The sequence below is a fragment of the Streptomyces sp. CB02923 genome (assembly GCF_001905005.1).
Classification (GTDB): domain Bacteria; phylum Actinomycetota; class Actinomycetes; order Streptomycetales; family Streptomycetaceae; genus Streptomyces.
The window spans coordinates 1-56,888 of sequence record NZ_LWKZ01000004.1; the positions used below are offsets into that span (position 1 = coordinate 1).

Sequence of the window (56,888 nt, forward strand, 5' to 3'; positions counted from 1 at the left end):
TTTCCGCTTTCCGTTTCCGGCTCCCTGCTGGAGCGGGGTGACCGTCCGGCTTTCGCTTTTCGGCCTTTCCGACTCTATCAGATCCGTTTTCCGTTCCGGGCTTCCGGTGAAGGAAGCTGTCGGTTCGAATTTGAATCCGATTCCCCGTCGGAGGGGGTTTGTTCGCGCCTTCCGGCGTGATCACTACTTTAGCGGCTTTTCCCGGTGACTCATAATCGAGTCGCAGTTCCGAATTCCGGCATGCCGAAATTGGTCCCGTTCGGGAGTCATGCAGTGGTGATGGTGCCGCCGGTGTGGCGTGAGGGGCTGTCGCGGTGCCTGTCGGCTCCGTGGCAACTCGGAGAACACTACACGAGGGGTTGGGGCGCTTCAAACCCGTGTCAGGAGGCGGATCCGGGCGTACGGTGGGCCTCATGACAACGCGTGCACTCGTACAGCAGTGGTGGCCCGCCTGACGGCGGCCGCCCCCCAGTGCATGCAGACAACGGCCGCCGCCCTCGGCGGCCGTTTTGCGTATCTCCTCGCAGCCGGCCGGTGGGCGCGGCGGTCCCGGGACCAGCAGTTCGGGAGACGAGAGAGATGACGCGGATCTTCAGTGGTGTGAAGCCGACGGGGCACCTGACCCTGGGGAACTACCTGGGGGCCCTGCGCGGCTGGGCAGACGTGGACCAGCACCGCGCGGAATCGCTGTTCTGCGTCGTGGACCTGCACGCCCTGACCGTGGACCACGATCCGGCGCGGGTGCACAGGCTCAGTCGGCAGGCGGCCACGCTGCTGCTGGCCGTGGGGCTCGATCCGGAGCGCTGCGCGCTGTTCGTACAGAGCCATGTCGACGAGCACACGCGGCTGGCCTATCTGATGGAGTGCACGGCCACCGACGGTGAGATGCGGCGCATGATCCAGTACAAGGAGAAGGCGGAGCGCGAGCGGGCTCGCGGCAGGAGCGTACGGCTGTCGCTGCTGACGTACCCGGCGCTGATGGCCGCCGACATCCTCGCGTACGGCGCCGACGAGGTGCCGGTGGGTGAGGACCAGCAACAGCACGTGGAACTGACACGGGACCTGGCCGTGCGGTTCAACCAGCGGTACGGGCAGACGTTCGTCGTCCCCAGAACGACGCAGCCGAAGGTGGCCGCGCGCGTCATGGACCTCCAGGAACCGACGTCGAAGATGGGGAAGTCGCACGCCCGTACCGCGGGGATCGTCTATCTGCTGGACGAGGCGGAGGTGGTGCGGAAGAAGGTGATGCGGGCCGTGACGGACGCCGGGCCGGACGTCGTGTACGACCGGGCCGAGCGGCCGGGGGTGGCCAACCTGCTGGACATTCTGGCGGCGTGCGGTGCGGGCGATCCGGCGGAGCTGGCGGGCGGCTACGACTCGTACGGCGCGCTCAAGAAGGACACGGCGGAGGCGGTGGTGGAGCTGCTGCGGCCGGTGCGGGAGCGGCACGCGGAGCTGGTCACGGACCCCGGATACGTGGACTCCGTCCTGCGGGCCGGGGCCGAGCGGGCCCGCGCGATGGCGCGGCCGCGGGTCGACGCGGCGTACCGGGCGGTGGGGTTGATGCCGGCGGTGTGAACCGTGGGTGAGCCGAGTGGCTCGGCTGGGTTGAGTGGGCTAAGCGGCTCGGGTGGGTCGAGTGGCTCCGGTGGTGGCCGGGCCGGGTGGGCTCCGGGTGGCGTGGCCACCGGCGCGCGGGATGAGCGCGGCGGTGGCCACGGCCGGGGTCGTGGGGCAGGACGCGTCGGCCGGAGCGCGTCGGCCGGGGTGGGTCAGCCGTTGCCGGAGGCGAGTTCGCGGCTGCGGTCGCGGGCCGCTTCGAGGGCGGCGATCAGGGCGGCCCGTACGCCGTGGTTCTCCAGCTCGCGGATGGCGTTGATGGTGGTGCCGGCGGGCGAGGTCACGTTCTCGCGGAGGGTGACCGGGTGCTCGCCGCTGTCGCGGAGCATGGTCGCCGCGCCGATCGCGGCCTGCACGATCAGGTCATGGGCCTTGTCGCGCGGCAGGCCGAGCAGGATGCCGGCGTCGGTCATCGCCTCGACGAGGAAGTAGAAGTACGCCGGGCCGGAGCCGGAAAGGGCGGTCGCGGCGTCCTGCTGGGACTCCGGGGCACGCATCGTCTTGCCGACGGTGGCGAAGATTTCCTCGGCGCGAGTGAGGTGGGCGGCGGAGGCGTGGGTGCCGGCCGAGATGACGGACATCGCCTCGTCGACGAGGGCGGGGGTGTTCGTCATGACCCGTACGACGGGGGTGGGCGCCGGGAGCCGCTCCTCGAAGAAAGCGGTGGGGATGCCGGCCGCGCCGCTGATGACCAGGCGGTCGGCGGGAGTGTGCGGGGCCAGCTCCGTGAGGAGGGTGCCCATGTCCTGCGGCTTGACGGTGAGGATCAGCGTGTCCGCGGACTTGGCGGCCTCCGGGTTGGTGACCGGGGTGACGCCGTAGCGGGTGCGGAGCTGTTCCGCGCGTTCGGGGCGGCGGGTGGTGACCATGAGGTCGCTGGGAGCCCAGCCGCCCCGGATCATGCCGCTGAGGAGGGCCTCGCCGATTTTTCCGGTGCCGAGTACGGCGACCTTTTGGGTCATGTTGCGGTTCACCTCGCCGGTGGGGCTGCGTGGATACGGGGTGGCCTGGGCGGCCGGTGTACGGGGGTTCTGCTGCGCGGCCATCCTCGCATCGTGGTGCCTCGGCGGGCGGGGGCGTTCACGTTGTGGGCGAGGGGGGTGGCCGGGGTCGGGCTTGGGGCTTGGGGTGGGTCAAGGGGTGCGACGGCGGAGGGTGGTGGTGCTGAGGGCGAGGACCAGGAGGGTGCTGAGGGTGACGACGAGGGCGCCGCGGAGGAAGGCGGCTGTGGGGGTGGGCTGGGTGAGGACTTCGGTCATGGCGTCGACCGCGTAGGACATCGGAAGGACGTCGGAGAGCGCCTTGAGGGCCGGCTGCATCGTGTCGCGCGGGGCGAAGAGGCCGCACAGGAGGAGCTGCGGCATCAGGACGGCGGGCATGAACTGCACGGCCTGGAACTCGGACGAGGCGAAGGCCGAGACGAAGAGGCCGAGGGCGGTGCCGAGGAGTGCGTCCAGGACGGCGACCAGGAGGAGCAGCCAGGGGGAGCCCGTGATGTCCAGGTCCAGCAGCCAGACGGACAGGGCGGTGGCGAGGGCGGACTGGACGATGGCGAGGGCGCCGAAGGCCAGGGCGTAGCCGCCGAGGAGGTCGGCCTTGGAGAGGGGCATGGCGAGGAGGCGTTCGAGGGTGCCGGAGGTGCGTTCGCGGAGGGTGGCGATGGAGGTCACCAGGAACATGGTGATCATCGGGAAGACGCCGAGGAGCGAAGCGCCGACGCTGTCGAACGTCCGGGGGTGCGCGTCGAAGACGTACCGGAGCAGGGCGATCATCACGCACGGGACGAGCAGCATCAGAGCGATGGTGCGCGGGTCGTGGCGGAGTTGGCGCAGCACCCGGGCGGCGGTGGCCAGGACGCGGGCCCCGGAGACGGGGAGGGAGGAGGGAGAGGAGGGGGAAGGGGAAGAAGGGGAAGAAGAGGAGGGGAGCGGGGGTGATGGCCGGGTCATGGGGTGGGCTCCGGGGGGTGCGGGGCCGGGGCGGCGGGGGCGGGTTCGGCGGCTGCGGCTTCCGCGCCTGCGCCTGCGGCTGCTTCCGCGGTTGCGGCTTCGGCGGCTTCGGCTTCGTCGACCAGGTGGAGGAAGGCCTCTTCGACGGTGTCGGTACGGGTGCGGGCCCGCAGCGCGTCGGGGGTGTCCTCGGCGAGGATGCGGCCCTCACGCATCAGGAGCAGCCGGTGGCAGCGCTCGGCCTCGTCCATGACGTGGGAGGAGACGAGGAGCGTGGCGCCGCGGTCGGCGGCGAGGCGGTGGAAGAGGTCCCACAGGTCGCGGCGCAGCACGGGGTCCAGGCCGACGGTCGGTTCGTCGAGGACGAGGAGTTCCGGGGTGCCGAGGAGGGCTACGGCGAGGGAGACGCGGCTGCGCTGGCCACCGGAGAGGCGGCCCGCGAGGGCGTCGGCGTGCGAGGTGAGGCCGACGTCCTCGATGGTGCGGCGCACGCTCTCCCGTCGTTCGGTCCGGGCGGCGCGGCCGGGGCGCAGGACCGCGGCGAAGTAGTCGAGGTTCTGGCGGACGGTGAGGTCGTCGTAGACCGCGGGCGCCTGGGTGACGTAGCCGATGCGGGGGCGGAGGGCGGGGTGGCCGGCGGGCCGGCCGAGGACGTCGAGGGTGCCGGACACCTTGTCCTGGGTGCCGACGACGGCGCGCATCAGGGTGGATTTGCCGCAGCCGGACGGGCCGAGGAGGCCGGTGATCCGGCCGGGCGGGACGTCGAAGGCGAGGTCGTCCAGGACGGTGCGGTGGCCGCGTACGACCGTGAGGGCGCGGGCCCGGACGGCGGGGGTCCCGGCGGCGGTGTCCGCGGGGTCGGTGTCCGCGGGGTCGGCCGGAGTGGCGGGAGCACGGCCGTAATTCACCATGTGTTGAATATTGCGCGCGCGGCTCGGCGCGTCAAGGGGCGGGGCGCACGACGGCGGCCACCGGAGTGCGCGGATTCGACCGCTCCTGTTCGATAACTCAGCGTTTACATGACGGTTACACAGAGACTCGCGCAAAGTCATGCCGCTTTGGACACACTGAAGTTGAGTGTCCAACCAGCCGGAGGAGGGGGCCGACGCCATGCACCGCGTGCTGCTGTTCCTCGTGGCAGCGCTGCTGGCGTTCCCGGCCGGTGCCGAGGGTGCGTACGCGCGGGCGGCCGGGGGCAGGGCCGGGACGCAGACCGTCGGCGCCGCCGCGGCCTACGCGTACGAGGACGGCGGGCCGGCGGACCCGGCGGCCGAGCGCTGCCCGACCGGCCGTACCCCGCGCTCCGCGACCGGCGTACCGGCTTCTCACCCCGGCGACCAGACCAGGTGCGCGAGCGATCCCACCGTCCCGCCGGCCACCGGGCCGGCCCCGACGGCCCCGGTCACCGGGCGCCGCGCCGTACCCCTGACGCGTTCGGGCCAGCTTCCGATCAGCCATCGGGTCTTCCGCTGCTGACCGACGCGTGCCGTTGCTGACCGACGCCTGCCGTCAGCCGGTCCCCGGCGAACAACCCGTCCCCGGCGAACAGCGCGGCCCCGGCACATAGCCCGCCCCCGGCGAAAGGTTTCCCGGCGGCGCCCCGACCGGCGCCCACGGGCCACTCCCCCGTGCCCGCGCCGTACGCGGCGCACGGGCCGATTCCGGACATCCGCTCCCTTCCCTCCGCACGGCGCACGTCCGCGCCGCGCGGTCCACCGCGATGCGCTCATGCGCTGGAGGCAATTCCATGCGGAAAACAACGGACATACGCGCCGACTTCACCGCTTCCCTCGTCGTCTTCCTGGTCGCCGTACCGCTGTGCGTCGGCGTGGCCGTCGCCTCCGGCGTCCCGGCCGAACTCGGTCTGGTCACCGGCATCGTCGGCGGCCTCCTGACCGGCTTCCTGCCCGGCAGCAGCCTCCAGGTCAGTGGGCCGGCCGCGGGCCTGACCGTCCTCGTGTACGAGGCGGTGCAGGAGTTCGGGCTGGGCGCGCTGGGCGCGCTCGTGCTGGCGGCCGGCGTGCTGCAGCTGACCATGGGCGCGCTGCGGCTGGGGCGCTGGTTCCGCGCCATCTCCGTGGCCGTGGTCCAGGGCATGCTGGCGGGCATCGGGCTCGTCCTGATCGCCGGGCAGCTGTACGCGCTCACCGACGCCAAGCCTCCGGGCACCGGGCTCGCCAACCTCGGCGGCCTGCCGGAACTGGCGTCCGACACGGTCTGGTCGGACCAGGCGCTGACCGCGACGGCGATCGGCGTCGGCACCATCGCCGTACTGGCACTGTGGCCCCGGTGGCGGCGCGCGGCCCGCGTCCTGCCCGCGCCGCTGGCGGCCGTGGCGCTGGCCACCGTCACCGTCGCCGCCCTCGGCCTGCCGGTGGCCCGGGTGGAGGTCGAGGGACTGCTGGCCGCCGTACAGCCGCCGGGCGGGGCGGACTTCGCCCGGCTGGCGGGGGTCGGCGCGGTCGGCACCGTGCTGGCTTTCACGCTGATCGCGTCGGCGGAGTCGCTGTTCAGCGCGGCGGCCGTGGACCGGCTGCACACCGGGCCGCGCACGGACTACGACAAGGAGCTGATGGCGCAGGGCGCGGGCAACGCGGTGTGCGGGCTGCTCGGCGCGCTGCCGATGACCGCGGTGATCGTGCGCAGCGCCGCGAACGTGCGGGCCGGTGCCCGTACGAAGCTGTCGCGGGTGCTGCACGGCGGGTGGCTGCTGCTGTTCGCGGCGGCGTTCCCGGCGGCGTTGGAGGTCGTGCCGCTGGCGGCGCTGGCGGGGGTGCTCGTGCACGCGGGCTTCAAGCTGGTGCCCGTACGGGACTTCGCGCCGCTGTGGCGTGAGCACCGGGGCGAGGCGGTGGTGCTCGCGGGTACGGCGGTGGCGATCGTGGTGACCAACATGTTCGAGGGTGTCGTCATCGGTCTGCTGATGGCGGTCGCGAAGTCCGCCTGGGAGACCTCGCACGCGCACCTGGAGGTGTCGGGGCTGGAGGACGGCGGGCCCGGGGCCGGGCCCGTCCGCGTACGCGCCCTGGGGAACGCCACCTTCCTGCGGCTGCCCAGGCTGCTCGACCAGTTGGAGGCGCTGCCGCACGACCGTGACGTGGTGCTGGACCTCTCCGGGCTGCGGCACCTCGACCGGGCCTGCGCTGCGGCGCTGGGCAGCTGGGCGGAGCGGCGGCGGCCGGCCGGCGATCCGGACCCCGGCGGTGCCGGGTCCGGGTCCGGGCCGGGGCCTGGGCCGGGGGCCGGTCCGGGGCCGGGTGCGGGTACGGGTACGGGTGCGGGGAATGGTCCGGGGGCCGGTCCGAGGTCCGGTCCGGGGCCCGGTCCGAGGTCCGGAGCGTCGGAGCGGGCGGTTCCCGGCGCTGGTTCCGCCGCCACCACCCTCACCCCCAACATCCCGACATAAAGGTCGATAAGCGCCGCTAAGCGGAAGGGGGCGGCGTTGCGGGCCAAAGGGCCGTAGGGTCGGGGAGCTTGATCCACCCGCCCTACGACCCGAGGAGCCCCGTGACCCGCCGGCCTCTCCGCTCCTGCGGTGCGACCGCCGCGCTCTCCGTCGCCCTGCTGCTGTCCTCCTGCACGAGCGCCACCCGGCTGGACGGCACGCAGGGCGCGGGCAGCGTGCACGACCCGCTCTTCCCCGCGCTCGGCAACGGCGGCTACCAGGTCGGGCACTACGGCCTCGATCTCGACTACGACGTACCCGGCGGCACACTGGACGCCACCGCCGAGATCAGCGCCACCGCGCAGGCCGACCTCGCCTCCTTCCAGCTGGACCTCCAGGGGATGAAGGTGCACGGCGTACGGGTGGACGGCGCGGCCGCCGAGTTCTCCCGCAAGGGCCACAAGCTGACGGTCCGCCCGCGGGAGACCGTGAAGAAGGGCGCCACGTTCCGTACGACGGTCGAGTACGACGGCCGGCCCGAGGAGATGACGGACGAGGACGGGGCGACCGAGGGCTGGGTCCGTACGGAGGACGGGGCGTTCGTCGCGGGCCAGCCGGCCGGGTCCATGACGTGGTTTCCCGGCAACAACCACCCCGGCGACAAGGCCGCGTACGACTTCAAGATCACCGTGCCGGACGGGTACACCGCCGTCGCCAACGGCGAGCTGCGCAGCAGGAAGAGCGACCAGGGCCGGACCACCTTCGCGTGGCACAACGCCGAGCCGATGGCCTCCTACCTCGCCACCGCGACCATCGGGAAGTTCACCGTCGCGGAGTCGCGGACGAAGAGCGGACTGCCCGTCTACACGGCCGTGGACCCGGCGGAGGCCAAGGAGAGCGCGGGGCCGCTGGGCCGGCTGGACGAGATCCTGGACTGGTCGGTGAAACGGTTCGGCCCGTATCCGTTCACCTCCGCCGGAGCCATCGTCGACCACACGCCCGAGCGGGTCGACTGGGGCGCGCTGGAGACGCAGACCAAACCGCTCTACGCCGGGGCCCCCGACGAGGGCACCGTCGTGCACGAGACCGCGCACCAGTGGTTCGGCGACTCCGTGACGCCGAAGACGTGGAAGGACATCTGGCTCAACGAGGGGTTCGCGCAGTACGCGGAGTGGCTGTGGGAGGAGGACAAGGGCGGCCGTACGGCGCAGCAGCAGTTCGACGAGCTGTACGGGACCGACGAGGACGACGAGGACATCTGGGGCTTCCCGCCCGGCGACCCGGGCACGGCGGAGAACGTGACCGGCAACCCCGTCTACAAGCGCGGCGGCATGGTCCTCCAGCAGCTCCGGAAGGCCGTCGGCGACAAGGTCTTCTTCGCGATCCTCAAGGACTGGCCGGCCGAGCACCGCCACGGCAGCGCCGACTCCCAGCAGTTCATCGACTTCTGCCAGGACCGTACGGACGTCGACCTGACGGACCTCTTCGACGACTGGCTGTACGGGGACGGGAAGCCGGACTGGGAGTACTGAGGAAGCGGGCGCGCTGGAAGGGCCGGAGGATGCACTCGCCGCACAGATGCCCTGACTCTCCCGATACTCCGGTTTTCGCGGAAGCGAGTAAAAGTGCGGGTGCGGCAGGGTAAACGGGCAGGTGAGTTCCTATGGTCCCCGCGCATGCGGGGGTGGTCCCGCAGGACCGGGACCGCGGCGCCGCAGCGTCCCATGGTCCCCGCGCATGCGGGGGTGGTCCCTGGCGGGCCAGAGTCACGCCGATGCGCAGGACATGGTCCCCGCGCATGCGGGGGTGGTCCCGGGTAGCACTCCTCGTCGACACCGGGGGCGACATGGTCCCCGCACCTGCGGGGACCGGCTCCGGCTGCCGACGCGGTCGCACGGTGACCCGGGAGAGGAGGAGCGCCCTAGCCGCGCTTCTTCTTCGCCTTGGTTGCCTTCTTGGTCGCCGGGTTGCCCGTGCGGGCCTTCCGGCGGCGCTCGTGGCGTTCGCGTTCCGCCTCGTACTCGGCGCGCCGTACCCGCTCCCCCGGTGCCTCGACGAGGCTGCGGCAGAAGTAGGCGAGCAGTGAGCCGATGAAGCCGATGAGCAGCAGGCTCTGCGCGGAACGGTCGGCCGGGCGTTCGGGGGCCGCGTCGTCGGTGCCGCGGGTCAGGCGGTCCCAGGTGCGGCGGAAGGCGACCGCGCTGCACACCGCGAAGCAGACCACGACCAGGACGTTCAGGAACGAGCCGACCTCGGCGATCTCCAGGCCCTGGAAGGCGAAGCGCAGCACCACCGCGCCGGCCGCGGCGAGCGCCAGGGAGCCCGCGGCGGCCCCGGCCCGGCGCAGGCCGTAGCCGCCGTCGTGGTGCACCCAGGTCGTCCCGAAGAAGCGGATCTCGGCCGGCTCGGGGCCGGACCGGTCCGGGGCGGGCCGTGTCTCGTCGCTCATGCCGTCGATTATCCCCGGCGGCGCCGGTTGCCCGGGGCGGCCCGGGTTCAGTTCGCGCAGAGCGGGGCCACGAGGCCGTCGCTGCCGGTGCGGATGTAGCTGTCCGAGACGTACTGGCCGGGTGCGATGCAGTCCCAGAGGTCGCTGGTGCCGTACGGGCCGCCGACCCGCTCGCCGTGGCGCTGGCAGCGGATGGCGACCCGGGCCCCGTACGGGAGCTGCCGTACGAGGGAGGCGCGGCTGCTCGGGCCGCTGCGGACGTTGAGGCGGTAGCCCGGCGCGACCGGGTAGGTGGACGCGGTCGCCGCCATCGCCTGGGCGGCGACGCCCTCGGCCTCCGTGACCGCCTCGGCCTCCGCGACCACCGCGGCCGCTTCCGTGCCGGTGTCAGCGGCCGGGCCGGCGGTGTTCTCCTGGGTGCTGCTCATGTGTACTCCCCCGTCGAGTGGTCTGCCGTGGTACGGACCGGTCCGCGCGGCCGCGGGGCCGGTCCACCGCGCACGCTAGCAAGCCTCACCTGTCCCGTACGCACCATCGACTAGGCTCCGTGCGTCGCATCTGCGGCCCATGGACACGGGGGTGGGGAGATGCCGCCGCTGCGCGGTTCCGGTACGGACCCGGAAGCGGAACGTCCGCTGTACGCGGGCCGGTACCGCCTGGACGCACGCCTGGGCTCCGGCGGGATGGGCGTGGTGCACCTGGCGCGGTCGTCGTCGGGGCTGCGCCTGGCCGTGAAGGTCGTACACGCCGAATTCGCCCAGGACCCCGAGTTCCGCGGCCGGTTCCGGCAGGAGGTCGCGGCGGCGCGGCGGGTGAGCGGCGCGTTCACCGCGCCGGTCGTGGACGCCGACCCGGACGCCGACCGGCCCTGGATGGCCACCCTCTACATCCCCGGGCCGACCCTCGGCGCCCACGTGAAACGGACCGGTCCACTGCCGCCCGCCGAGGTACGGCGGCTGGCCGCGGGCCTGGCCGAGGCGCTGCGTGACATCCACCGGGCCGGTGTGGTGCACCGCGATCTCAAGCCCGGCAACGTGCTGCTCGCCGCCGACGGGCCCAAGGTCATCGACTTCGGTATCTCACGCCCGGCGGACAGCGAGATGCGGACCGAGACCGGCAAGCTGATCGGTACGCCGCCGTTCATGGCGCCCGAGCAGTTCCAGCGCCCGCGCGAGGTGGGTCCGGCGGCGGACGTCTTCGCGCTGGGGTCGGTGCTGGTGCACGCGGCGACCGGGCGGGGGCCGTTCGACTCGGACAGCCCGTACATCGTCGCGTACCAGGTGGTGCACGACGAGGCGGATCTGACGGGCGTTCCGGCGGACCTGGCGCCGCTGATCCGCACCTGTCTGGCGAAGCATCCGTCCGACCGGCCCACTCCGGACATGCTGATGCGGCTGCTGCACACGGAGCTGCCCACGGAGGTCCACGACGACCTGCTCGCGGAGGACGTGGGCGTATCGACGAACGCCCCCGTATCGACGGACGCCCCCGTATCGACGAACGCCCCCGTATCGACGAACGCGCGCGTATCGACGGACGCCCGCGTACCGACGAACGCCCGCGTACCGGCTCAGTGGGAGCCCGTACGGGTCGTCTCCGCGCCCGCGCACGCGCCGTCCGCCGCGCCGGACCGGGCCGAGGACACGCACGTACGGGACCGGCGGCCGGAAGCGGAAGCCGAAGTGGAAGCGGAGGCGGAGGCGAGGGCAGGGGCGGCGACAGGTACCGCGCGTGCCCGCCGCTGGCCCCTCTGGGCCGCCGTGGCCGCCGTACTCGCCGGGGCGGGTATCTTCACGGGCATACGGGTCCTGGGCACCGACGGCCCCCCGGCGCTCCAGACGCGCGCCCCCGGCGACGCCGCCGGTGAGACCGCCGCGGCCTTCCGGCCCTGGCACACCCAGCTGGTCCAGCGGCCCGCCGGGCATCCGGCCGAGATGCCGTTCTGCGCTTACGGGTCTTCCGCCCTGTTCTGCGTCGAGCGGGGGCTGAAGGCCGCGCGGGTGGACCCGGAGCGCGGCGCGGTGTCGTGGCGGCGGCCCAGCGGGCCGGTCCGCAAGGGCGACACTCCGCCGGGCGCGCCGGTGTTCTCCGGCGGCCTGCTCTACGTACGGACGCCCGACGGCAAGCGGCTGGAGGCGCTCGACCCGTCGGCCGGCGGGAAGGGCGCGACGCGCTGGAGCAAGGACCTGGCCGGGTACGACCCGGAGGTGCGGTTCGTGGGTGACACCGTGCTGCTGACCGCGTCGGACGGCATGGTCACCGCCCTGGACAGCGCCACGCACCGGGAGCGCTGGCACCACCGGTACCCGGCGCAGCCGCTGGGGCAGTTCACGGCGTACGGGGACGGCCGTACCGCCTACGCGGCCACCGTCTCGGCCGACGCGTCGTCCACCGTGGTCACCGCGATCGACCCGTTGCACGGCACGGTCCGCTGGGAGCGGCGGCTGCCCGGCTCGCTCACCCCGGCCGGTACGGGCGCGTCCGGCTCGCTCTACCTGACCGCCGCCGACCCGCTGATCGTCACCCGTACCGCGGCCGTCGTCCGGTACGACCCCGGCACGCACCGCGTGCGGCGGCTGCCGCTGGACGCGCCGGTGGACGACGTGGCGGCCGTGGTGCGCGGCGAGACGGTCTACCTGCTCGCCGCAGGCGGCACGCTCCAGGCGGTCGGCAACCGGCGCTGGAGCATGGAGACCTCGGTGAGCCGGGGGTCGGCGCCGGTGCTCGCGCCGAAGGGCGACCGGCTGTACTTCACCGGTGCCGACGGGCGGCTGCTGGCGGTGGACACCCGGCGCGGCGCGCTGCTCGGCCAGACGCCGCCCCGGCTGGCCACCGGCCGCAGCGGCTATCTGGAGAAGCTGCCCGCGCCGCTGCCGGACCCGCGGCGCGGCCGCATCTACGCGGCGGCGCCGGACGGTTCGGTCTTCGCCGCGGACGCGGAGAACCCCGCCCGCTGGTGAGAGCGGACGGGGTTCAGGGGAGAGGCCGGAGGGCTCAGCCCAGCTTGGTCACGTCGCGCACCGCGCCCTTGTCGGCGCTGGTGGCCATCGCCGCGTAGGCGCGCAGGGCCTGCGACACCTTGCGCTCGCGCTTCTTCGGCGCGTACACGCCGCCCAGCGCCTCCCGGCGGGCCGTCAGTTCGGCTTCGGGCACCAGGAGTTCGATGGTGCGGTCCGGGATGTCGATGCGGATCGGGTCGCCGTCCTCGACCAGGGCGATGGTGCCGCCGGAGGCCGCCTCGGGCGAGGCGTGGCCGATGGACAGGCCGGAGGTGCCGCCGGAGAAGCGGCCGTCGGTGACCAGCGCGCACGCCTTGCCCAGGCCGCGGCCCTTGAGGAAGGACGTCGGGTAGAGCATCTCCTGCATGCCGGGGCCGCCCTTGGGGCCCTCGTAGCGGATGACGACGACGTCGCCCTCCTTGATCTGCTTGCCGAGGATCTTCTCGACGGCCTCCTCCTGCGACTCGCAGACCACGGCCGGGCCCTCGAACGTCCAGATCGACTCGTCGACGCCCGCGGTCTTCACCACGCAGCCGTCCTCGGCGAGGTTGCCCTTGAGGACCGCCAGGCCGCCGTCGGCGGAGTAGGCGTGGGCGAAGTCGCGGATGCAGCCGCCCGCTGCGTCCACGTCGAGGCTGTCCCAGCGCTCGGACTGGGAGAAGGCGGTGGCGGAGCGCTTGCAGCCGGGGGCCGCGTGCCACAGTTCGACGGCCTCGGCGGACGGCGAGCCGCCCCGCACGTCCCAGGTCTTGAGCCAGTCCGCCATCGAGGAGCTGTGCACGGTGTGCACGTCCTCGTTGAGCAGTCCGGCCCGGTACAGCTCGCCGAGGATGGCGGGGATGCCGCCGGCGCGGTGCACGTCCTCCATGTAGTACGTGCCGCCGGGCGCGACGTTCGGCGCGACCTTGGCCAGGCAGGGCACCCGGCGTGAGACGGCGTTGATGTCGTCCAGGTCGAAGCCGAGACCGGCCTCCTGGGCGGCGGCGAGCAGGTGCAGGATCGTGTTGGTGGAGCCGCCCATGGCGATGTCCAGGGCCATGGCGTTCTCGAAGGAGGCGCGGGAGCCGATGTTGCGCGGCAGCACGGTCGCGTCGTCCTGGTCGTAGTACCGCTTGGTGATCTCCACGACCGTCCGGCCGGCGTTCTCGTACAGGGCCCGGCGGGCGGTGTGGGTGGCCAGCACCGAGCCGTTGCCGGGCAGCGACAGGCCGATGGCCTCGGTCAGGCAGTTCATCGAGTTGGCGGTGAACATGCCGGAACAGGAGCCGCAGGTCGGGCAGGCGTTGTCCTCGATACGGAGGATGTCCTCGTCCGAGACGTTCTCGTCGACCGCGTCGGAGATCGCGTTGATCAGGTCCAGCTTGCGGACGGTGCCGTCGACGAGGGTGGCGCGGCCGGCCTCCATGGGCCCGCCGGAGACGAAGACGGTGGGGATGTTCAGGCGCATCGCGGCCATCAGCATGCCCGGGGTGATCTTGTCGCAGTTGGAGATGCAGATCAGCGCGTCCGCGCAGTGCGCCTCGGCCATGTACTCGACGGAGTCGGCGATCAGGTCGCGGGACGGCAGGGAGTACAGCATGCCGCCGTGGCCCATGGCGATGCCGTCGTCGACCGCGATGGTGTTGAACTCGCGGGCGATGCCGCCGGCCTCCTTGATCGCCTCGCTGACGATCCGGCCGACCGGCTGGAGGTGGGTGTGGCCCGGCACGAACTCGGTGAAGCTGTTCGCCACGGCGATCACGGGCTTTCCGAAGTCCTCGCGCGCTACGCCCGACGCCTGCATGAGCGCGCGGGCGCCGGCCATGTTGCGGCCATGGGTGACGGTGCGGGACCTCAGCTCGGGCACGTGGATCCACTCCCTCGGGTGCGTGTACGGCTCTCGTGCGCCCTGATCCGCGGGCGTACGTGAATCAGTCGAGCCTACGCCCCGGCTCCAAGATCTGGACAGCGAATCCGGAATGTGAGACGGGCGACCGCTGTGCGGACACCTCTCCGGAAGCCGGAAGGGCGCGCGCCGCGGTCAGGGGCCGACCGCCGGAAGCGCGCCGCGGTCAGGGGCCGGTCAGATGCTGCTGTACGACGGGCGCGACCCGGGCGACGATCCACTCCGGATCGGCCGACGCCAGCGGCTCCAGCCTGATCACGTACCGCAGCATCGCCGTCCCCACCAGCTGCGCAGCCGCCAGCTCGGCCCGCAGGTCGGCGTCCGGGACGGTCAGCTCGGCCGCGATCCGGCGCAGCAGCTGGCGGGCGACCAGCTTCCGGAAGACCGCGGCGGCGACGTCGTTGGTCAGGGCGCTGCGCACGACCGCCAGCAGGGGTTCGCGGGTGACCGGGTTCTCCCACACGCCGAGGACGAAACGGGTCAGCCGCTCGCCCACGCCGTCCAGGCCGCCTTCGAGCACGGCCTCCGGCGCGTTCATGGCGGGCGCGAAAGAGACCTCGACGGCCGCCGCGAAGACCTGTTCCTTCGTGCCGTAGTAGTGGTGGACCAGGGCCGGGTCCACGTCCGCCGCCTTGGCGATGCCGCGGATCGAGGCCTTCTCGTACCCGCGCGCGGCGAACTCGGCGCGGGCCGCGGCCAGGATGCGCTCCCGGGCACCGGGGCCGTCCACCGCGTCCGTACGGGACGGTCTGCCGCGCTTGCGGGGCGCGGGAGCGGGGCGGGCGCCGGGCTCCGGGCCCCCGGTCGCGGCATCGGGGCGGATGCCCGGTTCCGCACCCCCGGTCGCGGCATCGGGGCGGATGTCCGGTTCCGTACCTCCGGCGCCGGTGCCGCCGGGGGTCACGACCCCGGCACCCACGTCGGCGACGCCAGGTGCAGCCGCGTGAAGGCCAGCGCCTCCGCGAGGTCCGCCTCCCGCTCGGCCACGGACATCGAGCGCCGGGTGTTGACCTCGACGACGACGTGCCCGTCGAAGCCGGTGGCGGCGAGCCGCTCCAGCAGTTCGGCACAGGGCTGCGAGCCGCGCCCCGGCACCAGGTGCTCGTCCTTGTTGGAGCCGTTGCCGTCGGCGAGGTGGATGTGCGCGAGGCGCTCGCCCATCCGGTCGACCATGTGCAGGGCGTCGCTGCGGGAGGTGGCGGTGTGCGAGAGGTCGACGGTGAAGTGCCGGTAGTCGTCCTTGGTCGGGTCCCAGTCCGGCGCGTACGCCAGCATCTCGCGGTCCCGGTAGCGCCACGGGTACATGTTCTCGACGGCGAACCGTACGTCCGTCTCGCTCTCCATCCGCCACACTCCGCGTACGAACTCGCGGGCGTAGTTGCGCTGCCACCGGAAGGGCGGATGGACGACCACCGTCGAGGCCCCGAGCTTCTCCGCGGCGTTGCGTGCGCGCTGCAGCTTCACCCAGGGGTCCGTGGACCACACCCGCTGCGTGATCAGCAGGCACGGCGCGTGCACGGCCAGGATCGGCACCCCGTGGTAGTCGGAGAGCCTGCGCAGCGCCTCGATGTCCTGGCTGACCGGATCGGTCCACACCATGACCTCGACGCCGTCGTAGCCCAGGCGCGCGGCGATCTCGAAGGCCGTCGCCGTCGACTCCGGATACACCGAGGCCGTGGACAGGGCGACCTTCGCATCCGGGATGCGCACCACTGGCTCCGTCACGAGGGACAGGGTACGGGCCGCCGACGGCGGGCGTCCGGCGCGCCCCTACCCGGGAGGCAGGTGGTCCAGGCGGCGCAGGATCACGCCCTCGCGCAGCGCCCACGGGCAGATCTCCAGCGTGCGCACGCCGAACAGGTCCATCGCGGCCTCCGCCACCAGCGCCCCGGCGAGCAGCTGGAGCGAGCGGCCCTCGGAGACGCCGGGCAGCCCGGCGCGCTCCTCGCCGGTCATCCCCGCGAGCCGCGGCACCCACTCCTCCAGCGCCTTGCGGTCCAGCTCACGCTGGGCGTAGAGGCCGTCGGTGGACCGGGCGGCACCGGCGATGCGGGCCAGCTGCTTGAAGGTCTTGGAGGTGCCGACGACGTGGTCGGGTGTGCCGTAGCGCGTGAAATCGCTCACCACCCGTGCGATTTCGGCCCGTACGCGCTTGCGCAGCGCCCGTATGTCCTCCGCCTCCGGGGGGTCGCCCGGCAGGTCGGCCGCGGTGAGCCGGCCCGCGCCCAGCGGCAGCGACACCGCCGCGTCCGGCTCCTCGTCCAGCCCGTACGCGATCTCCAGCGAGCCGCCGCCGATGTCCAGCACCAGCAGCCGCCCCGCCGACCAGCCGAACCAGCGGCGGGCCGCGAGGAACGTCAGCCGGGCCTCGTCCTCGCCGGACAGCACCCGCAGCTCGACGCCGGTCTCCCGGGCGACCCGGCGCAGCACGTCCTCGCCGTTGGTCGCCTCGCGGACGGCGGAGGTGGCGAACGGCAGCACGTCCTCGACGCCCTTGTCCTCCGCGACCTCGACCGCCGCCCGCACCGTCGCCACGAGCCGGTCCACGCCCGCGTCACCGATCGCGCCGTCCCCGTCGAGGAGTTCGGCCAGCCGCAGCTCCGCCTTGTGCGAGTAGGCGGGCAGCGGACGCGCTCCCGGGTGCGCGTCCATCACCAGCAGATGAACCGTGTTCGAACCCACATCGAGGACTCCGAGTCTCATACCGTTGAACCTACTGCGACTGGCCGGGAACCGACGGCGAGCCCCCGGCCGCGGAGGAACTTCGCCGGGCTCCGGTCGCCTTAGGCTGGAGTGGTGGCTAAGACGAACAAGGCGAAGCAGGAAAAAGCCCTGAAGAAGGCAGAAAAGCAGCGCGCTCGGGAGGCGCGTGCGGCGCAGGTGGCGCAAGGGGCTCGGGCCGACGAGGTCGGCGGCCTGGACTTCGCCCGCGCCTGGGTCACCTTCCCCGACCCCGCCGACGACGAGCAGGTCTTCCGCTGCGACCTGACCTGGCTCACGTCCCGCTGGACGTGCATCTTCGGCAGCGGCTGCAAGGGCATCGAGGCGGGCCGCGCGGACGACGGCTGCTGCACCCTCGGCGCGCACTTCTCCGACGAGGAGGACGAACAGCGGGTCGCGGAGCACGTGGCGCGCCTCACACCGGATCTGTGGCAGTTCCACGACGTCGGCACGTCCACCGGCTGGACCCAGGAGGACGAGGACGGCGACCGCCAGACCCGGCGCTGGAAGGGCTCGTGCATCTTCCAGAACCGCCCCGGCTTCCCGGCCGGCGCCGGCTGCTCGCTGCACATCCTCGCGCTGCGCGAGGGCCGCGAGCCGCTGGAGACCAAGCCGGACGTCTGCTGGCAGCTGCCGGTCCGGCGCACCTACGACTGGATCGACCGCCCCGACGACACCCGCATCCTCCAGGTCACCATCGGCGAGTACGACCGCCGCGGCTGGGGCCCCGGCGGCCACGACCTGAACTGGTGGTGCACGTCGGCGACGTCCGCACACGGCGCGGGCGAGCCGGTCTACCGCTCGTACGGCCCGGAGCTCATTGAGCTGATGGGCAAGGAGGGCTACGACCGCCTCGCGGAACTCTGCGAGGAGCGCCTGGCGGTGACGCTGCCGATGGCGCCGCATCCGGCGGACCCGAAGCAGTCGGAGCCGAAGTAGGCAGACCCGAAGCAGGCGGACCCGAAGCAGGCGGACCCGAAGCAGGCGGACCCGAAGCAGGCGGACCCGAAGCAGGGGACGGGCGGGGGCGGCGCCCGTACGGGGATCACTGCGCCGGGCCGGACGGGCCGGGGGACGGTTCCCCCGGGGCCCGTCCCGGCCCCGGTCCCGTCGTCGGCTCCTGCGTCGTGGGCGTGGGGCTCGGTGAGGCGGTCGCCGGCGGCTCGCCGGTCGGCTCCCGCGAGGGCGAGGGCGTGGGCGTGGGGGCCGGTGTCGTCGGACCGGGCCGGTGGCCGGGCTCCGTCGGCCGCGGCCGCCCCGGCCAGTGGCCTCCGCTGCCCTGGCCCCACCCTTCCAGCGTCACCGTCGTCCCTCCGGGCGCCAGGGTGACCCGTGCGTTCCAGTAGCCGTCCGGCTCCCGGTCGTGGTCCACGGTCACCATGAGCGTGCTGGACTCCCCCGGCCGCAGCACACCCGCCGCGGCGCTCAGCCGCAGCCACGGCGCGCCCGCCCGCGCCGACCAGTGGACGGGTGCGCCGCCGGACGCGGTGAGGGTGACGGCCGTGACGCCGCCCCGCGGTTCGGCGGTGACGGTCAGCCGCCCGGGGCCGGTACCGGAACGGTCCGGTTCGCCGGACCGCAGCGGTGTGCCGTCCGCGCCGACGACCTGCACCGAGACGTCGGGGACGTCGGGCCAGCTGCTCGCCGTCAGGGGGTGCGGCGCGCCGGGCGTCCGCGCGCTGCCCGTGTTCTCGTACGGATGACCGTCGAACGGACCGGTGTCCGGTTCGCCGGCCGTCACGGACGGGCCCTCGGTCTCGCCGGTCAGGGGCGCGCCCCGGTAGGCGGCCCACAGGGCGAGCACCGGCGCCGCCAGGACGGTGGCGATCACGGTCGTGGTCACGGCCCGGGTCCGCCGCCGGCGTCTGCGGGCCGCCGGGTCCTTGGGCCGGACGGGGAATCCGCGCCGGTCGTAGCGAGGAGAACCGTTTGCGCCACCCGTGCGCCCCGCACGCCCGGAGCGGGCGAAGGCGCCCGCGCCCGCCACTCCCTCGGCGCGCCCCGAACGCGAGCTGCGCGCCGCCGACATGGCCGTGTGCACGGCCGTGCGCGGGGCGGTGACCAGCGGCAGCGCGCCGTGGTCGAGGGGCGCGGTGCCCGGCCACGGCCCGTGGGCGGTGGCCCGCTCGGCCGTACGGCGGCACTCCGCGCAGTCGTCCACGTGCCCGACCAGCTCCCGGCGCAGGGCGACGCCGAGCAGCATCTGCGTGTCGGCCGCGAGCTGCGCGACGTCCGGGCAGCGGCCGAACTCGACGACGGCCAGCGCGGCCCGGGTGCGCTCGACCTCGCAGGACGCGGTGGCCAGGAGGGCGCGGGTGGCGTCGGGGTCGCCGCCGAGGACGGCCGCGACCTCCTCCGGGGACAGACGGTGGCGTACGGACAGTTCCAGTGCCTCGCGCTGCTCGGGGGTCGTCCCGGCGGCTTCGGGCCAGGCCAGGCCCACCAGTTCGCGCCGCTGCCGGGCCGCTTCGGCGGTGTCGCCGGGCGGCCCGCCCGCGCCGGGGGCGGTGCCCAGGCCGGACGACGCTCCGGTACCGAAGGTCGTGGTCGGGCCCGTGGGCGAGGTCGGGTCCGTGGTCGAGCCGGTGGTGGTGGTCGAGCCGGTGGTCACGGTCGAGCCGGAAGCCGTTCCCGTACCGGTGGCCGTTCCCGAGCCGGTGGCCGTTCCCGAGCCGGGCGGAGCGCCGGTTCCGGGCGGAGCGCCGGCTCCGGGCGCCGCGCCTGCTCCGGGGCCGGTCCCGTCTTCGCGGTCCGCCCTGCCGCCCTGTATCCGGTCCGCCAGCCGCCGCAGGCAGGCCCATCGGGCCAGCGCGTACAGCCAGGACCGGTACAGGCCCGGGTCGGGCGGCCGCCGGCCGTGGTGCCGTTCGGCGACGGCGAGCACCTCGCCGAGGACGGCGGTCGCCGCGTCGTGCTCGCACAGGACGGACAGACAGTAGGTGAACAGCCCGTCGAGGTGGGGCTCGTACCGCTCGGGAAGCCGCGTGCGGGCGTGGCGCTGAACGCCGTGGTGCGCCCGGTGTGCACCGGTGGCGTGCGTGGGGTGATCGGACCTGCTGCTCATCACCCGGCGACGGTAGGCGGATGATGCAGGCACTATCGCGCCGCACGGACACTTTTAATCCATACGGGTGATGTTCTCCCTCAAAAGGGGACACGGTGGTCTGGTTTCGCGCGCGTTGCGGGCTTTCACACCCCCCTCCCGGCCCCGCCCGGCCCCTCCCGGCCCGCTGTGCCCCTCCTTCCCGTCCCTCCCGCACCGGCGTTGTCACACCCCGCCGCTACGGTGAACACCATGGCGACTCGTAAATCCTCGGCCAAGGAGCGGCCCTCGTACCGCTGCACCGAATGCGGCTGGACCACCGCGAAGTGGCTCGGCCGCTGCCCGGAGTGCCAGGCGTGGGGCACGGTCGAGGAGTTCGGCGGCGCCCCCGCCGTCCGTACGACCGCGCCGGGCCGCGTCACGACCGCCGCCGTGCCCATCGGCCAGGTGGACGGCCGGCAGGCCACCGCCCGCTCCACGGGGGTCGACGAGCTGGACCGCGTGCTGGGCGGCGGCCTGGTGCCCGGCGCCGTGGTGCTGCTGGCCGGTGAGCCCGGCGTCGGCAAGTCCACCCTGCTGCTGGACGTGGCCGCCAAGGCGGCGAGCGACACCCACCGCACGCTGTATGTGACGGGCGAGGAGTCCGCGAGCCAGGTCCGGCTGCGCGCCGACCGCATCCACGCCATCGACGACCACCTCTACCTCGCCGCCGAGACGGACCTGTCCGCCGTCCTGGGCCACCTGGACACGGTCAAGCCGTCCCTGCTGATCGTGGACTCCGTCCAGACCGTGGCCTCGCCCGAGATCGACGGCGCGCCCGGCGGCATGGCCCAGGTCCGCGAGGTCGCCGGGGCCCTGATCCGGGCGTCCAAGGAGCGCGGCATGGCCACCCTGCTGGTGGGCCATGTGACCAAGGACGGCGCCATCGCGGGCCCCCGCCTCCTGGAGCACCTCGTCGACGTCGTACTGAGCTTCGAAGGCGACCGGCACGCCCGGCTGCGCCTGGTGCGCGGCGTGAAGAACCGCTACGGCACCACCGACGAGGTCGGCTGCTTCGAGCTGCACGACGAGGGGATCACCGGCCTCGCCGACCCGTCCGGCCTCTTCCTGACCCGCCGCGACGAGCCCGTGCCCGGTACGTGCCTGACGGTCACCCTGGAGGGCCGCCGCCCGCTGGTCGCCGAGGTGCAGGCGCTGACCGTCGACACGCAGATCCCCTCCCCCCGCCGCACCACCTCCGGCCTGGAGACCTCCCGCGTCTCGATGATGCTGGCCGTCCTGGAGCAGCGCGGGCGCATCGCCGCCCTGGGCAAGCGCGACATCTACAGCGCCACGGTCGGCGGCGTGAAGCTGACCGAGCCGGCCGCCGACCTCGCCGTGGCGCTCGCGCTGGCCAGCGCCGCCAGTGACACCCCGCTGCCGAAGAATCTGGTCGCGATCGGCGAGGTGGGCCTGGCGGGCGAGGTCCGGCGGGTGACGGGCGTACAGCGGCGGCTCGCCGAGGCCGCCCGGCTCGGTTTCACCCACGCCCTGGTCCCGGCGGACCCGGGCAAGATCCCGGCGGGCATGCGGGTGCTGGAGGTGGCCGATGTCGGCGAGGCGCTGCGGGTCCTGCCCAAGCGGCCGCGCCGGGAGGCGCCGCGCGAGGAGAGCGCGGCCGGATAAGAGCGGTTCTCCGGGGCGGTGCCCGCCTCCTGAGCGCCCGTGAGCAGGCGTCCGCGTACGGGGACGTGCCCGCCTCGCGGACGGACGGCGTGACTTTGCAGACAGCCCGTAGCCTGGGCGCCGGTAGACTTTGCCCCGGTCTCGCCTGTCAAGGAAGTCATGCCGTCGGCCCGCGCAGCCCGTGAGCTGCGTGACCAAGGCATCTGCCGGGCGGCCTGCGGCACCGACAGACCTTGCGACGGAGGAGTGCAGTGGCAGCCAACGACCGGGCATCGTCGTCTGGTGGCAGGTCCGGTTGGGGGCCGCCCACCCGGAGGTCGGGCGACAGCGGCGGCACGGACGGCCTGATGCGCGCCACGCTGAGCGCGGTGGCGCCCGGCACGACGCTGCGGGACGGCCTGGAGCGCATCCTGCGCGGCAATACGGGCGGTCTGATCGTCCTCGGTTTCGACCGGACCGTCGAGTCGATGTGCACCGGCGGCTTCGTGCTGGACGTGGAGTTCTCCGCGACGCGGCTGCGCGAGCTGTGCAAGCTGGACGGCGCGCTGGTCCTGGACAAGGACATCACCAAGATCCTGCGGGCCGGTGTGCAGCTGGTCCCGGACGCCTCCATCCCCACCGAGGAGACCGGCACCCGCCACCGCACCGCCCAGCGCGTCTCGATACAGGCCGGTTTCCCGGTCGTCTCGGTCAGCCAGTCGATGCGCCTGATCGCGCTGTACGTGGACGGTGAGCGCCGCGTCCTGGAGGAGTCGGCGGCGATCCTCTCCCGCGCCAACCAGGCGCTGGCGACCCTGGAGCGCTACAAGCTCCGTCTGGACGAGGTCGCCGGCACCCTGTCGGCGCTGGAGATCGAGGACCTGGTCACGGTCCGGGACGTCACCGCGGTCGCCCAGCGGCTGGAGATGGTGCGCCGCATCGCGACCGAGATCGCCGAGTACGTGGTCGAGCTGGGCACGGACGGGCGGCTGCTCTCCCTCCAGCTGGACGAGCTGATCGCGGGCGTCGAACCGGAACGCGAGCTGGTCGTGCGCGACTACGTCCCCGAGCCGACGGCCAAGCGCTCCCGTACGGTGCAGGAGGCGCTGTCCGAGCTGGACGCGCTCAGCCACGCCGAGCTGCTGGAACTGCCCATCGTGGCCCGCGCGCTGGGCTACAGCGGTTCGCCCGAGACGCTGGATTCGGCGGTCTCGCCGCGCGGCTTCCGGCTGCTGGCGAAGGTGCCGCGGCTGCCGGGCGCCGTCATCGACCGGCTGGTCGACCACTTCGGCGGGCTGCAGAAGCTGCTCGCGGCGAGCGTGGACGACCTCCAGGCGGTGGACGGGGTCGGCGAGGCCCGCGCCCGGTCCGTGCGCGAGGGCCTGTCCCGGCTGGCGGAGTCGTCGATCCTGGAACGGTACGTGTAGGGGCTCACGGGCGGCGTACCTGCGTACCGACGTACGCAGGTACGCGGTGTGCGGTAGGCGGTACTGCCGCGGCGGCGGGGGCCGGGAGCCGGAGGCCGGAGACCAGGGGCCGGAATGCCCCGGCCGTCCGCACGCCCCCCCCGGCCGCCCGTCCCCCACGCCCGCGCATGTCACCCCCGCAGAAACGCTTCCTCCTTCTCCGGTGCCAGTCCGACCCGCGGCCGGTCCGGCCGCAGCGGCGCCTCGCCGCCCAGTTCCCGCAGCCATGCCCAGGTGTCGGCCACCGTCCGGGCGGCCGGGCGGCAGCGCAGGCCCGCCGCGTGCGCCTTGGTCGCGTCACCGCAGTGGATCGCGTCGTAGAGCTCGCCCGGCGGCAGCCAGACGGGCAGTTCCGTCCAGGGCGCCAGGCCGGCCCCGAGGATCTCCTCCGGCCCGGTCCAGCGCAGTTCGGCGCCGGAGCCGGTGACCTCCACACAGGCCTCCAGCAGCTCGCCCATCGTGGTGTGACCCGGCTCGCTGATGAGGTTGTACGGGCCGGACAGCCCCGTCTCCGCGGCGTGCAGGATCCATTCGGCCAGGTCGCGGGCGTCGATGTACTGCAGGCCCAGGTCCCGCGGGCCCGGCGCGAGCACCGGCCCGCCGCGGGCGATGCGCGTCAGCCACCAGGGCAGCCGGCCGAGGTTCTCCCACGGGCCGAGGATCAGTCCGGCGCGGGCCAGCACCGTACGGTCGTCGCCGAAGGCCGCCAGCGCGGCCAGCTCCCCGCCGCGCTTGTCCTCCGCGTACGCCACCGCGTCCGCGTCCGGGGAGCCGTCCACCAGCGGGCTGGCCTCGGTGTGCCCGGGTCCGGCCGGGTGCCGGTACACCGAGCCGGTGGAGACGTACACATACCGTCCGGCCCGGTCGGCCAGCAGCCGGGCGGCGTCGCGCACCGCGGTCGGCGCCCCGGCCCAGGTGTCCACGACGACGTCCCAGGTGCCGTCGGCGAGTGCGGCGAGGGTGGCCGCGTCGGTGCGGTCGCCGTGCACGGCGGCCGTTCCCGGCAGCGGATCGTGCCGTCCTCGGTGGAAGACCGTGACCTGCCAGCCACGGGCCAGCGCCGCGTCGGTGACCGCGCGCCCCACGAACTCCGTTCCGCCCAGCATCAGTAGCTTCATGAAGCCGACTGTGCCCGATCATGGGCGGCCGCGGAACGGCTGCACGCTCAGAGCGCAATCGCCGCCGTCCCGTACCGCGTTGCCGGGCGCTCCGCCCGGCGGCGGGTCTGCGCCCGGCGGCGGGTCTGCGCCCGACGGCGGGTCTGCGCCCGACGGCCGGTCAGTGCCCGGCGGCGGTTCAGTCCTTGGCCAGGTCGAAGGAAGCGCGCACCGCGGCCAGCCCGCCGATCTTGGCCTCGACCTGGTACGTCCCGGGCCCGACGGCCTCGGCGGCCGGCGTCGCGCACTCCGAGGTGCTGGGCCTGCGGTCCCATTCCACGGTCCGCGTGACCGAGCCGCCCGCGTTCACCTGTACGGGTGCGGTGCCGCCGCTGCCCGACGGGCAGTCGCCGGAGGACCACACCCGCTCGTCGTCGGAGGGTCCGGTGATGGTGAGGGCCGCGTATCCGCGCCCCAGGTCCACCTTGCAGGCGCTGCCGGCGGAGTTCTCTATCGTGACCTCGAACTTGGGCTTGTCGCCGGGCTCGTAGGTCTCCTTCAGGCTGCGCAGCTTCAACTTGGTGGTGTCGGGCGCGCAGTTCGCGAGGGCCGAGCCGGCCGGTACGGCGCCGCTGCCCTCGCCCATGGGCGTGCCGCCGGAGCCCGCGGCGCCGCCGCTGCCGCCCGTACCGCCGCCGCCCGTGCCACCGCCGGAGCCTCCCGAGCCGCCGCTGCCGCCGCCGCTGCCGCCCGCGCTGCCGCCGGTGGCGGCACCGCCGCTGCCCGACTCGTCGCGGCCGCCGGGTTTTTGGCTGATCCCGGAGTCCGTGGCGTTCGGGCCGGGCGTGATGGACGTCGCGGGCCCCGGCCCGCCCGGCCCCTTGCCCTCGTCGCCGGTCTTCCCGTCGTTGCCGGTCCAGTTGAAGGCCCACACCACCAACAGGACCAGCACGGCGAGGACGGCCAGCGCAACGGCCCTCCGCCGCCAGTAGATGGAGGAGGGAAGCGGCCCGATCGGATTGCGCAGAGATCCCACGCGGAAACTCTACGAGAGATCAGGTGGCACACCCGCCAGTACCCGCCGCACGAAGCTGCAACTTTTCACATCATCGTCCCGGAACGGGTCCGCTCATCGTCCCGGAGCGGGTCCTCGGCAGCATCCCCGCCCGCCACCCGCCTTCGTCAGGCGTACCCCTTGACGATGGTCGGGTGCGGCTTTCCCGTAACAGTCCGTACCGTATGCGTTCATGTACAGCACCGATCTCTATCGCGCCGTCACCGACTTCGCGCACGACACACCCGGCTGGATCCACTCGCTGGCCGCAGGCGGCACGGAAGGCGGCATCCTGCTGCTCATGGCCCTGGCCGTACTGGGCTGGTGGCGGTCCCGGAAGGGGGAGGAGCGGCTGGTCGCGCTCGCGATCCTGGTGCCGATCGCCACGGCGGCCGCCTACCTGGTGAGTGAGATCGTCAAGAGCTTCGTGAACGAGGAACGCCCCTGCCGGGCCGTGGCGGGCGCCGCCGCCTCCATAGTCCAGTGCCCGCCGCAGGGCGACTGGTCCTTCCCGAGCAACCACTCCACGATCGCGGCGGCGCTGGCCGTCGGCATCGTGTTCGCCTGGCGCGCGCTGGCCTGGCTGGTGCTGCCGATCGCGCTGCTGACCGGCTTCTCGCGGGTGTTCGTCGGTGCGCACTACCCGCACGACGTGGTGGCCGGCCTGGCGCTGGGCACCCTGACCGCCACGCTGTGCGTGACGCTGCTCGCCCGGCCGCTGACCGCGCTGGTCGTACGGCTGGGGTCGGGGCGCTGGAAGATCCTGGTGCGGGCGTAACCGCCCCCACGGAACGGGGCGCCCCACCGGAGTCCCGCCGGGGCCCCGGCGGGCGCCTCACGGCGCGTGCCACTCCTCCTTGTGCCCGAAGCCGCGGCCGTTGTCGGTCAATCGCAGCCAGTCCGGGCGGACTTCCCAAAGTGCGGTGCGTTCCAGTGCCGCGGCGAGCCGGCCGTCGGCCGCGACGAACGGGAAGCGCTCCAGGTACGTACGCCACCCGGCCGCGCGGTCCGCGCCCGCCAGCCGGTGGCAGCGGCCCCGGCCCTGCACCCCGGTCAGCGCGGTCCACTCCTGGCCGTCGCGCTGGGCCGTGAAGGCGACGCGGGCCCCGGATCCGGCGTCGGCGGCCCGCGCGAAGGCCCGGCCGTGCCGGGTCGACTCCGCGGTGACGAGGACGAGCGAGGGCGCCGGGCCGTCCGCGGTGGCGTAGAGGACGGCGCACGCCTGCGGCCCCTCGTCGTCGGCGTAGGCGAGGGTCAGCGTCGTGTGCGCGGCCAGGGCCCGGCGGATCGTCTCCGGGCAGTCGCTTGCGGTGGTCATCGCGGCTCTCCCGCCGGTCGCGCCGGTATCCACATCATGGGGACATCTTCACCCCTTCCGGCCCACGGGCCACTCACCGGGCCACTCACCGGGCTGGGCGGCCGACGGGCCTTCCGGCCGCCGCTCCGGCCGCCGCTCCCGTCGGCGTTCCGGCCACCGCTCCCGTCGGCGCTCCGGCCGTGTCACAGCCGGTGTCACGGCCGGGCGTTCCCGCGTGCGGGTGGGCGCATCGTGGCGCGCGCCCGGTGCGTTTCCCGGCGGAGCGCCGCCGTGTCAGGATCGGCAGTGCCATGACTTCCACTCCTGCCGCCACCGGCGCCGCCGCTGTCACCGCCGCCAACGAAGCCACCGAAGGGGTCCGGCTGCACGGCCCCGTCACCGACTGGTTCGACGAGCACGCCCGCGATCTGCCCTGGCGCCGCCCCGAGGCGGGTGCCTGGGGCGTGATGGTGAGCGAGTTCATGCTGCAGCAGACGCCGGTCAGCAGAGTGCTGCCCGTGTACGAGCAGTGGCTGGCGCGCTGGCCGCGGCCCGCCGACCTGGCTGCCGAGCCGCCCGGTGAAGCGGTGCGCGCCTGGGGCCGCCTCGGTTATCCGCGGCGCGCGCTGCGTCTGCACGCCGCCGCCTCCGCCATACAGGAACGTCACGGCGGCGACGTACCGCGCGAGCATGCCCAGCTCCTCGCGCTGCCCGGCGTCGGCGAGTACACGGCTGCGGCCGTGGCCTCCTTCGCGTACGGGCAGCGGCACGCCGTACTGGACACGAACGTCCGCCGGGTCTTCGCGCGCGCCGTCGCCGGCCGGCAGTACCCGCCGAACGCCACCACCGCCGCCGAACGCAAGCTGGCCCGCGCGCTGCTGCCGCAGGACGAGGAGACCGCCGCCAAGTGGGCCGCCGCCACGATGGAGCTGGGCGCGCTGGTGTGCACCGCCCGCGGTCCGGAGTGTGTGCGCTGCCCGATCTCCGCGCAGTGCGCCTGGCGGCTGGCGGGTTCGCCCGCGCACGACGGCCCGCCGCGGCGCGGCCAGACGTACGCCGGTACGGACCGCCAGGTGCGCGGCAAGCTCCTCGCCGTACTGAGGGAAGCACTCGGGCCCGTACCGCAGTCCGTGCTGGACGCTGTGTGGGACGAGCCGGTGCAGCGCGCGCGGGCGCTCGACGGTCTTGTGTCGGACGGCCTGGTGGAGCCGCTGCCGGGCGGCATGTACCGCCTGCCGCTCGGCCGGAGCACCACGTGATGACGGGCGACGTGCTGACAGGCGCCGTGCTGACCGTTCTGTGACAGCGGAGCGACAGCGCGGGCCGCGTGCGCTCCGTGACAGTGGAGCGCACGGGCCGCGTCGCTCCTGAATAGCTCTTCCGGCCACCCCTGCTGTCCCCCAGGAGGATGACCCGTTCCGTAGCCCGGTCAGCCGGAGGTATGACCCCCGGCGCGCTGTTACACAACCGACGGTCTTCCGTGCACTCTCTGTGGGGCCCACGCACATTACGCCGCAACACCCCCTCCGTAGCGTCTTCCTCGTGCTGGAGATGACCACCAGCGCGGTCAACGTGGGGAACGCAAGCGGATCGGAGGCGTCGGGATGGCGACCAGCGGCGGCAAGGTACTGGACTTCGAAGAGTACGTGCGGACGCGGCAGGATGCCCTGCTGCGCAGTGCCCGGCGCCTGGTACCCGACCCGGTCGACGCCCAGGACCTGCTCCAGACGGCCCTGGTCCGCACGTACGGGCGCTGGGACGGCATCGCCGACAAATCCCTCGCCGACGCCTACCTCCGCCGCGTCATGATCAACACGCGTACGGAGTGGTGGCGCGCCCGCAAGCTGGAGGAGGTGCCCACCGAGCAGCTCCCGGACGCCAGCGTCGACGACGGCACCGAGCAGCGCGCCGACCGGGCGCTGCTGATGGACATCCTCGGCGTGCTCGCGCCCAAGCAGCGCAGCGTCGTCGTGCTGCGACACTGGGAGCAGATGAGCACCGAGGAGACCGCGGCGGCGCTGGGCATGTCCACCGGTACGGTCAAGAGCACGCTGCACCGGGCCCTGGCCCGGCTGCGCCAGGAGCTGGAGAATCGCGACATCGACGCGCGGATGCTGGAGCGCGGCGAGCAGGAGCGGGAGCGGTGCGCGGCCTGACCGGCTGCGGAAGCGGTGGCTTAGCCAGAGGGACTGTGAGCGGGAGCGGTTTGACCAGGAACAGGCCGGCCGGAGGCGGGCCGGCCCAGAGCACGCCGGCCGGGCCCCCGCCGGCCGGCGGCGCCTTGCCCGGGACGGGGCCGACCCGGTTCGTACGGAGGGGAATCGGGCAGGTCACCGGCTGGCGGGCCGGTCTCGGGCGGTCCGCCGCCCGGCGGGCGCGGCCCGGCAGGCCGGGACCGGAGCGCCCGGCGCCGGAGCGGGGCCGCCGGGCCTCCGCGGACCGGTCGCGGTCCCGGCGGAGCTCGGCCCTCCGGACGGGCGGCGGAGCCGCCGTCGCGGGGATGGCCGCCCTCTCCCTGCTGCTGGCCGGCTGCAGTCCCGGCGGCGAGGGCGTACGGACCGAAGGCACGGCCACCAGCACCCCCGCGCCGCCCACGAACCGGTCGGCCCATGCGCCGTCCCCGTCCCCCTCGACGTCCGTCGCGTACCAGAAGGTCGACGCCGTGGAGCTGATGAAGCACGACCCGAAGGTCGGCGACGACGTCAAGAAGTCCCTCGGCAAGCCGTGCGCCGCGGAGGAGTACCCGGTCGAGGTCACCTACGCCGCGCTCACCCACGGCAAGGATCCCGACGTCCTGGTGAACGTGATGACCTGTGCGGACTCCGTGGGCATCGGCTCGTACGTCTACCGTAAGAAGGGCGGGACGTACGAGAATGTCTTCGCCGACGAGCAGCCTTCGGTGTACGCGGGTGTCAACAAGGGTGAGCTGGAGGTCTCCAAGCAGACCTACAACACCGGCGACAAGGTGTGCTGCGCGTCCGGCGAGGATGTGATGACCTACCGCTGGACGGGCAGCCGTTTCGTCGAGTACGCCCGGTACCACACCGACTACAGCAAGACCGGGGGCACGGAATCCGCGGCCCCGGACAGCACGGCACCGGAGGATTGAGAACACCGCATGGCCGATACCCATGTGCTCTTCGTCGAGGACGACGACGTCATCCGCGAGGCGACCCAGCTCGCCCTGGAGCGGGACGGCTTCGTCGTCACCGCCATGCCCGACGGACTGGCGGGCCTGGAGGCCTTCCGGGCCGACCGCCCCGACATCGCCCTGCTGGATGTGATGGTGCCGGGCCTGGACGGCGTCAGCCTGTGCCGGCGCATCCGGGACGAGTCCACCGTGCCGGTGATCATGCTGTCGGCGCGGGCCGACTCCATCGACGTGGTGCTGGGCCTGGAGGCGGGCGCCGACGACTACGTGACCAAGCCGTTCGACGGCGCCGTGCTGGTGGCCCGCATCCGCGCGGTGCTGCGCCGCTTCGGGCACGCCTCGGGGCCGGACGGTTCGGGCGCCGCCGCCCCGGAGGCGGCCGACCCCGCCGAGGCCGTACTGCGCTTCGGCGACCTGGAGGTCGACACGGAGGGCATGGAGGTGCGCAAAGGCGGTCAGCCGGTCGCGCTGACGCCCACCGAGATGCGCCTGCTGCTGGAGTTCTCGAACTCGCCCGGTACGGTCCTCTCCCGCGACCGGCTGCTGGAGCGGGTCTGGGACTACGGCTGGGGCGGGGACACCCGCGTCGTCGACGTCCACGTCCAGCGGCTGCGCGGCAAGATCGGCCAGGACCGGATCGAGACCGTCCGCGGCTTCGGTTACAAGCTGAGAGGCTGACTCCTGCGGTGGTCAGGCTCGCCCTGCGTACCGGACTGAGGTGGAAGCTCAGCGCCGCCATCGCGCTCGTCGGAGCGCTGGTCGCCATCGCGCTGAGCCTCGTCGTGCACAACGCGGCCCGCGGCTCGATGCTGGACAACAGCCGCGACGTGCAGACCGAGCGCCTCAACTTCACGCAGAAGATCTACGAATCCACGCACCAGCTGCGCTTCGGCGCGAAGCTGGACGACCCGGCGCTGCCGAAGGAACTGCGGGACGAGGTCACCAACGGAAAGCGGGCGACCTACCTGGAGGACACCGGCCAGACCACGCCCAAGGTGTGGGCCGCGGCGCCGGTCGCGGGCGGCCGGGTGCTGTCCATCCAGGGCTTCTTCCCCGACCGGTTCGCCGTCCTCGACGACCTCGACCAGGCGCTGCTGATCGGCTCGACGGCGGTCGTGGTCGGCGGCTGCGCGCTCGGTGTGCTGATCGGCGGGCGGCTGTCCCAGCGGCTGCGCAAGGCCGCGGCGGCGGCCGGCAAGCTGGCCGACGGCGACACCTCCGTACGCATCCGGGACGAGGTCGGCGGCCGCATCCGGGACGAGACGGACGACCTCGCCTGGGCGGTGGACGCGATGTCCGACGCCCTCCAGCAGCGCATCGAGGCGGAGCGCCGGGTGACCGCCGACATCGCCCACGAGCTGCGTACCCCGGTCACCGGGCTGCTCACCGCGGCCGAGCTGCTGCCCCCGGGCCGCCCCTCGGAGCTGGTACGGGACCGGGCGCAGGCGATGCGCACCCTCGTCGAGGACGTGCTGGAGGTGGCCCGGCTGGACGGCTACGCCGAGCGGGCCGAGCTACAGGACGTGCTGCTCGGCGAGTTCGTCACCCGGCGGGTGCGGGCCCTGAACTCCGACATCCGGATCGAGATCCTGCGGGACGCCGAGGTCTCCACCGATCCGCGGCGCCTGGAACGCATCCTGGGCAACCTCATCGCCAACGCGGCCCGGCACGGCAAGCCGCCGATCGAGGTGACCGTCGAGGGGCGGGTCGTGCGCGTACGCGATCACGGCACGGGCTTCCCCGAGGCCCTGCTGCGCGAGGGCCCGAGCCGTTTCCGCACCGGCAGCAGCGACCGGGCCGGGCGCGGCCACGGGCTCGGCCTGACCATCGCGGCGGGCCAGGCCCGGGTGCTGGGCGCCCGGCTGACCTTCCGCAACGCGGACGAGCTGGCGGACGGGTCGACCGGGGCCGTGTCCGTGCTGTGGCTGCCGGAGAACGCCCCGACGAACACGGGCAGCTTCCCGGTCATCCAGTTGCCGGACAGGTGAGGGGCGGCCTGCCCGCTCGTCGCCGTGCCCGTTCCCATGCCCGCCGTGCCCGTTCCCGTCCACGTCACGATGGTGGCACGCACCACTGACAACGGCCCGGAGACGGCGGCCCGACAACGCCGCGGCGGCCCCCGGCGCGAACGCCGGGGGCCGCCGACCGGATCACCGGTTACCGGATCAGAGGGCCTCCGCCATCGCCCGGCCCGCCGGGGCGCCGCCGTCGTCGACGGGCTCGGCCGGCTTGGCGGGGCCGCCGCGCAGCGGCACCTCCTTGAGGAACCAGGCCGCGGCGAAGCCGAGGACGCTGATCAGCGCGCCCCACAGGAAGACCTGGTGGGTGCCGCTGGAGACCGCGTGCATGTACGCGTCCTTGACCGCTCCCGGCAGCTTCTCCAGCGCCTTGATGTCCATCTGCGCGCCACCCGAGGTCGCCTTCGCGCCGGCCGCGCCGAGCCGCTCGGACATCGTCGCCTGCACCTGGTTGTTGAAGATCGCCCCGAAGATCGCGACGCCGAAGGAGCCGCCGATCGTACGGAAGAGGGTGGCCGACGAGGAGCCGACGCCCATGTCCTTCATCTCGACGCTGTTCTGCGCGATCAGCATCGTGGTCTGCATCAGGAAGCCCATGCCGGCGCCGAGCACCGCCATGTACAGGCCCGAGGTGAAGCGGGTGGTGCCGGTGTCCATCAGGGACAGCAGCGCGAGCCCGGCGGTGATCAGACCGCCGCCGCCCACCACGAAGAGCTTGTACTTGCCGGTCGAGGTGGTGACCCGGCCCGCGACCAGCGAGACGGCCATCATCGCGAGCAGCATCGGCAGGAGCAGCAGGCCGGAGTTGGTGGCCGAGGCGCCCTGCACGGTCTGCTGGAACAGCGGCAGGAAGGTCATCGAGCCGAACATCACGAACCCGACCCCGAAGCCGATGACCGTGACGAGGCTGAAGTTGCGGTTGCGGAAGATGTGCAGCGGCAGCACCGGCTCGCGGACCTTGGTCTCGGTGAAGACGAAGGCCAGCAGGGCGACGACGCCGGTCACGCCGAGCCCGATGATCTGGCCCGACAGCCAGTCGTACTCGGTGCCGCCCCAGGTGGTGATCAGCACCAGCGACGTGATGCCGACGGTGAGCAGTACGGCGCCCACGTAGTCGATGCGGGCCTGCGACCGCTTCTTCGGCAGGTGCAGCACCGCGGTCACCATGACCAGGGCTATCGCGCCGAGCGGCAGGTTGATGTAGAAGCTCCAGCGCCAGCCGAGGTGGTCGGTGATGGTGCCGCCGACCAGCGGTCCGCCGATCATCGCGACGGCCATGACGCCGGCCATCATGCCCTGGTACTTGCCGCGCTCCCGCGGCGGGATCAGGTCACCGATGATCGCCATGACGCCGACCATCAGACCGCCGGCGCCCAGGCCCTGTACGGCCCGGAAGCCGATGAGCTGGCCCATGTCCTGCGCCATGCCGGACAGCGCGGAACCGATCAGAAAGATCACGATGGACGTCAGGAAGACGCCCTTGCGGCCGTAGAGGTCGCCCAGTTTGCCCCAGATCGGGGTGGAGGCGGCGGTCGCGAGGGTGTACGCGGTCACCACCCAGGACAGGTGGCTCATCCCGCCCAGTTCGCCGACGATGGTGGGCATCGCCGTACCCACGATCATGTTGTCGAGCATCGCGAGCAGCATCGCGATCATCAGCGCGAACAGCACCACGCGGACGCTGGCCGGCTGCTTCCCCCCGGCGTCGGCCGGTTTCGGTATCTCCCCCGTCGGGGTCGCTTTCTTCTGCGACATCCCCATCTTCGCTTCTCCCACTTACTTGCCGCCCGGCTAGTTCAGTACGGTGAAGAAGGTAATCGCCAACTAGCCGGGCGTCAAGTAAGTTAATGAGTGGCCCCCACGGCTCCGGCCGGGACGATCGACGCAGGAGAACAGCAGCATGGGCACACCGCACGCGCGCAGGGGCAACACCCGCCAGCGCATCCAGGACATCGCCCTGGAGCTGTTCGCCGAGCAGGGGTACGAGAAGACCTCACTGCGCGAGATCGCCGAACGGCTCGACGTCACGAAGGCGGCGCTCTACTACCACTTCAAGACCAAGGAAGACATCGTCATCAGCCTGTTCCAGGACCTGGCGCAGCCGATCGACGAGCTGACCGAATGGGCCGACCGGCAGCCGCGCACCGTGGAGACCAAGCAGGAGATCCTGCGCCGCTACAGCGAGGCGCTGCGCACCGCCGAACCCCTCTTCCGCTTCATGCAGGAGAACCAGGCGACGGTACGGGACCTGAGCATCGGGGAGACCTTCAAGCAGCGCATGCACCGCCTCACCGGGCTGCTCAGGGAGCCGGAGGCGGAGCTGACGGACCAGGTCCGCTGCATCACCGCGATCTTCTCGATGCACGCGGGCCTGTTCGCCATGCAGAACGTCGAAGGCGATCCCGAGGACAAGCGCAAGGCCATCCTGGAGGTCGCCACCGAACTGGTCACCGCGGCCCATCCGCCGAGCCGCGGCTGAGGGGCACCCGACACGTCAGGGCGCCCCTGGGTCTGCCTGACGGCAGGGATCACACGCTCACACGCCGTCGCCGCGCGCCTTCAGGAAGGCGGTCGGCTCGACGCCGGAGCCGTAGTCCGGGCCGGTACGGACCTCGAAGTGCAGGTGCGGGCCGGTCGAGTTACCGGTGCTGCCGGACTTGGCGATCTCCTGGCCGGTCTGCACGGTCTGGCCCGGCTTGACCTCGGTGCTGGTCAGGTGCGCGTACTGGGTGTACGTACCGCTGTCGTGCTTGATCACGACCGCGTTGCCGTACGCGGGACCGTCGCCGCCGCCGTTCGGGCCGGCCTTGACCACGGTGCCCCCGTGCACGGCGTGCACGGCGGTGCCGCTGGGCACCACGAAGTCCTGGCCACTGTGATTGTGCGACCAGTGCTGGCCCGCCAGCCCGAAGGTCATGCCCAGCTTGTAGTCGTCCACCGGCTTGACCCAGGAGCGGGCCTTCTCCTCGGCGGCCTTCTTGGCCTTCTCGGCCTCCTGCTTCTCCGTCTCGGCGGCCTTCTTCTGCGCGTCGGCCTGCGCGGTCACCGAGGAGCGGATGTCGGACGTCAGCCCGTCCAGCGTGATCGACTGCGCGTCGCTGCCCGCCGCCACGGCCACCCCGGCGCCCGCGGCTGCGGAGACGCCCAGGCCCGCCGCAAGCACGGAGGCGCGGGTACGGAGAGTGGACTTCTTCGTCAGGCGGTGCAGGGGGTGGTGCTTCGTCATGCGGGAACTACCTCCGGGGAAAAAGACGGGGTCCCGGCCGTCGACCGGGATCGCTCCACCTTGGTAACCCGAATCCGACATGCTGCCAATAGCCGCTTCTACTACCCCATCCCGTAGCAAAAGCCAGAGAAATAAACCCGCGCGGCTACCCTCGCCCCCCGGCCTCAAACCCCGCGTCCGCCGCCGTCTCCGGGCCGCCGCACGGCCCCGCCGTCCACCCTCTGACCTGCGGATTCCGTTCGCCGGACGAAGCCGCCCCGGAACCCCGGTCCCCCCGGGCCGCACCGCGGCCGTCACCGCGCCCGCACCGGCCCGCAGCACCTCGCGAAACAGCCGCTATTCCGCGTAGTAGGCCCCGACGGGCTTGTGCGGCATGTCACCGCGCCCCCGCTTTTCCCCGCTTTCCGGCGGGCCCTTCGCCTGTCCGTATCGGGACCAACGGCCCCGTACACAGGGATACGGCGCGCGCCCGGCCCGGTGCGCCGCCCCCCCGGCCCGAGCCGACCCCTGCGGCGGCCGGCTCCCCTAGGCTTGGCATCCACAGCGCCCGGCCCGGCCGGCGCTGCTCAGGTGATGGGGGATCACCACATGGACCCGATGATCATCATGGCCCGGCTGCTGCCGAAAGTCGTCGCGCCGCTCGTCAGGAAACTCCTCGTGCGCCCGGGTCCCGGCGCCAAACTGGTGGACCGGCCGTTACGGATCTGCGGCCTGGTCTCCTTCCGGGGCGAGAAGCGCACCCTCGAAGAGCGCGACGTACGGCGGATCGCCGCCAAGCTGGTCGACCGGGCCGTGACGCCGCTGCCCGGTGCCACCGGCGAGGAGCTGGAGCGGCCCGTGCGCCCCGACGAGGACCGGGCCGTGGCGCAGGCCCTCGCCCGTACCCTCTGGGCGCTCGGCGACATCGACATGGAGCTCGTGCAGGACGTCCGGCTGGAGGCGGACGAACTCGCCCGCCGGCTCCGCCGCGCCGCCCCGGACGCCACCCGCGAACTGACCGATGACGGCACCCGGCTGCACGGCATCCTGCTGGACACCGCGTCGCTGCACATCCTGGAGTTCTTCACCCGGCTGACCGGCTTCGACGCCCGCACCCTCGCCGAGAACCGGCGCACCCTCGGCAGACTGGACGCCACCCTCGGCACGCTGGCCGCCCGGCTGCCGTCCCGCACCGCCGAGGACGCCGACTTCGAGACGCGGTACGCCCACGACACCGCCGTCCTCCACAACCACCTGACCATCTTCGGCATCGACCTCGCCCACTCCCCGGACAGCTGGCCGCTGGACGCCGCCTACCTGGGCCTGCGCTGCGAGGCCGAACCGGCGGCCGCGGACCGCGGCGGCACCCCGGAGCCACCCGTCCCCGCCGAGCTCGCCCTGTCCGGCCGGTGCCGGATCCTCGTACGGGGCGTGGCGGGCTCCGGCAAGACCACCCTGCTCCAGTGGCTGGCCGTCGCCACCGCCCGCGGCGAGCTGCCCGCCGCGCTGCGCCGGGCCCTGTACGGCCGCGTCCCCTTCCTCCTGCCGGTGCGCCGCTTCGCCCGGCACGGGCTGCCCTCCCCCGGCAATTTCCTCACCGCGGTCGGCTATCCGGGCGCCGAGGCCCAGCCGCCCGGCTGGGCCGACCGCGTCCTGCGGGCCGGCCGGGCACTGCTGCTGATCGACGGTGTGGACGAGGCCCCCGAGGACCAGCGCGAGAAGCTGCGCCGCAAACTCCGCGACTGGACCGCCCTGTACCCGGGCAACGTCTGGATCGTCACCTCCCGCCCCTCCGCCGTCCGCGCCGACTGGCTGACGGCCGACGGCTTCGCCGAACTGTCGCTGGCCCCGATGAGCCACGAGGACATCGCCGCGTTCATCCAGCGCTGGCACCACGCCGCCGCCCAGCAGGAGCCGGAGGACCTGGACCGCCTCGGCCACTACGAGCGGACCCTCCTGAACGCCGTACGCATCACCCGCGACCTGGGACGGCTCGCCACCAACCCGCTGATGTGCGGGATGCTCTGCGCGCTGCACCGCGACCGCCGGGGCTATCTGCCCGACGGCCGCAAGGAGTTGTACGAGGCCGCCCTGTCGATGCTGCTGGAGCGGCGGGACCGGGAGCGGGCCATGGGCACCACGGACGGCATCGACCTGCCGCGCCAGCCCAAGATCCAGCTGCTGCAGAAGCTGGCCCACTGGATGCTGGTCAACGGGCGCTCGGAGATGGACCGCGAGATCGCCGTCGACACGCTCGCGCAGCACCTCCCGGCCATCCCCGACGCCGCACGCCAGGGCGGCCCCGAGGAGATCTACCGCCACCTGCTCAACCGGACCGGGCTGCTGCGCGAACCGGCCCCGGACACGGTCGACTTCGTGCACCGCACCTTCCAGGACTTCCTGGCCGCCCGTGCCACCGTCCAGCGCCACGACTTCGGGCTGCTGCTGAACCACGCCCACCTCTCCGAATGGGAGGACGTGATCCGGATGGCCGTGGCGCTGGCCCGCCCCGACGAGTGCGCGGCGCTGCTGAACGGCCTGCTGGCCCCGCGGCCCGGCATCCGGGCCGCGGAGGCCCGGCACCGCAAGCTGCTCGCCGCGGCCTGCGTGGAGCACGCCGCCGAACTCGACCCGGAGGTACGCCACCGGGTGCGGCGCTTCACGCGTGACATGGTCCGCCCCAGCACCGTGGCCGGGGCCCGCGCGCTGGGCTGGATCGGCCCGATCGTCCTGGAGATGCTGCCGGAGCCGGCCGGGGTCTCGGACGGCGAGGCGCACCTGCTCGCCGTCACGGCCACGTCCATCACCGACGACATGGCGATCGACTACCTGACCGGGCTGCGCGAGCGGACGTACCACGAGGTGCGGGCCCAGCTGGCGGGCGCCTGGCAGCGGTACGACACCGCCCGCTACGCCCGGGAGATCATCGCCCACCTGGACCCGGAGGGCCTGTTCTTCCCCGTGACGGACGTGGACGAGCTGCACACCCTGGGCCGGCTCGGCGGCCGGCCGTCCCTCCAGATCGCCGGGATGTTCACCAAGCGTGAGCTGATCGGCGGCATCGTCCCGCAGGATGTCCTGATCCGGCTCCATCTGGCGTGCCACCTCGGCATCTCGATGGAGTGGCTGACCGCCTACCCCCGGCTGGAGGAGCTGTGGATCAGCCGCCGGCTGCCGCCCGTCACCGGCGTACCGGACGGGATCCGTGTCATTGAGCTCTGATATAGCGGCCCCAAGGGCTGCGGACCTGCCTTAGTGGGTCCGGTCCTGGCGTGCCGCCTTGGAGTTCCCGGGTGGCCGGAATATTCCCCTCCGCATTTGCGCCGGGTACCGCCGGTGCAATCCGGATTGGCGTTTTCCTATTACGTACGCGCGCTTACGTCTGAGAGCCACGCACGCTTACGTCCATGCCCCACGCACGCTTACGCCCGTGACCCACGCGCGCTTACGTCAGAGGCAATAGCCGCGGCCGCTCCCGTACCGGAGCAGGGTCCCGCGTCCCGGCGGTTACGGATATCCGTCCACGCGCGGTACGGAAAAACACTTCCGTTCACCGCGCCGGGCGCACACCGCGCGGGAACTCCACGGCCCGGACACACGAAAACGCCGCGGCCCGGAACCTGGAACAGGTCCCGGGCCGCGGCGTCAGCCGTACCGGTCAGGCGCTGGGCGCCCGGTCCGTACTTCCTGCCGTCACGCGTCCTTCGACAGGTCCGGGCCACCGGCCGCGGACTCGACCGGCGGGGCGTCGGGCAGCGCCGACTTCTCCTCGCCGCGGAAGGTGAACTTGGCGTTCTCGCCTTCACCCTCGATGTCGACGACCACGATGTGGCCGGAGCGCAGCTCGCTGAAGAGGATCTTCTCGGAGAGAGCGTCCTCGATCTCGCGCTGGATGGTCCGGCGCAGCGGGCGGGCGCCCAGCACCGGGTCGTAGCCGCGCTTGGCGAGCAGCTTCTTGGCCTCACCGCTGAGCTCGATGCCCATGTCGCGGTCCTTCAGGCGCTCGTCGACCTTGGCGATCATGAGGTCGACGATCTGGATGATGTCTTCCTCGGTGAGCTGGTGGAAGACCACCGTGTCGTCGACACGGTTGAGGAACTCGGGCCGGAAGTGCTGCTTGAGCTCTTCGTTGACCTTGTTCTTCATCCGCTCGTAGCTGCTCTTGGTGTCGCCCTGGGCGGCGAAGCCCAGGTTGAAGCCCTTGGAGATGTCCCGGGTCCCGAGGTTGGTCGTCATGATGATGACCGTGTTCTTGAAGTCCACCACCCGGCCCTGGGAGTCGGTCAGGCGACCGTCCTCCAGGATCTGCAGCAGGGAGTTGAAGATGTCGGGGTGGGCCTTCTCCACCTCGTCGAACAGCACGACGGAGAACGGCTTGCGGCGCACCTTCTCGGTGAGCTGGCCGCCCTCTTCGTAGCCGACGTAGCCGGGAGGCGAGCCGAAGAGCCGGGAGACCGTGTGCTTCTCGCTGAACTCCGACATGTCGAGGGAGATCATCGCGTCCTCGTCGCCGAAGAGGAACTCGGCGAGCGTCTTGGACAGCTCGGTCTTACCGACACCGGACGGACCGGCGAAGATGAACGAGCCACCGGGGCGCTTGGGGTCCTTCAGACCGGCCCGCGTACGGCGGATGGCCTGCGAGAGCGCCTTGATGGCGTCCTTCTGGCCGATGACGCGCTTGTGGAGCTCGTCCTCCATGCGCAGCAGCCGCGAGGACTCCTCCTCGGTGAGCTTGAAGACCGGGATGCCGGTCGCCGTGGCCAGGACCTCGGCGATCAGCTCGCCGTCGACCTCGGCGACGACGTCCATGTCGCCGGCCTTCCACTCCTTCTCCCGCTTCGCCTTCGCGGCCAGGAGCTGCTTCTCCTTGTCGCGCAGGCCCGCGGCCATCTCGAAGTCCTGCGAGTCGATCGCGGACTCCTTCTCCCGGCGCACGTCGGCGATCTTCTCGTCGAACTCGCGGAGGTCCGGCGGCGCGGTCATCCGGCGGATGCGCATCCGGGAGCCGGCCTCGTCGATCAGGTCGATCGCCTTGTCCGGCAGGAAGCGGTCGGAGATGTAGCGGTCGGCCAGCTGGGCGGCCTGGACCAGGGCCTCGTCCGTGATGGAGACGCGGTGATGCGCCTCGTAGCGGTCGCGCAGGCCCTTGAGGATCTCGATGGTGTGCGGCAGCGACGGCTCCGCGACCTGGATGGGCTGGAAGCGGCGCTCAAGGGCCGCGTCCTTCTCCAGGTACTTGCGGTACTCGTCGAGCGTGGTCGCACCGATGGTCTGCAGCTCGCCTCGCGCCAGCATGGGCTTGAGGATGCTCGCGGCGTCGATCGCGCCCTCGGCGGCACCCGCACCCACCAGGGTGTGGAGCTCGTCGATGAACAGGATGATGTCGCCGCGGGTGCGGATCTCCTTGAGCACCTTCTTCAGGCGCTCCTCGAAGTCACCGCGGTAGCGGGAGCCGGCGACCAGGGCACCCAGGTCCAGGGTGTAGAGGTGCTTGTCCTTGAGGGTCTCGGGCACCTCGCCCTTGACGATGGCCTGCGCCAGGCCCTCGACGACCGCCGTCTTGCCGACGCCGGGCTCGCCGATGAGGACCGGGTTGTTCTTGGTACGGCGGGACAGCACCTGCATGACCCGCTCGATTTCCTTCTCGCGCCCGATGACCGGGTCGAGCTTGGTCTCGCGAGCGGCCTGCGTCAGGTTGCGGCCGAACTGGTCCAGGACGAGCGAGGTCGAGGGGGTGCCCTCGGCCGGGCCGCCGGCGGTGGCGGCCTCCTTGCCCTGGTAGCCGGAGAGCAGCTGGATGACCTGCTGCCGCACCCGGTTCAGATCGGCGCCCAGCTTCACCAGGACCTGGGCGGCGACGCCCTCGCCCTCGCGGATCAGGCCGAGCAGGATGTGCTCCGTACCGATGTAATTGTGGCCGAGCTGAAGGGCCTCGCGGAGCGACAGCTCCAGGACCTTCTTCGCACGGGGGGTGAAGGGGATGTGGCCGGACGGGGCCTGCTGCCCCTGGCCGATGATCTCCTCCACCTGCTGGCGGACCGCCTCGAGCGAAATCCCGAGGCTCTCCAGGGCCTTAGCGGCGACACCCTCACCCTCGTGGATCAGGCCCAGGAGGATGTGCTCGGTGCCGATGTAGTTGTGGTTGAGCATCCGGGCTTCTTCCTGAGCCAGGACGACAACCCGCCGCGCACGGTCGGTGAACCTCTCGAACATCGTTAATCGCTCCTCAGAGCGGTCAGGCAGTTAGGGGTCGGTCCCCTCCCTGTCCTTCCGCATGCTAGTCCCGTGGGACGGGACAGCTCATTCCAACTGCCGACATCCGTCCGGATCACCCCCGCGACGGCGGGGAAATCTGCTGCCGAACAGCCGACATCTGCTCCAACCCGATGGTGCGAGACGATGTTCCCGCAGGCCAGGCATATACGCCCCGGGCCAGTACGCCCGTGGCGAACGCACCCTTCACCGACACGCCCGCCCGGAGTCCGCCGCCACTCCGGAAAACGCGCTGCGCACGCCGCTGCACCGTCTCTCCCCACTGGGAATGTCTTACCCGCCGCCCCGGACACTCCATGCGGCGTGGGCCCGTTCCCTCCGCTATGGGCGAACACCCGAGCGCCGTCACATACGCCGTCACGCCCCCGCACGCCCCCTTCCCTGGCGACAGTACGTACCCACATGTCAACACAGCGTAACTTCTCGGAGTTTCGCGAGTTGCTCCGGGTATGGCCGTCGCGCTCCCGCGCTCCCGCTCCCCCCTCGCCGCCGTACGGCAGTACTACGAGGACGAGCTGGGCTGGCCGACCACCGGCGCGGAGCCGGTGGAGCTGCCGACCGGGGTGCGCTTCGACGCCCTCGACCTGCCGGCCGACGCGGGACGGGCCGTGCTGGGGCGGGTGGGCCCCACGGGACCCGTGGCGATCGTCCGCGGCGGCTCCGCCGGTCCCAGGATGCTCGTGCTCGTGGCCGCGGGTTCCGCGGAGGAACTGCCGGAACTCCTGGAATGGCTGGAATGGGGCTCGCTACGGCTGGATCTGACCGCGCGCGGCACCGGGGACCGGATGCCCGCGCCGTCACCGCCCCCGCCGTCACCGCACGCGTGGCGGCCGTACGGATCCGGCCCACGGGAGGCCGCGGGGTGGGTGCGGCCTCCCGAGCCGGGAAGCGAGGTCGAGGCGACTCTGCCCACCACGGGGACAGGGGCAGGGCGCGGGGGCCACGGGGTTCCCCTCGCGGATCGCCAGGGGCGCGCCCCCGACCTCGTACGACTCGTGAGCGCGGCGGCCACGGAATGCCACCGGGCCCGTTTGCTGCGCTGTCGTCAAGCTCGAAGACAAACGGATCGCGGGTACGGCGGTCAGCCGTTCGCCTTCTCGAACGCCTCACGGATCTCCGCGGGCACACGGCCGCGGTCATTGACGTTGTAGCCGTTCTCCTTCGCCCACGCGCGGATCTTCGCGGTGTCCGGGCTGCCGCCGGAAGACGCACGCGCCTTGCCGCGACCGCCGGAACGGCCACCGGTCTTGCGGCCCGCCTTCACGAACTCGGCCAGCGACTCCCGCAGCTTCTGCGCGTTGTCGTCGGACAGGTCGATCTCGTAGGACTTGCCGTCGAGGGCGAACGTCACGGTCTCATGGGCCTCGCCGCCGTTGAGGTCGTCGACAAGAAGAACCTGAACCTTCTGTGCCACCGGTTTCCCTTTCATCGAATACGGATTACGACGGAAAGCAAACCGCTTTTCCGGGAAAAACACAAACCCCTGGGTTGGGTTCAGTTGCTCCACGGCCGGGGAACGCTTGCTTCCACAGCTATGAGATAGGGGCGCGATTCGGACATAGAACGCTGATCACAGGTGCAGAAGCATCCGGCTGTTGCCCAGGGTGTTGGGCTTCACTCGTTCGAGACCGAGGAACTCGGCAACGCCCTCGTCATAGGAACGCAGCAGCTCGCTGTAGACATCGCCGTCGACGGGCGTCTCACCGATCTCCACGAACCCGTGCTTGGCGAAGAAGTCCACTTCGAAGGTGAGGCAGAAAATGCGCCGCACTCCGAGCCAGCCCGCGGTGCGCACCAGCTTGTCGAGGACCAGGTGGCCGACGCCGGTGCCCTTGTGCCGCGGGTCCACCGCCAATGTACGGACTTCGGCCAGGTCTTCCCACATGACGTGCAGCGCTCCGCAGCCGACGACCTCGGCGTCCTCGTCCCGCTCGGCCACCCAGAACTCCTGGATGTCCTCGTAAAGCGTCACGGTGGCTTTGTCGAGGAGGATGCCGTCCGGTGAGTAGGCGTCGACGAGCCGGCGCACGGCCGGTACATCGCTGGTCCTGGCACGGCGGACGGTGAGTCCATTTGTCAGCGGCGGCATGACGTGACGCTATCGCCCCGGGTCACCGGATCCCGCCGCGGGTACGTCCGGGCCTTCTGCGGGCGCGGGCGGTTCTCGTTCCGCCTGCGGCGGGGCCGGTGCGGGTTCCGCCGGTTCGTCACCCTGCACCATGCGTACGGCATCCCGCAGGGCGTGGCGCTGTTCCGGCGACATCATCCCGAAGAAGGCCACCAGGGCCGCCGCGGGGTTGTCACTCGCGGACCACGCTTCGTTCATCAGTGCGGCCGAGTAGGCGGCACGAGTGGAGACCGCCTCATATCGATAGGCGCGCCCTTCGGCTTCCCGGCGCACCCAGCCCTTCTGATGGAGGTTGTCCAATACGGTCATCACCGTTGTGTAGGCGATCGACCGTTCCTTCTGCAGATCTTCCAGGACTTCCCGAACGGTGACCGGGCGGTTCCACTCCCACACCCGCGTCATGACCGCGTCTTCCAGATCACCCAAGCGTCGTGGCACACCAGCACAATAGTGGGAGATGTCGCGATTGCCGGTTCTCACCCGGTGGATTTACCCCGAAAAAAGGCGTTACGGCCCGGGATACACAATCCCGGGCCGTACAGACGTGCGCGATACGAAAGGGCGACCAGGCTGCCGAACGGATGGACGAACCCCGTCGGCGGCACGGGACCGCGCCCGCGCGGCCGGGACGGGCCCGGCCGGCGCCGGTCAGGCGCCGTGGGCCTTGGGCTCCTGGCGGGCGCCCTCGGCGCGGGCCAGCGCGGCGTCGACCGCCGCGTCCTCCTTGGACTTGTTCTCGCCACCCTGGCTCTNGTCACGATGAGCGCGACGAACGCCACGGCCATCACCACGGGCGGTACCAGCGCTGCGACGTAATCCATGACCAGGGGCCTCCTTCGGGAGTGAGGCTTCCAGAGTACGCAGCGCTCACGCCGACCGGGCCGCGGGGGGCGGACCGGGCTTGCGGCGCGGCGGAAAGACCTCGCCCGGCGTGGGGACGGGACGGCCGGGGCGCGGCGCCTTCGGCTGCGGACCCGGCACCGGCACCGGAGCGGGCGCGGACTCGCCCGCGGTCCGGCCGCCCGGGAGGGCGCGCAGCCGGGCCCGTACGGAGCGCTCGGCCAGGCTCTCGCAGCGGCGCAGCAGGGCGGTGCGGCGCGCGTGCTCGTCCGGCCCCTGCTGCTGCGCGCACAGGGAGCGCAGGGCGGCGAGGTCGGCGGGGCCGGGGTCGTAGCCGGCCGCCAGGGCCTCCTGGAGCTGCCCCAGGTAGCCGCCGGCGGAGCCGGGAAGGGCCTCCCGGTAGCGGGCGAGGTCGGCGAGGAGGAAGGCGCGCAGCCGCCCGCCCTCGCGCGCCGCTTCGTCCACCGCCTCGGCCAGCCGCAGGTACTCCTGGACCTCTTGGGCGCCGTCGGCGTCGTAACCCGCCGGGGCGTCCTGGGCACCGGTCGTGCGGCGCGTCGGCTGGAGGGCGGCGGCGAGTGCGCGCCGCAGGACGCGCAACTCGTCGGCGCTGAAGGCCATACCGCCGCGGGATCCGTATGGCATAGGCATGGGCCGACCATACGTCGCCGACGGACAAAATCCGCTTAACACGATTAGAACGTCGCAAGTGTCGCGTAAGTCACGTTAGCCAGCAAAAGCCACTTCAGGCTGACTGGCGAACGTAACGCGACTAATTAGACATTTCACCCTGAGGGTTCGGCCGGTCCGGGCGGCCCCGGCCGGACCGTGCCGTTCACCCCCGGGTGACGTTGCGCTCGTACACCAGGCGCAGGCCGATCAGCGTGAGCCACGGCTCGTGCTCGTCGATGACCGAGGACTCGCCGAGCACCATGGGCGCCAGCCCGCCGGTGGCGATCACCGTCACGTCGTCCGGGTCGTCCGCCAGCTCCCGCGCCATGCGCTGGACGACGCCGTCGACCTGCCCGGCGAAGCCGTACAGGATGCCGGACTGCATGGCCTCGACGGTGTTCTTGCCGATGACGCTGCGCGGCCGGGCCAGTTCGATCTTGCGGAGCTGGGCGCCCTTCACGCCGAGCGCGTCCACCGAGATCTCGATGCCGGGCGCGATCACCCCGCCGACGTACTCGCCGCGCGCGCTGACCGCGTCGAACGTCGTGGCCGTACCGAAGTCGACCACCACGGCCGGGCCGCCGTACAGCTCCACGGCCGCCAGCGCGTTGATGATCCGGTCCGCGCCGACCTCCTTGGGGTTGTCCATGAGGATCGGCACGCCCGTCTTGACGCCGGGCTCGACCAGGATGGCCGGAACGTCCCCGTAGTAGCGCCGGGTGACCTCGCGCAGCTCGTGCAGCACGGAGGGGACGGTGGAGCAGATGGCGATGCCCTCGATGCCGTCGCCCAGTTCCTCGCCCAGCAGCGGGTGGGTGCCCATCAGGCCGTGGAGGAGCACCGCGAGTTCGTCGGCGGTGCGGCGGGCGTCGGTGGAGATGCGCCAGTGCTCGACGATCTCCTCGCCGTCGAACAGGCCGAGGACGGTGTGGGTGTTGCCTACGTCGATGGTGAGCAGCATGCAGGTCAGCCCTCCTCACGCAGGTCGAGGCCGATGTCGAGGACCGGGGCCGAGTGCGTGAGCGCGCCCACGGACAGGTAGTCCACGCCGGTCTCGGCGTAGCCGCGGGCGTTGTCGAGGGTGAGCCGTCCGGAGGACTCCAGGATCGCCCGCCCGGCCACCAGCGCCACCGCCTGGCGGGTCCGCTCCGGGGTGAAGTTGTCCAGGAGGATCAGGTCGGCGCCCTCGGCGAGGATCGGCGGGATCTGGTCCAGCCGGTCGACCTCGACCTCGATCGGCACGCCCGGGAACCGGTCCCGTACGGCCTTGAACGCCTCGGCCACCCCGCCCGCCGCGACGACGTGGTTGTCCTTGACCAGGGCCGCGTCCGACAGCGACATGCGGTGGTTGACGCCACCGCCGCAGCGCACCGCGAACTTCTCCAGGGCGCGCAGGCCGGGCGTCGTCTTGCGGGTGTCGCGGACCTTGGCGCCGGTGCCCTCCAGGGCGTCGGCCCAGGCGCGGGTGGCGGTGGCGATGCCGGACAGGCGGCACAGCAGGTTCAGGGCGCTGCGCTCGCCGGTCAGCAGGTCGCGGGTGCGGGTGGTGACGCTGAGCAGCTTCTGCCCGGCCTCGACGCGGTCGCCGTCCTCGACGTGCCGCTCGACCTCGAACTCCGCGGTGCACACGATGGACAGCACCGCCTCGGCGACCCGCAGACCGGCCACGGTGCCCGCCTGACGGGCGGTGAAGTCGCCGGTGCAGACGGCGTCTTCGGGGACGGTCGCGACGGTGGTGACGTCCACGCCCTGGTCGAGGTCCTCCTCGACGGCCATGTGGGCGATGTCCTCGACCTGGACGGGGTCCAGGCCGGCGTCGGCCAGGAGGGCCGCGAGGGCGGGGTCCAGTCCGCAGGCGAGCGGATCGAGTTCGTACGCGCCGTCACCGGCGCCGCAGCCGCAGGAGTCACCGCAGCCGCCGCCCTCCGGGGCCTCGGCTTCCTGGCCCGGACGGCCGATCTGGTGCAGGGGGTGGTCGTCGGGGGTGCTCACTGGTTCGGCTCCGTTTCGGGCGCGGATGTGGTGTTCGCGGCGGTCGTCGCGGGGAACGCGGCGGTGTCGGTCGTACGCAGGTGCAGGGTGTGCGGCGGGCGGTGGGTGACCAGGAAGTGGCGCCGCCAGGCGGTGTCGTCCCGGTTGGCGTGGTCCTCGCGCCAGTGGCAGCCGCGGGTCTCCTCGCGGCGCCGGGCGGCGCTGACCAGTACCCGGGCGACCATCAGCAGGTTGGTGGCCTCCCACGCCTCGACGCCGGGCTCGGCGGGCTTGAGGCCGTCGGCCGGGGCCGGGGCCAGCTCGCCGCCGGTGGCCGCGCCGGTGGCCGCGTGCTGGAGCCGGGCCAGTGCGGTGGCCGCCTCGGAGAGGCTGTCGGCGGACCGCAGCACTCCGGCGCCCGCGGTCATGACCCGCTGGATCGCGGGACGCGTCTCGGGGGCGAGCAGCGGTACGGGGTCGGCGGTGGGCGCCACGGCCGGGCCGGGACGGCGGGCGGGTGCGGCGGTGATGTCGTCCGCGATGCGCTCCGCGAAGACCAGGCCCTCAAGGAGGGAGTTGGAGGCCAGCCGGTTGGCGCCGTGTACGCCCGTGCAGGCGACCTCGCCGCAGGCGTACAGGCCCGGCACGGTCGTCCGGCCGCGCAGGTCGGTGCGTACGCCGCCGGAGGCGTAGTGCGCGGCGGGCGCGACCGGGACCGGCTCGGTGACCGGGTCGATGCCGTGTGCGCGGCAGGCGGCGAGGATGGTCGGGAAGCGCTGCTCCCACATGGCGGCGCCGAAGTGCCGGGCGTCCAGGTACATGTGCCCGGTGCCCTGCTCGTGGGCGCGGCGCATGATCGCCTTGGCGACGATGTCGCGCGGGGCCAGTTCGGCGAGTTCGTGCTGCCCCAGCATGAAGCGGGTGCCGTCGGCGTCCACCAGGTGGGCGCCCTCGCCGCGTACCGCCTCCGAGATCAGCGGCTGCTGGCCCTCCGCGTCCGGGCCGAGGTAGAGCACCGTCGGGTGGAACTGGACGAATTCGAGGTCGGAGACCTCGGCGCCGGCGCGCAGCGCGAGGGCGACGCCGTCGCCGGTGGAGACCGCGGGGTTGGTGGTCGCGGAGAAGACCTGGCCCATGCCGCCGGTGGCCAGGACGACCGCGGGGGCGTGCACGGCGCCCACGCCGTCGTGCTGGCCCTCGCCCATCACGTGCAGGGTCACGCCGGCCGTGCGGCCCTCGGCGTCCGTGAGCAGGTCGAGGACGAGGGCGTTCTCGACGGTGCGCAGGCCCTGGGCGCGGACGGCGTCCACCAGGGCGCGGGAGATCTCGGCGCCGGTCGCGTCACCGCCCGCGTGCGCTATGCGGCGGCGGTGGTGCCCGCCTTCGCGGGTGAGGGCTATCTCGTCGCTGCCGGGGTCGGTGTCGAAGCGCGCGCCGGTGGCGATGAGGCGGCGGACGGCGTCCGGGCCTTCGGTGACCAGGGTCCGTACGGCGGTCTCGTCGCACAGTCCGGCGCCCGCGACGAGGGTGTCCTCCAGGTGCTGTTCGGGGGTGTCGCCCTCGCCGAGCGCCGCGGCGATGCCGCCCTGGGCCCAGCGTGTGGAGCCGTCGTCCAGGCGGGCCTTGGTCACCACGACGGTCCGGCGGCCCGCGGCGGCGCAGCGCAGCGCGGCGGTCAGGCCCGCGACCCCGGAGCCGACCACGACGACGTCGGCCTCGATGGACCAGCCGGGGGCCGGGGCCTGGAGGCGGACGATGGGGGTGCCGTGGCCGACGGGACTGCCGTGGCCGGTGGGGCCGGTGCCGTTCATCGGGGTGCTCCGAACGTGAGGCGGATGTTGTCGATGAGACGAGTGGTGCCGACGTTGGCGGCGACCGCGAGTACGGCCTCGCCCTCGTACGCGTCCGGGACCTCGGTGAAGTCGGACGGGTCGACGAGCGCCACGTAGTCGAGCGCCAGCGGCGGGACGAGGCGGGCGGCGTCCTCCAGGACGGTACGGGCCGCGGCGCGCGCCACCGAGGGGGCGCGGAGCGGGGTCGCGACGGCGTGCGCGAGGGCGTGCGCGTCGGCTGCCGCGCGGTCCTCACCGAGGGCGGCGAGGGCCGCGGAACGGTCGTGCGCCCGGTATGCCGTGCGGGCCCCGTACGAGGCGCGGTCCCGCAGGGCCTCCTCGGCCGCGAGCCGGTCACGGGCCGCGAACAGGGACCGGGACAGGGCCAGAGCGGTACGGCGCTCCGCCGCGGAGAGGTAGCGGTTGCGGCTGGACAGCGCCAGACCGTCCTCCTCACGGACGGTGGGGACGCCGACGATCCGTACGCCGAAGTTCAGGTCGGCCACCATGCGCTCTATGACGGCCAGTTGCTGCGCGTCCTTCTGCCCGAACAACGCCACGTCGGGGCGGGTGAGGTGCAGCAGCTTGCCGACGACGGTCAGCACGCCGTCGAAGTGGCCCGGCCTGCTGACGCCCTCCAGGAGATCGCCCATGGGACCGGCGGCTATCCGTACCTGTGGCGCGCCGCCCGGGTAGACCTCGCCCGCCGAGGGCGCGAAGACGGCGTCCGCACCGGCCCGGCCGGCCAACACGGTGTCCGCCTCCAGGGTGCGCGGGTAGCGGTCGAGGTCCTCGTTGGCGCCGAACTGGAGCGGGTTGACGAAGACGGTGACGACGACCTGCCCGTCCGGGCCGACCCGGTCGCGTGCGGCGCGCACCAGGGACGCGTGCCCCTCGTGCAGGGCCCCCATGGTCATGACGACGGCCCGCCGCCCGGGAGGACCCGGCAGGGCACGCAGCTCGTCCGCCGTGTGCACCAGGTGCGGGCGGGGGGCGTTCATCGGCCGCCTTCTTCGGGGTGGTCGGGATCGTCGCGGTGGTCGTCGGGAGACCGCTCGCCCGCGGCCCCGTTGCCGCCGCCGTCCGACAGGACGCCCAGCAGGTCCTCGGCCTGCTCGGGCTTCAGCAGGCCGTGCGCCAGGGCGCGGTCGGCCGTCGTACGGGCCATGGCGAGGTACCCCGCGACGCTCTGCGGCGCGTGCCTGCGCAGTTCAAAGACGTGCGCCGCGACGGTGCCCGCGTCGCCGCGGGCGACCGGGCCGGTCAGGGCGGCGTCCCCGGAGCGCAGCGCGTTGTCCAGGGCCGCGCCCAGCAGCGGGCCGAGCATCCGGTCCGGCGCGCCGACACCGGCCTCCCGCAGCAGTTCCATGGCCTGCGCCACCAGCGTGACCAGGTGGTTCGCGCCGATGGCGAGGGCCGCGTGGTAGAGCGGGCGGGCCTCCTCCTCGATCCACTCCGGCTCCCCGCCCATCTCGATGACCAGCGCCTCGGCGGCCATCCGCAGCGGCTCGGGCGCCGTGACCCCGAAGGAACAGCCCGCCAGCCGCTGCACGTCGACGCGCGTACCGGTGAAGGTCATGGCGGGGTGCAGGGCGAGCGGCAGGGCCCCGGCGCGGGTGGCCGGGTCGAGGACGGCCGTACCGAACCGTCCGGACGTGTGGACGAGCAGCTGTCCCGGCCGTACGGCACCGGTCTCGGCGAGGCCCGCGACGAGCCCCGGGAGCGCGTCGTCGGGCACGGTGAGCAGCACCAGGTCGGCGCGCCGGAGCACCTCGGACGGGGAGACGACGGGCACGTCGGGGAGGAGTGCCGCAGCGCGCCGTACGGAGGCGTCGGAGACACCGGACACGGCGACCGGCCGGTGCCCGGCGAGCTGCAACGACGCGGCGAGGGCGGGCCCGACACGGCCTGCGCCGACGACTCCGACGGTCAGCCGGGCGGGGCGGTCCTGGGCCTCGGTGGGTGGGGTTGTGTTCACGCGGCGATGGCCTTCCGTTCCAGTCCGCGGGGGGTACCGGACGATTCGTTCGCCATGCTACGCGAGTGTTCCCGGCGGTCTTCAGAGCCGTACGCAAGGTGAGACGGGCGTCTCGCGGCGCGTGCCGTACCGCGTCGCCGGGCGCGTGCGCGGCGCTGTCCGGCGGCGGGTCCCCGACGGTTTTCCACAGGGGTGGCGGAGCTGCGCGCGGAGGTTATCCACAGGGGTCGCCGAGGCGGGCGAGACCCGTCATGGTGGGGGTGGAGACGGAAGCGGAGGACGGACCGAGGGGAGGGTGGTGCAGCGGCTCGGACGGGGTGGGGAGTGCGGCTCGGCGCGGGTGGCCGAGGCGTACCGGCCGCCGGGTGAGGGCTCGGCGTACGGCGCGGCGGAAGCGGGCCGGGAAGCGGTCTGCGGGGGCGGTGACCACGGCCCGGAAGCGCAGCCAACTGCGTATTTCGCGTACGGCTCGGGCGTCACCGGCGCCGGGGAGGACGGGCGCGATCTCGCCCCGCTGGGCAGCGCGGTAGGCGTCGAGCATGTGCTGCTGGGATGCGTTCATGGACACCACGGTGGGCCCGTCCGGCGGTGGAGGGCTCGTCGATTGACGGGAGCCGTCAATCGACCCGGGCGCAGGTCATGGGCTCACGCATGATGGAGCCGAGGCCGGGCCGCGACCCGGTCGGCGCACGGGGGTCCGCGCAGGTGGCGGGCTTGGACGGTGAGTGCGGCACACGGAAGACGGGGAGAGGCACATGAGTGTGTGGATCGATGTGGCGGGGCTGCCCGCCGAGCGGGTGGCGTTCAGCCCTTCGCCGCTCGCCGAGCTGGGTTCCGCGCTGCACGCGCTCGCCGAGCCGGGCCACCACCCCGGCCTGCACGGCTGGACGACCGCGACGGCCGGCGCGCTCAAACCCGACCTGGCCGACCGGCTGTGCGAAGCGGACTTCCTGTGGGGACCGACCTTCTCCGACGTGTCGATGCCGTTCGCCGCGCTCACGGACACCGCCGGACAGCCCGGCGCGACCCTCGCCGAGGACCTGGACCTGCTCGACCGGCTCGACGACGAGCTGTTCGTGAACGCCGCGCTGGAGATCAACTGCACCAGCAGCTACTGCCGCGGCGGCCCGTCGCCGCTCGTGGACGCCGAGTCGCGGCGGCTGGCGCTGGACCGGGCCACCGCGCGCGGCCCCCGGCAGGCCGGCTTCGCGCAGCGGCTGCTCGCCGACCCGCCTGCCGTACGGGCCTGGATCCGGCGGCTGTTGGAGGACTGCGAGCAGGCGTTCTTCGCGGACGTCTGGCAGCGGGTGCGCGTCCAGCTCGCCGCGGACGCCCGCCACAAGGCCGAGGTGCTCCGCCACAAGGGCCTGGCCGGGGCGCTGGCCGAGGTGTCGCCCGCGGTGACCCTGGACGAGGGGCAGGCCCGCATCGTCGTCGACAAGATGACGCACGGCCACGGCACGGCCCTGGACCCGGCCGTCGGTGCCGGGATCACCTTCGTCCCCACCTCGTTCGGCTGGCCGCACCTGAGCGTGCTGCACGCCCAGGGCTGGCGCCCGGTGATCCACTACCCCGTCGCGGCGCCGGAGCTGGCCGGCCCCGCGTCGGTCGCCCTCATCGAGTCCCGGCTCGACGCGCTCGCCCACCCGATGCGGACACGGATGTGCCGCTACCTGGCCCGTACCGCCTACGCGACCGGTGAACTGGCCGCCGCGCTCGGCATATCCGCGCCGGAGGTGTCCCGTCACCTCACCGTCCTCAAGAAGGCCGGGCTGCTCCAGACCCGCCGCCGCGGCCGGTACGTGCTGCACCAACTGGACGTCCGGGTGGTGGCGCGCCTGGGCAGCGACTTCTTGGAGGGGGTGCTGCGGTAAGGGGTGGTGGCGGAGTCGGTTTGGGTGCCGGTTTCGGTGCCGGTTTCGGTGCCGGTTTCGGTGCCGACAGCTCGATCCGGTCGCCCCGGTCACCCAGGCCGTCCCGGTCACCCAGACCGTCCCGGTGGTCTCGGCCGTCCCAGTGGCCCTGGCCGCCCTGGTGGTCGCGGCCGTCCCGGTGCTCCCGGCCGTCCCGGTCACCTAGGCCGCTCCAGTCGCTCCGGCCGTCCTGGCCCTCCCGGCCGTCGCGGACAAGGGCCCTGCGCCGGTTCTGCGGCCGGGGGTCAGTTCTCCTGGAGGAACTTCTTGGCGAGGGCGTCGCCGCGGGAGACGGCGTCGCTGTGGCTCTCGATGGGGGACGCCTGGGAGTTCTTGAACAGGATGTAGGTGACGCCGGACTCGGCGCCGCCGGTGGCCGGGTCGGGGTCGATGCCCAGGCCCTTGGCGGCCGCGTACGACGCCTCGCCGATGATCTTGTTGGGCCCGGTGTCGCCGACGACCGCGTACTCGACCTTGTTCTTGTAGATGATGGCGACGACGCCGCCGCCCTTGATGCCCGCCGACTCGTAGTTCCAGATGCCGCTGACCGAGGGGACGACGACGTAGGGCAGCTTCTCGGCGTTCAGCGGCTTGCCGTTGGACTGGTGGAAGCGGGTGTCCGGCTGGAACCAGGGGTCGGTGTCCTTGTTGCACTTGGAGGTGACCTGGCCGTCACAGTCGATGTCCATGTCCGCCTTCCAGAACACGGCGCCCTTCTTGCCGCAGACCGGGACGGTCGCCGACGTCTCCTCGTCGGTCCGGTACTTGCCGTTGGAGATCTGCGAGCAGTCGGTGACCTTGGCGAGCAGGTCGGCGGCGCTGACCGAGCCCTCGGTCACGCCGGGCCGGCTCGCGGCGTCCGCGACTGCGGCGGTCCGGGCCGTGGTGGGCTGCGCGGTGGCGGGCAGTGCGGCGGCGGCGAGCAGTGCGGTGCCGGCGGCGGTGGCCAGGGCGAAGGTTCGTCTGCGCACAGGAGGGCCTCTCTGTTAGGAAAGTTTCCTTACCGAGCGCGCCCAATCTCCTCCGCTCCCCCACTCCCGTCAACCCCGCCCCATGACCAACTCCGCGCCCCACACGTCACGTTCGGAAGCGATTCAGCACCGTTTCGGCTCCGGTTCGGCACCGTTTCGGTTCCGGTTCGGCACCGTTTCGGCACCAGCCTCCGGGCGTTCTGCACCGGCCTCCGGGCGTTTCGGCACCGGTGTCCGGATCAGACCGCCTCCGCCTCGATGACCGAAGTCAGCGACGGAGTCGGCACGATACGGCGCACCCGGAACCCCGAGCGGGTCAGCAGATCCTCGAACTCGGCGGCGCTGCGCTCCCGTCCCCGCAGCACCATGAGCATGACGATGTCCAGCGCGACGGCCGGATGCGGGGTGCCGTCGGCGGGGAGCACCGCGTCGATCACCAGCAGCCGGGTGCCGGGAGCCATGGCCCGGCGCACGGTGCCGAGGATGCGCAGGCAGTCCTCGTCGGGCCAGTCGTGCAGGATGTTCTTGAGCAGGTACAGGTCCCCGCCCTCCGGCACCGCCTCGAACAGGTCCCCGCCCTCCGTACGCCAACGGCCTCGCAGCTCCGCCGTGTCGAGCAGGTGTGCGGCGACGGTCCCGGGCCGGTCGAAGAGCACCCCGGTCAGGCCCGGCGACCGGCCGAGCACCGCCCGGAGCAGCCCGCCCCGGCCCCCGGCCACGTCGACGACCGTCCCGCTGTCCGGGAACGGGTAGCTACCGGTGATCTGTTCGTCCACGCCGTCGGTGAGCGAGGTCATGGCGGTGTCGAAGAGGCGGCCCGCGTCGGGCGTGGCGGCCAGGTGCTCGAAGAGCGGGACCCCGTACGCGGCCTCGAAGCCGGGCTGCCCCGTGTGCAGGGTGTCCTCCAGCCCTTCCGCGGACCGGCGGTACATCGCGTGGGTGAACAGCAGGACGGCGGCGCGCCGGGAGCCCGGCACATCCGTACGCAGCGCCTCGCTGCCCTCCGTCAGGCCGAACGTTCCGTCAGCGCCTTCGCTGAACAGGCCGCGTGCCGCGAGCAGTCGCAGAACGCGGTGCAGCGGGCCGGCCTGCGTGCCGGACCGCACGGCCAGTTCCCCGGCCGACCGCGGCCCCTCGGCCAGCAGGTCCGCGATGCCGTGCAGCACGACGGCGCGCAGGGCGGACGCGTAGACATGGCCGTACATGAGGTCGTGCAACGGCGACGCGGGGAAGTGCGGGGTCATACCGGGAGACGGGCGGGCGGAGGAGGCGGCGGCGCCTGCTGCCATGGGTGTACTCCTGCCGTCGGCGGGTGTTTCCACACCCGCCATTATCGGCGTTTCGCCCAGTCCGAGTCGGGTATCGGGGCCTGCGCGAACCGGCCGTACGGACGACGGAAAAGCCGCTCAAGCGCGGGCCGTACGAAGCGCGGCCTGTACGAAGCGCGAGGCCCCGTGCGCCGTTACGCGCCCGCGCCGCCACCGGCCCGTACGAGACCCGTCTCGTACGCGAGCACCACCGCCTGGACCCGGTCCCGCAGCTCCAGCTTCGTGAGGATGCGGCCCACATGCGTCTTGACCGTGGCCTCCGACAGCACCAACTGCGCCGCGATCTCACCGTTCGAGAGCCCCTGTGCCACCAGCAGCAGCACCTCCCGCTCGCGCTCGGTGAGCCGCCCGATCTCCGGGCGGACCGGCTCGGCGGCGGTCGCCGGCAGCATCGGCGTGAACCGGTCCAACAGCCGTCGGGTGGTGGAGGGCGCGACCACCGCGTCCCCGCTGCGGACCGCGCGGATCGCGGCCAGCAGTTCGCTCGGCGGCACGTCCTTCAGCATGAAGCCGCTGGCGCCCGCCTTGAGCGCGGAGAAGGCGTACTCGTCCAGGTCGAAAGTGGTCAGGATGAGCACCTTCGGCGCGTCCTCCTGCTGCCCGCCCGCGCAGATGCGGCGGGTGGTCTCCACGCCGTCCAGGTGCGGCATCCGCACGTCCATCAGGATGACGTCGACCTTGGTGGACCGGAGCACCTCCAGGGCCTCCACCCCGTCACCGGCCTCGGCGACGACCTCCATGTCGGGCTGTGCGGCCAGCACCATGCGGAAACCGGTGCGCAGCAGCACCTGGTCGTCGACGAGCATCACGCGGACAGTCATGGCAGGAGGTCCCTTTCAACGGCGGTGCGGGTGGCGGAGCCGGTGTTCCCGGCGCCGGGAGGGCCGGCCGGCTGCGGCGCGGCAACAGGGTACGTACGGAAGCGGATGCGCCGGAACGGATGGTGGACGGACGGGACGGCAGGAGACAGGAGCAGGAGGCAGGGCAGGACGCAGGGCAGGACGCAGGAGGAGCGACCAGGCAGGCCCGGCCGGCTCGCCTCACTGGCCCGGCTTGCCTCACTGGCCCGACTTGAGCGGCAGTACCGCGCTGATCCGGAAGCCTCCTCCCGGCCGCGGCCCCGCGTCCAGGCTGCCGCCGACCATGCCGACGCGTTCGCGCATACCGATGAGCCCGTGGCCGAGGCCGTCCGCCCCGCCGCCGGAGTACAGCTCGTGCTGGGCGCCGCGCCCGTCGTCCTCGACCAGCAGGTCCAGCTCGCCGTCCCGGTAGGAGAGGCGGACCGTGGCGCCGACGTCCGGGCCGCCGTGCTTGCGGGTGTTGGTCAGCGCTTCCTGCACGATGCGGTACGCGGTGAGTTCGACGCTGCTGGGCAGCGGGCGCGGTTCGCCCGCCACCTGGAAGTCGACCGGCAGCCCGGCCCCCCGCACCTGGTCGATCAGGTCCGCCAGCTGCTCGACGCCGGGCTGCGGTACGTACTCGCCGCTCTCGGGCTGTTCGCCGGTGCGCAGCACGCCGAGCAGCCGCCGCATCTCGGCGAGCGCCTGCCGGCCGGTACCGGAGATCGTCTCCAGCGCCTGCTTGGCCTGCTCGGGCGCGGCGTCCAGGACGTACGCGGCGCCGTCGGCCTGGACCACCATCACGGACACGTTGTGCGCGACGACGTCGTGCAGCTCGCGGGCGATGCGGGCGCGCTCGGCGGCCACCGCGATCCGGGACTGCGTCTCGCGTTCCTTCTCCAGGCGGGCGGCCTTCTCCTCCAGCTGGGCCCAGTACGCGCGGCGGGTACGGACCGAGTCGCCGAGCACCCACGCCAGCACGAAGGGCATGGTGAGCAGGCCGACGATGAACACTCCTTCCCAGAGGCTGCGGGGCGGGGCGTCACCGTTGCCGGAGCGGACGGCGTAGAGCGTCGGGCCGGTCAGGGCCCCGATGAGGGCGGTCCGCGAGGCCCAGCGCTTCGTGCCCGAGGCGACCGTATAAATGATCGCCAGCATCG

General features: G+C 72.8%; 48 protein-coding genes (1 of these 48 running past the window's edge). 18 read left to right on the forward strand and 30 right to left on the reverse strand.

Annotated features, from left to right (window positions below; all coding sequences use genetic code 11):
• Window positions 1-579: 579 nt before the first annotated feature.
• Window positions 580-1,578: a tryptophan--tRNA ligase gene (gene trpS, locus A6A06_RS08460; RefSeq protein WP_073760578.1), complete on the forward strand. Its 999-nt coding sequence runs from the start codon at window positions 580-582 to the stop codon at window positions 1,576-1,578.
• 194 nt (window positions 1,579-1,772) lie between these two features.
• Here trpS and proC read toward each other — a convergent pair whose 3' ends face one another.
• The 3 genes from proC to A6A06_RS08475 all read right to left on the reverse strand — a co-directional run bounded on the left by proC (window position 1,773) and on the right by A6A06_RS08475 (window position 4,480).
• Window positions 1,773-2,582: a pyrroline-5-carboxylate reductase gene (proC, locus tag A6A06_RS08465; protein WP_073760680.1), complete on the reverse strand. Its 810-nt coding sequence runs from the start codon at window positions 2,580-2,582 to the stop codon at window positions 1,773-1,775.
• 171 nt (window positions 2,583-2,753) lie between these two features.
• Entirely contained in the window at window positions 2,754-3,569 is an 816-nt protein-coding gene (locus tag A6A06_RS08470; protein ID WP_073760579.1) for an ABC transporter permease, read from the reverse strand.
• On the reverse strand, window positions 3,566-4,480 hold the full coding sequence (locus A6A06_RS08475; RefSeq protein WP_073760580.1) for an ABC transporter ATP-binding protein: 915 nt from the start codon (window positions 4,478-4,480) through the stop codon (window positions 3,566-3,568). The genes A6A06_RS08470 and A6A06_RS08475 overlap by 4 nt, the downstream gene beginning before the upstream one ends.
• Before the next feature lie 166 nt (window positions 4,481-4,646).
• Here A6A06_RS08475 and A6A06_RS08480 point away from each other — a divergent pair, with 166 nt between their 5' ends.
• The 3 genes from A6A06_RS08480 (at window position 4,647) to A6A06_RS08490 (ending at window position 8,486) form a co-directional block, all read left to right on the forward strand.
• On the forward strand, window positions 4,647-5,045 hold the full coding sequence (locus tag A6A06_RS08480; RefSeq protein WP_079193894.1) for a hypothetical protein: 399 nt from the start codon (window positions 4,647-4,649) through the stop codon (window positions 5,043-5,045).
• A gap of 271 nt (window positions 5,046-5,316) precedes the next feature.
• Window positions 5,317-6,975, forward strand: coding sequence for a SulP family inorganic anion transporter (locus A6A06_RS08485; RefSeq protein WP_079193895.1), 1,659 nt, complete (start codon window positions 5,317-5,319; stop codon window positions 6,973-6,975).
• A gap of 101 nt (window positions 6,976-7,076) precedes the next feature.
• Window positions 7,077-8,486 carry a M1 family metallopeptidase gene (locus A6A06_RS08490; RefSeq protein ID WP_073760581.1) on the forward strand — a complete coding sequence of 470 codons (1,410 nt, stop codon included), beginning with the start codon at window positions 7,077-7,079 and terminating at the stop codon, window positions 8,484-8,486.
• Window positions 8,487-8,875: 389 nt separating this feature from the next.
• Here the strand turns inward: A6A06_RS08490 and A6A06_RS08495 are convergent, their stop codons facing one another.
• Together A6A06_RS08495 and A6A06_RS08500 are read right to left on the reverse strand one after the other, a co-directional pair.
• Complete coding sequence (locus tag A6A06_RS08495) at window positions 8,876-9,403, reverse strand: hypothetical protein (RefSeq protein ID WP_073760582.1); 528 nt, start codon at window positions 9,401-9,403, stop codon at window positions 8,876-8,878.
• A gap of 47 nt (window positions 9,404-9,450) precedes the next feature.
• Window positions 9,451-9,831, reverse strand: coding sequence for an SH3 domain-containing protein (locus A6A06_RS08500; RefSeq protein WP_073760583.1), 381 nt, complete (start codon window positions 9,829-9,831; stop codon window positions 9,451-9,453).
• A gap of 159 nt (window positions 9,832-9,990) precedes the next feature.
• Here A6A06_RS08500 and A6A06_RS08505 point away from each other — a divergent pair, with 159 nt between their 5' ends.
• Entirely contained in the window at window positions 9,991-12,363 is a 2,373-nt protein-coding gene (locus A6A06_RS08505) for a serine/threonine-protein kinase (RefSeq protein ID WP_073760584.1), read from the forward strand.
• A gap of 34 nt (window positions 12,364-12,397) precedes the next feature.
• Here A6A06_RS08505 and ilvD read toward each other — a convergent pair whose 3' ends face one another.
• The 4 genes from ilvD to A6A06_RS08525 form a co-directional block, all read right to left on the reverse strand.
• Window positions 12,398-14,248, reverse strand: coding sequence for a dihydroxy-acid dehydratase (gene ilvD, locus A6A06_RS08510; protein WP_073760585.1), 1,851 nt, complete (start codon window positions 14,246-14,248; stop codon window positions 12,398-12,400).
• 205 nt (window positions 14,249-14,453) lie between these two features.
• The gene (locus A6A06_RS08515; RefSeq protein WP_073760682.1) at window positions 14,454-15,110 is read right to left on the reverse strand and encodes a TetR/AcrR family transcriptional regulator; all 657 of its coding nucleotides are present in this window, start codon (window positions 15,108-15,110) and stop codon (window positions 14,454-14,456) included.
• 77 nt (window positions 15,111-15,187) lie between these two features.
• Entirely contained in the window at window positions 15,188-16,000 is an 813-nt protein-coding gene (locus tag A6A06_RS08520; RefSeq protein ID WP_073760586.1) for a sugar phosphate isomerase/epimerase family protein, read from the reverse strand.
• Window positions 16,001-16,057: 57 nt separating this feature from the next.
• Window positions 16,058-16,990: a Ppx/GppA phosphatase family protein gene (locus A6A06_RS08525; RefSeq protein WP_073760587.1), complete on the reverse strand. Its 933-nt coding sequence runs from the start codon at window positions 16,988-16,990 to the stop codon at window positions 16,058-16,060.
• A 93-nt stretch (window positions 16,991-17,083) separates the two neighbouring features.
• Between A6A06_RS08525 and A6A06_RS08530 the strand changes: the two genes are divergently transcribed.
• A complete protein-coding gene (locus A6A06_RS08530; protein ID WP_073760683.1) occupies window positions 17,084-17,947 on the forward strand; it encodes a hypothetical protein in 864 nt (287 codons plus the stop codon).
• Window positions 17,948-18,053: 106 nt separating this feature from the next.
• Here the strand turns inward: A6A06_RS08530 and A6A06_RS08535 are convergent, their stop codons facing one another.
• Window positions 18,054-20,072 carry a BACON domain-containing protein gene (locus A6A06_RS08535; RefSeq protein WP_073760588.1) on the reverse strand — a complete coding sequence of 673 codons (2,019 nt, stop codon included), beginning with the start codon at window positions 20,070-20,072 and terminating at the stop codon, window positions 18,054-18,056.
• Between the two features lie 231 nt (window positions 20,073-20,303).
• On the opposite strand from A6A06_RS08535, the gene radA reads away from it, so the two are divergent.
• On the forward strand, window positions 20,304-21,716 hold the full coding sequence (gene radA, locus A6A06_RS08540) for a DNA repair protein RadA (protein WP_073760589.1): 1,413 nt from the start codon (window positions 20,304-20,306) through the stop codon (window positions 21,714-21,716).
• A gap of 251 nt (window positions 21,717-21,967) precedes the next feature.
• A complete protein-coding gene (gene disA, locus A6A06_RS08545) occupies window positions 21,968-23,122 on the forward strand; it encodes a DNA integrity scanning diadenylate cyclase DisA (protein ID WP_073760590.1) in 1,155 nt (384 codons plus the stop codon).
• A gap of 170 nt (window positions 23,123-23,292) precedes the next feature.
• On the opposite strand, the gene A6A06_RS08550 is transcribed toward disA, so the two are convergent.
• Both A6A06_RS08550 and A6A06_RS08555 read right to left on the reverse strand, forming a co-directional pair.
• The gene (locus A6A06_RS08550; protein WP_073760591.1) at window positions 23,293-24,279 is read right to left on the reverse strand and encodes an NAD-dependent epimerase/dehydratase family protein; all 987 of its coding nucleotides are present in this window, start codon (window positions 24,277-24,279) and stop codon (window positions 23,293-23,295) included.
• 178 nt (window positions 24,280-24,457) lie between these two features.
• Window positions 24,458-25,294 carry a hypothetical protein gene (locus A6A06_RS08555; protein ID WP_073760592.1) on the reverse strand — a complete coding sequence of 279 codons (837 nt, stop codon included), beginning with the start codon at window positions 25,292-25,294 and terminating at the stop codon, window positions 24,458-24,460.
• A 211-nt stretch (window positions 25,295-25,505) separates the two neighbouring features.
• Here A6A06_RS08555 and A6A06_RS08560 point away from each other — a divergent pair, with 211 nt between their 5' ends.
• Window positions 25,506-26,090 (forward strand): phosphatase PAP2 family protein, encoded by a 585-nt coding sequence (locus A6A06_RS08560; RefSeq protein ID WP_073760593.1) that lies wholly within the window; start codon window positions 25,506-25,508, stop codon window positions 26,088-26,090.
• Between the two features lie 57 nt (window positions 26,091-26,147).
• Here A6A06_RS08560 and A6A06_RS08565 read toward each other — a convergent pair whose 3' ends face one another.
• Entirely contained in the window at window positions 26,148-26,630 is a 483-nt protein-coding gene (locus tag A6A06_RS08565) for a pyridoxamine 5'-phosphate oxidase (protein ID WP_073760594.1), read from the reverse strand.
• A 290-nt stretch (window positions 26,631-26,920) separates the two neighbouring features.
• On the opposite strand from A6A06_RS08565, the gene A6A06_RS08570 reads away from it, so the two are divergent.
• The 5 genes from A6A06_RS08570 (at window position 26,921) to cseC (ending at window position 31,748) form a co-directional block, all read left to right on the forward strand.
• Window positions 26,921-27,868: an A/G-specific adenine glycosylase gene (locus tag A6A06_RS08570; RefSeq protein WP_073760595.1), complete on the forward strand. Its 948-nt coding sequence runs from the start codon at window positions 26,921-26,923 to the stop codon at window positions 27,866-27,868.
• Between the two features lie 345 nt (window positions 27,869-28,213).
• Window positions 28,214-28,765, forward strand: a complete 552-nt coding sequence (locus tag A6A06_RS08575; RefSeq protein ID WP_073760596.1) for a SigE family RNA polymerase sigma factor — start codon at window positions 28,214-28,216, stop codon at window positions 28,763-28,765.
• 344 nt (window positions 28,766-29,109) lie between these two features.
• A complete protein-coding gene (locus tag A6A06_RS08580) occupies window positions 29,110-29,718 on the forward strand; it encodes a hypothetical protein (RefSeq protein ID WP_073760597.1) in 609 nt (202 codons plus the stop codon).
• A 9-nt stretch (window positions 29,719-29,727) separates the two neighbouring features.
• Window positions 29,728-30,438, forward strand: coding sequence for a two-component system response regulator CseB (gene cseB, locus A6A06_RS08585; protein WP_073760598.1), 711 nt, complete (start codon window positions 29,728-29,730; stop codon window positions 30,436-30,438).
• A gap of 8 nt (window positions 30,439-30,446) precedes the next feature.
• Window positions 30,447-31,748 (forward strand): two-component system sensor histidine kinase CseC, encoded by a 1,302-nt coding sequence (cseC, locus tag A6A06_RS08590; RefSeq protein ID WP_073760599.1) that lies wholly within the window; start codon window positions 30,447-30,449, stop codon window positions 31,746-31,748.
• 177 nt (window positions 31,749-31,925) lie between these two features.
• Here cseC and A6A06_RS08595 read toward each other — a convergent pair whose 3' ends face one another.
• Complete coding sequence (locus A6A06_RS08595; protein WP_073760600.1) at window positions 31,926-33,539, reverse strand: MDR family MFS transporter; 1,614 nt, start codon at window positions 33,537-33,539, stop codon at window positions 31,926-31,928.
• A 139-nt stretch (window positions 33,540-33,678) separates the two neighbouring features.
• On the opposite strand from A6A06_RS08595, the gene A6A06_RS08600 reads away from it, so the two are divergent.
• Window positions 33,679-34,257 (forward strand): TetR/AcrR family transcriptional regulator, encoded by a 579-nt coding sequence (locus A6A06_RS08600; protein WP_073760601.1) that lies wholly within the window; start codon window positions 33,679-33,681, stop codon window positions 34,255-34,257.
• 57 nt (window positions 34,258-34,314) lie between these two features.
• Here A6A06_RS08600 and A6A06_RS08605 read toward each other — a convergent pair whose 3' ends face one another.
• Window positions 34,315-35,004 (reverse strand): M23 family metallopeptidase, encoded by a 690-nt coding sequence (locus tag A6A06_RS08605; RefSeq protein WP_073760602.1) that lies wholly within the window; start codon window positions 35,002-35,004, stop codon window positions 34,315-34,317.
• Window positions 35,005-35,592: 588 nt separating this feature from the next.
• Between A6A06_RS08605 and A6A06_RS08610 the strand changes: the two genes are divergently transcribed.
• Window positions 35,593-38,205 carry an NACHT domain-containing protein gene (locus tag A6A06_RS08610; protein WP_073760603.1) on the forward strand — a complete coding sequence of 871 codons (2,613 nt, stop codon included), beginning with the start codon at window positions 35,593-35,595 and terminating at the stop codon, window positions 38,203-38,205.
• A gap of 471 nt (window positions 38,206-38,676) precedes the next feature.
• On the opposite strand, the gene A6A06_RS08615 is transcribed toward A6A06_RS08610, so the two are convergent.
• A complete protein-coding gene (locus tag A6A06_RS08615; RefSeq protein ID WP_073760604.1) occupies window positions 38,677-41,196 on the reverse strand; it encodes an ATP-dependent Clp protease ATP-binding subunit in 2,520 nt (839 codons plus the stop codon).
• A 509-nt stretch (window positions 41,197-41,705) separates the two neighbouring features.
• On the opposite strand from A6A06_RS08615, the gene A6A06_RS42625 reads away from it, so the two are divergent.
• Window positions 41,706-42,407 carry an SCO3374 family protein gene (locus A6A06_RS42625; RefSeq protein ID WP_073760605.1) on the forward strand — a complete coding sequence of 234 codons (702 nt, stop codon included), beginning with the start codon at window positions 41,706-41,708 and terminating at the stop codon, window positions 42,405-42,407.
• Here the strand turns inward: A6A06_RS42625 and A6A06_RS08630 are convergent.
• The 10 genes from A6A06_RS08630 to A6A06_RS41520 all read right to left on the reverse strand — a co-directional run bounded on the left by A6A06_RS08630 (window position 42,338) and on the right by A6A06_RS41520 (window position 51,239).
• Window positions 42,338-42,670, reverse strand: a complete 333-nt coding sequence (locus A6A06_RS08630) for a histone-like nucleoid-structuring protein Lsr2 (RefSeq protein WP_073760606.1) — start codon at window positions 42,668-42,670, stop codon at window positions 42,338-42,340. The two genes, A6A06_RS42625 and A6A06_RS08630, sit on opposite strands and share 70 nt — an antisense overlap.
• Before the next feature lie 156 nt (window positions 42,671-42,826).
• A complete protein-coding gene (locus A6A06_RS08635; RefSeq protein ID WP_073760607.1) occupies window positions 42,827-43,345 on the reverse strand; it encodes an amino-acid N-acetyltransferase in 519 nt (172 codons plus the stop codon).
• Between the two features lie 9 nt (window positions 43,346-43,354).
• The gene (locus tag A6A06_RS08640; RefSeq protein ID WP_242440653.1) at window positions 43,355-43,786 is read right to left on the reverse strand and encodes a BlaI/MecI/CopY family transcriptional regulator; all 432 of its coding nucleotides are present in this window, start codon (window positions 43,784-43,786) and stop codon (window positions 43,355-43,357) included.
• A gap of 465 nt (window positions 43,787-44,251) precedes the next feature.
• Complete coding sequence (locus A6A06_RS08645; protein WP_073760609.1) at window positions 44,252-44,845, reverse strand: hypothetical protein; 594 nt, start codon at window positions 44,843-44,845, stop codon at window positions 44,252-44,254.
• Window positions 44,846-45,059: 214 nt separating this feature from the next.
• The gene (locus A6A06_RS08650; protein WP_073760610.1) at window positions 45,060-45,857 is read right to left on the reverse strand and encodes a type III pantothenate kinase; all 798 of its coding nucleotides are present in this window, start codon (window positions 45,855-45,857) and stop codon (window positions 45,060-45,062) included.
• A gap of 5 nt (window positions 45,858-45,862) precedes the next feature.
• Window positions 45,863-46,888: a carboxylating nicotinate-nucleotide diphosphorylase gene (nadC, locus tag A6A06_RS08655; protein WP_073760611.1), complete on the reverse strand. Its 1,026-nt coding sequence runs from the start codon at window positions 46,886-46,888 to the stop codon at window positions 45,863-45,865.
• Window positions 46,885-48,678, reverse strand: a complete 1,794-nt coding sequence (locus A6A06_RS08660; RefSeq protein WP_073760612.1) for an L-aspartate oxidase — start codon at window positions 48,676-48,678, stop codon at window positions 46,885-46,887. Before A6A06_RS08660 ends, nadC begins: the two co-directional genes overlap by 4 nt.
• Complete coding sequence (gene panC / locus A6A06_RS08665; protein WP_073760613.1) at window positions 48,675-49,700, reverse strand: pantoate--beta-alanine ligase; 1,026 nt, start codon at window positions 49,698-49,700, stop codon at window positions 48,675-48,677. Before panC ends, A6A06_RS08660 begins: the two co-directional genes overlap by 4 nt.
• The gene (locus A6A06_RS08670; protein WP_073760614.1) at window positions 49,697-50,677 is read right to left on the reverse strand and encodes a Rossmann-like and DUF2520 domain-containing protein; all 981 of its coding nucleotides are present in this window, start codon (window positions 50,675-50,677) and stop codon (window positions 49,697-49,699) included. Before A6A06_RS08670 ends, panC begins: the two co-directional genes overlap by 4 nt.
• A gap of 214 nt (window positions 50,678-50,891) precedes the next feature.
• Window positions 50,892-51,239, reverse strand: coding sequence for a hypothetical protein (locus tag A6A06_RS41520; RefSeq protein ID WP_199930771.1), 348 nt, complete (start codon window positions 51,237-51,239; stop codon window positions 50,892-50,894).
• 193 nt (window positions 51,240-51,432) lie between these two features.
• On the opposite strand from A6A06_RS41520, the gene A6A06_RS08680 reads away from it, so the two are divergent.
• Window positions 51,433-52,551, forward strand: a complete 1,119-nt coding sequence (locus A6A06_RS08680) for a DUF5937 family protein (protein ID WP_073760616.1) — start codon at window positions 51,433-51,435, stop codon at window positions 52,549-52,551.
• A gap of 284 nt (window positions 52,552-52,835) precedes the next feature.
• Here A6A06_RS08680 and A6A06_RS08685 read toward each other — a convergent pair whose 3' ends face one another.
• From A6A06_RS08685 to A6A06_RS08700, 4 genes are all read right to left on the reverse strand, one after another.
• Window positions 52,836-53,561, reverse strand: coding sequence for a glycoside hydrolase family 75 protein (locus A6A06_RS08685; RefSeq protein WP_073760617.1), 726 nt, complete (start codon window positions 53,559-53,561; stop codon window positions 52,836-52,838).
• A 239-nt stretch (window positions 53,562-53,800) separates the two neighbouring features.
• Window positions 53,801-54,850 (reverse strand): methyltransferase, encoded by a 1,050-nt coding sequence (locus tag A6A06_RS08690; RefSeq protein ID WP_242440645.1) that lies wholly within the window; start codon window positions 54,848-54,850, stop codon window positions 53,801-53,803.
• Between the two features lie 173 nt (window positions 54,851-55,023).
• Window positions 55,024-55,710 carry a response regulator gene (locus A6A06_RS08695; protein ID WP_073760618.1) on the reverse strand — a complete coding sequence of 229 codons (687 nt, stop codon included), beginning with the start codon at window positions 55,708-55,710 and terminating at the stop codon, window positions 55,024-55,026.
• Between the two features lie 237 nt (window positions 55,711-55,947).
• Window positions 55,948-56,888, reverse strand: partial view of a sensor histidine kinase gene (locus A6A06_RS08700; protein ID WP_079193896.1) — the 3' portion only. The gene runs 271 nt beyond the window's last position; the window shows 941 of its 1,212 coding nt (coding positions 272-1,212); its start codon lies beyond the right edge, outside the window; the stop codon is at window positions 55,948-55,950.

What these genes read in the sequence shown, in the direction of transcription:
- A6A06_RS08605 (WP_073760602.1), bottom strand. Translation starts at nt 35,004, where the DNA reads ATGACGAAGCACCACCCCCTGCACCGCCTGACGAAGAAGTCCACTCTC.
- A6A06_RS08485 (WP_079193895.1), top strand. Translation starts at nt 5,317, where the DNA reads ATGCGGAAAACAACGGACATACGCGCCGACTTCACCGCTTCCCTCGTC.
- A6A06_RS08575 (WP_073760596.1), top strand. Translation starts at nt 28,214, where the DNA reads ATGGCGACCAGCGGCGGCAAGGTACTGGACTTCGAAGAGTACGTGCGG.
- A6A06_RS08690 (WP_242440645.1), bottom strand. Translation starts at nt 54,850, where the DNA reads ATGGCAGCAGGCGCCGCCGCCTCCTCCGCCCGCCCGTCTCCCGGTATG.
- A6A06_RS41520 (WP_199930771.1), bottom strand. Translation starts at nt 51,239, where the DNA reads ATGAACGCATCCCAGCAGCACATGCTCGACGCCTACCGCGCTGCCCAG.
- A6A06_RS08660 (WP_073760612.1), bottom strand. Translation starts at nt 48,678, where the DNA reads ATGAACGGCACCGGCCCCACCGGCCACGGCAGTCCCGTCGGCCACGGC.
- A6A06_RS08505 (WP_073760584.1), top strand. Translation starts at nt 9,991, where the DNA reads ATGCCGCCGCTGCGCGGTTCCGGTACGGACCCGGAAGCGGAACGTCCG.
- A6A06_RS08640 (WP_242440653.1), bottom strand. Translation starts at nt 43,786, where the DNA reads ATGACGCGGGTGTGGGAGTGGAACCGCCCGGTCACCGTTCGGGAAGTC.
- panC (WP_073760613.1), bottom strand. Translation starts at nt 49,700, where the DNA reads ATGAACGCCCCCCGCCCGCACCTGGTGCACACGGCGGACGAGCTGCGT.
- A6A06_RS08645 (WP_073760609.1), bottom strand. Translation starts at nt 44,845, where the DNA reads ATGGCCTTCAGCGCCGACGAGTTGCGCGTCCTGCGGCGCGCACTCGCC.
- A6A06_RS08560 (WP_073760593.1), top strand. Translation starts at nt 25,506, where the DNA reads ATGTACAGCACCGATCTCTATCGCGCCGTCACCGACTTCGCGCACGAC.
- trpS (WP_073760578.1), top strand. Translation starts at nt 580, where the DNA reads ATGACGCGGATCTTCAGTGGTGTGAAGCCGACGGGGCACCTGACCCTG.
- A6A06_RS08500 (WP_073760583.1), bottom strand. Translation starts at nt 9,831, where the DNA reads ATGAGCAGCACCCAGGAGAACACCGCCGGCCCGGCCGCTGACACCGGC.
- A6A06_RS08595 (WP_073760600.1), bottom strand. Translation starts at nt 33,539, where the DNA reads ATGGGGATGTCGCAGAAGAAAGCGACCCCGACGGGGGAGATACCGAAA.
- A6A06_RS42625 (WP_073760605.1), top strand. Translation starts at nt 41,706, where the DNA reads ATGGCCGTCGCGCTCCCGCGCTCCCGCTCCCCCCTCGCCGCCGTACGG.
- A6A06_RS08615 (WP_073760604.1), bottom strand. Translation starts at nt 41,196, where the DNA reads ATGTTCGAGAGGTTCACCGACCGTGCGCGGCGGGTTGTCGTCCTGGCT.
- A6A06_RS08570 (WP_073760595.1), top strand. Translation starts at nt 26,921, where the DNA reads ATGACTTCCACTCCTGCCGCCACCGGCGCCGCCGCTGTCACCGCCGCC.
- A6A06_RS08470 (WP_073760579.1), bottom strand. Translation starts at nt 3,569, where the DNA reads ATGACCCGGCCATCACCCCCGCTCCCCTCCTCTTCTTCCCCTTCTTCC.
- proC (WP_073760680.1), bottom strand. Translation starts at nt 2,582, where the DNA reads ATGACCCAAAAGGTCGCCGTACTCGGCACCGGAAAAATCGGCGAGGCC.
- A6A06_RS08635 (WP_073760607.1), bottom strand. Translation starts at nt 43,345, where the DNA reads ATGCCGCCGCTGACAAATGGACTCACCGTCCGCCGTGCCAGGACCAGC.
- radA (WP_073760589.1), top strand. Translation starts at nt 20,304, where the DNA reads ATGGCGACTCGTAAATCCTCGGCCAAGGAGCGGCCCTCGTACCGCTGC.
- A6A06_RS08580 (WP_073760597.1), top strand. Translation starts at nt 29,110, where the DNA reads ATGGCCGCCCTCTCCCTGCTGCTGGCCGGCTGCAGTCCCGGCGGCGAG.
- A6A06_RS08650 (WP_073760610.1), bottom strand. Translation starts at nt 45,857, where the DNA reads ATGCTGCTCACCATCGACGTAGGCAACACCCACACCGTCCTCGGCCTG.
- A6A06_RS08695 (WP_073760618.1), bottom strand. Translation starts at nt 55,710, where the DNA reads ATGACTGTCCGCGTGATGCTCGTCGACGACCAGGTGCTGCTGCGCACC.
- A6A06_RS08525 (WP_073760587.1), bottom strand. Translation starts at nt 16,990, where the DNA reads ATGAGACTCGGAGTCCTCGATGTGGGTTCGAACACGGTTCATCTGCTG.
- A6A06_RS08600 (WP_073760601.1), top strand. Translation starts at nt 33,679, where the DNA reads ATGGGCACACCGCACGCGCGCAGGGGCAACACCCGCCAGCGCATCCAG.
- A6A06_RS08610 (WP_073760603.1), top strand. Translation starts at nt 35,593, where the DNA reads ATGGACCCGATGATCATCATGGCCCGGCTGCTGCCGAAAGTCGTCGCG.
- A6A06_RS08550 (WP_073760591.1), bottom strand. Translation starts at nt 24,279, where the DNA reads ATGAAGCTACTGATGCTGGGCGGAACGGAGTTCGTGGGGCGCGCGGTC.
- A6A06_RS08565 (WP_073760594.1), bottom strand. Translation starts at nt 26,630, where the DNA reads ATGACCACCGCAAGCGACTGCCCGGAGACGATCCGCCGGGCCCTGGCC.
- A6A06_RS08535 (WP_073760588.1), bottom strand. Translation starts at nt 20,072, where the DNA reads ATGAGCAGCAGGTCCGATCACCCCACGCACGCCACCGGTGCACACCGG.
- A6A06_RS08495 (WP_073760582.1), bottom strand. Translation starts at nt 9,403, where the DNA reads ATGAGCGACGAGACACGGCCCGCCCCGGACCGGTCCGGCCCCGAGCCG.
- A6A06_RS08680 (WP_073760616.1), top strand. Translation starts at nt 51,433, where the DNA reads ATGAGTGTGTGGATCGATGTGGCGGGGCTGCCCGCCGAGCGGGTGGCG.
- cseB (WP_073760598.1), top strand. Translation starts at nt 29,728, where the DNA reads ATGGCCGATACCCATGTGCTCTTCGTCGAGGACGACGACGTCATCCGC.
- A6A06_RS08475 (WP_073760580.1), bottom strand. Translation starts at nt 4,480, where the DNA reads ATGGTGAATTACGGCCGTGCTCCCGCCACTCCGGCCGACCCCGCGGAC.